General features: G+C 66.8%; 59 protein-coding genes and 2 riboswitches (2 of these 61 only partly in view). Of the genes, 26 read left to right on the top strand and 33 right to left on the bottom strand.

Annotated features, from left to right (window positions below; genetic code table 11):
• From AC1MDG_RS19770 to AC1MDG_RS19790, 5 genes are all read right to left on the bottom strand, one after another.
• Positions 1-184, bottom strand: partial view of an MFS transporter gene (locus tag AC1MDG_RS19770; RefSeq protein ID WP_479806259.1) — the start only. It extends 1,196 nt beyond the left edge of the window; the window shows 184 of its 1,380 coding nt (coding positions 1-184); its start codon is at positions 182-184; the stop codon falls past the left edge of the window.
• A 51-nt stretch (positions 185-235) separates the two neighbouring features.
• Positions 236-691: a MaoC family dehydratase gene (locus AC1MDG_RS19775; RefSeq protein WP_003798928.1), complete on the bottom strand. Its 456-nt coding sequence runs from the start codon at positions 689-691 to the stop codon at positions 236-238.
• Between the two features lie 129 nt (positions 692-820).
• The gene (locus AC1MDG_RS19780) at positions 821-2,053 is read right to left on the bottom strand and encodes an acyl-CoA dehydrogenase family protein (protein WP_479806262.1); all 1,233 of its coding nucleotides are present in this window, start codon (positions 2,051-2,053) and stop codon (positions 821-823) included.
• Position 2,054: 1 nt separating this feature from the next.
• Positions 2,055-2,948 carry an amidohydrolase family protein gene (locus AC1MDG_RS19785; protein WP_479806264.1) on the bottom strand — a complete coding sequence of 298 codons (894 nt, stop codon included), beginning with the start codon at positions 2,946-2,948 and terminating at the stop codon, positions 2,055-2,057.
• Between the two features lie 2 nt (positions 2,949-2,950).
• Positions 2,951-3,904: an SDR family NAD(P)-dependent oxidoreductase gene (locus tag AC1MDG_RS19790; RefSeq protein ID WP_479806266.1), complete on the bottom strand. Its 954-nt coding sequence runs from the start codon at positions 3,902-3,904 to the stop codon at positions 2,951-2,953.
• A gap of 125 nt (positions 3,905-4,029) precedes the next feature.
• On the opposite strand from AC1MDG_RS19790, the gene AC1MDG_RS19795 reads away from it, so the two are divergent.
• The gene (locus AC1MDG_RS19795; RefSeq protein ID WP_479806268.1) at positions 4,030-4,515 is read left to right on the top strand and encodes a MarR family winged helix-turn-helix transcriptional regulator; all 486 of its coding nucleotides are present in this window, start codon (positions 4,030-4,032) and stop codon (positions 4,513-4,515) included.
• A 50-nt stretch (positions 4,516-4,565) separates the two neighbouring features.
• Here the strand turns inward: AC1MDG_RS19795 and AC1MDG_RS19800 are convergent, their stop codons facing one another.
• Together AC1MDG_RS19800 and AC1MDG_RS19805 are read right to left on the bottom strand one after the other, a co-directional pair.
• On the bottom strand, positions 4,566-4,820 hold the full coding sequence (locus tag AC1MDG_RS19800) for a hypothetical protein (protein ID WP_479806270.1): 255 nt from the start codon (positions 4,818-4,820) through the stop codon (positions 4,566-4,568).
• A 65-nt stretch (positions 4,821-4,885) separates the two neighbouring features.
• Positions 4,886-6,199, bottom strand: a complete 1,314-nt coding sequence (locus AC1MDG_RS19805) for an MFS transporter (protein ID WP_479806272.1) — start codon at positions 6,197-6,199, stop codon at positions 4,886-4,888.
• 124 nt (positions 6,200-6,323) lie between these two features.
• On the opposite strand from AC1MDG_RS19805, the gene AC1MDG_RS19810 reads away from it, so the two are divergent.
• Positions 6,324-7,019 carry an ArsR/SmtB family transcription factor gene (locus tag AC1MDG_RS19810; RefSeq protein WP_479806274.1) on the top strand — a complete coding sequence of 232 codons (696 nt, stop codon included), beginning with the start codon at positions 6,324-6,326 and terminating at the stop codon, positions 7,017-7,019.
• A gap of 222 nt (positions 7,020-7,241) precedes the next feature.
• Here the strand turns inward: AC1MDG_RS19810 and AC1MDG_RS19815 are convergent, their stop codons facing one another.
• The 3 genes from AC1MDG_RS19815 to AC1MDG_RS19825 all read right to left on the bottom strand — a co-directional run bounded on the left by AC1MDG_RS19815 (position 7,242) and on the right by AC1MDG_RS19825 (position 8,411).
• On the bottom strand, positions 7,242-7,511 hold the full coding sequence (locus tag AC1MDG_RS19815) for a hypothetical protein (protein ID WP_235347461.1): 270 nt from the start codon (positions 7,509-7,511) through the stop codon (positions 7,242-7,244).
• Positions 7,512-7,653: 142 nt separating this feature from the next.
• Entirely contained in the window at positions 7,654-8,076 is a 423-nt protein-coding gene (locus AC1MDG_RS19820; RefSeq protein WP_479806276.1) for a DUF302 domain-containing protein, read from the bottom strand.
• 77 nt (positions 8,077-8,153) lie between these two features.
• Positions 8,154-8,411 (bottom strand): metal-sensitive transcriptional regulator, encoded by a 258-nt coding sequence (locus AC1MDG_RS19825; RefSeq protein ID WP_043485049.1) that lies wholly within the window; start codon positions 8,409-8,411, stop codon positions 8,154-8,156.
• A 131-nt stretch (positions 8,412-8,542) separates the two neighbouring features.
• On the opposite strand from AC1MDG_RS19825, the gene AC1MDG_RS19830 reads away from it, so the two are divergent.
• From AC1MDG_RS19830 to AC1MDG_RS19855, 6 genes are all read left to right on the top strand, one after another.
• Positions 8,543-9,199 (top strand): rhodanese-like domain-containing protein, encoded by a 657-nt coding sequence (locus AC1MDG_RS19830; RefSeq protein WP_479806278.1) that lies wholly within the window; start codon positions 8,543-8,545, stop codon positions 9,197-9,199.
• A complete protein-coding gene (locus AC1MDG_RS19835; RefSeq protein ID WP_479806280.1) occupies positions 9,196-9,954 on the top strand; it encodes a sulfite exporter TauE/SafE family protein in 759 nt (252 codons plus the stop codon). The genes AC1MDG_RS19830 and AC1MDG_RS19835 overlap by 4 nt, the downstream gene beginning before the upstream one ends.
• Positions 9,955-9,994: 40 nt before the next feature.
• Positions 9,995-10,291, top strand: coding sequence for a rhodanese-like domain-containing protein (locus tag AC1MDG_RS19840; RefSeq protein WP_479806282.1), 297 nt, complete (start codon positions 9,995-9,997; stop codon positions 10,289-10,291).
• 67 nt (positions 10,292-10,358) lie between these two features.
• Entirely contained in the window at positions 10,359-10,721 is a 363-nt protein-coding gene (locus AC1MDG_RS19845; protein WP_043485056.1) for a thioredoxin family protein, read from the top strand.
• A gap of 19 nt (positions 10,722-10,740) precedes the next feature.
• Positions 10,741-11,124, top strand: coding sequence for a rhodanese-like domain-containing protein (locus AC1MDG_RS19850; RefSeq protein WP_479806285.1), 384 nt, complete (start codon positions 10,741-10,743; stop codon positions 11,122-11,124).
• A 118-nt stretch (positions 11,125-11,242) separates the two neighbouring features.
• A complete protein-coding gene (locus AC1MDG_RS19855) occupies positions 11,243-12,652 on the top strand; it encodes an MBL fold metallo-hydrolase (protein ID WP_479806287.1) in 1,410 nt (469 codons plus the stop codon).
• 175 nt (positions 12,653-12,827) lie between these two features.
• Here AC1MDG_RS19855 and AC1MDG_RS19860 read toward each other — a convergent pair whose 3' ends face one another.
• Entirely contained in the window at positions 12,828-13,610 is a 783-nt protein-coding gene (locus AC1MDG_RS19860; RefSeq protein ID WP_479806289.1) for a class I SAM-dependent methyltransferase, read from the bottom strand.
• 130 nt (positions 13,611-13,740) lie between these two features.
• On the opposite strand from AC1MDG_RS19860, the gene AC1MDG_RS19865 reads away from it, so the two are divergent.
• From AC1MDG_RS19865 to AC1MDG_RS19890, 6 genes are read left to right on the top strand one after another with little or no spacing between them, the layout of a single operon-like run.
• Entirely contained in the window at positions 13,741-14,172 is a 432-nt protein-coding gene (locus AC1MDG_RS19865) for a LexA family protein (protein WP_043485064.1), read from the top strand.
• Positions 14,165-15,481: a Y-family DNA polymerase gene (locus AC1MDG_RS19870; protein WP_479806291.1), complete on the top strand. Its 1,317-nt coding sequence runs from the start codon at positions 14,165-14,167 to the stop codon at positions 15,479-15,481. The genes AC1MDG_RS19865 and AC1MDG_RS19870 overlap by 8 nt, the downstream gene beginning before the upstream one ends.
• Before the next feature lie 23 nt (positions 15,482-15,504).
• A complete protein-coding gene (locus tag AC1MDG_RS19875; RefSeq protein WP_479806293.1) occupies positions 15,505-16,263 on the top strand; it encodes a prolipoprotein diacylglyceryl transferase in 759 nt (252 codons plus the stop codon).
• Entirely contained in the window at positions 16,260-16,619 is a 360-nt protein-coding gene (locus AC1MDG_RS19880) for a hypothetical protein (protein WP_479806295.1), read from the top strand. The genes AC1MDG_RS19875 and AC1MDG_RS19880 overlap by 4 nt, the downstream gene beginning before the upstream one ends.
• A complete protein-coding gene (locus AC1MDG_RS19885) occupies positions 16,616-18,220 on the top strand; it encodes a radical SAM protein (protein WP_479806297.1) in 1,605 nt (534 codons plus the stop codon). Before AC1MDG_RS19880 ends, AC1MDG_RS19885 begins: the two co-directional genes overlap by 4 nt.
• 8 nt (positions 18,221-18,228) lie before the next feature.
• Complete coding sequence (locus tag AC1MDG_RS19890; RefSeq protein WP_479806299.1) at positions 18,229-18,609, top strand: hypothetical protein; 381 nt, start codon at positions 18,229-18,231, stop codon at positions 18,607-18,609.
• Positions 18,610-18,619: 10 nt separating this feature from the next.
• Here the strand turns inward: AC1MDG_RS19890 and AC1MDG_RS19895 are convergent, their stop codons facing one another.
• Positions 18,620-18,970 carry a DUF3846 domain-containing protein gene (locus AC1MDG_RS19895; RefSeq protein WP_479806301.1) on the bottom strand — a complete coding sequence of 117 codons (351 nt, stop codon included), beginning with the start codon at positions 18,968-18,970 and terminating at the stop codon, positions 18,620-18,622.
• 161 nt (positions 18,971-19,131) lie between these two features.
• On the opposite strand from AC1MDG_RS19895, the gene AC1MDG_RS19900 reads away from it, so the two are divergent.
• Positions 19,132-19,680: a low molecular weight protein-tyrosine-phosphatase gene (locus tag AC1MDG_RS19900; protein WP_043485080.1), complete on the top strand. Its 549-nt coding sequence runs from the start codon at positions 19,132-19,134 to the stop codon at positions 19,678-19,680.
• Positions 19,677-21,740, top strand: a complete 2,064-nt coding sequence (pabB, locus tag AC1MDG_RS19905) for an aminodeoxychorismate synthase component I (RefSeq protein ID WP_479806303.1) — start codon at positions 19,677-19,679, stop codon at positions 21,738-21,740. The genes AC1MDG_RS19900 and pabB overlap by 4 nt, the downstream gene beginning before the upstream one ends.
• A gap of 33 nt (positions 21,741-21,773) precedes the next feature.
• Here pabB and cls read toward each other — a convergent pair whose 3' ends face one another.
• Positions 21,774-23,249 carry a cardiolipin synthase gene (gene cls, locus AC1MDG_RS19910; RefSeq protein ID WP_479806305.1) on the bottom strand — a complete coding sequence of 492 codons (1,476 nt, stop codon included), beginning with the start codon at positions 23,247-23,249 and terminating at the stop codon, positions 21,774-21,776.
• 107 nt (positions 23,250-23,356) lie between these two features.
• Between cls and AC1MDG_RS19915 the strand changes: the two genes are divergently transcribed.
• Entirely contained in the window at positions 23,357-24,301 is a 945-nt protein-coding gene (locus AC1MDG_RS19915) for an aminodeoxychorismate lyase (protein WP_479806307.1), read from the top strand.
• A gap of 69 nt (positions 24,302-24,370) precedes the next feature.
• Here AC1MDG_RS19915 and AC1MDG_RS19920 read toward each other — a convergent pair whose 3' ends face one another.
• From AC1MDG_RS19920 to AC1MDG_RS19940, 5 genes are all read right to left on the bottom strand, one after another.
• Positions 24,371-24,985 (bottom strand): DinB family protein, encoded by a 615-nt coding sequence (locus AC1MDG_RS19920; RefSeq protein WP_479806309.1) that lies wholly within the window; start codon positions 24,983-24,985, stop codon positions 24,371-24,373.
• Between the two features lie 271 nt (positions 24,986-25,256).
• On the bottom strand, positions 25,257-26,297 hold the full coding sequence (locus tag AC1MDG_RS19925; RefSeq protein ID WP_479806311.1) for an EAL domain-containing protein: 1,041 nt from the start codon (positions 26,295-26,297) through the stop codon (positions 25,257-25,259).
• 254 nt (positions 26,298-26,551) lie between these two features.
• Complete coding sequence (locus tag AC1MDG_RS19930) at positions 26,552-27,586, bottom strand: PLP-dependent cysteine synthase family protein (RefSeq protein WP_479806313.1); 1,035 nt, start codon at positions 27,584-27,586, stop codon at positions 26,552-26,554.
• Entirely contained in the window at positions 27,583-29,199 is a 1,617-nt protein-coding gene (locus tag AC1MDG_RS19935) for an aromatic amino acid ammonia-lyase (RefSeq protein ID WP_479806315.1), read from the bottom strand. The genes AC1MDG_RS19930 and AC1MDG_RS19935 overlap by 4 nt, the downstream gene beginning before the upstream one ends.
• Positions 29,200-29,204: 5 nt before the next feature.
• Entirely contained in the window at positions 29,205-30,500 is a 1,296-nt protein-coding gene (locus AC1MDG_RS19940) for an NtaA/DmoA family FMN-dependent monooxygenase (RefSeq protein WP_479806317.1), read from the bottom strand.
• 232 nt (positions 30,501-30,732) lie between these two features.
• Positions 30,733-30,845, top strand: a riboswitch (SAM riboswitch).
• Positions 30,846-30,897: 52 nt separating this feature from the next.
• Between AC1MDG_RS19940 and AC1MDG_RS19945 the strand changes: the two genes are divergently transcribed.
• Genes AC1MDG_RS19945 through AC1MDG_RS19960 form a run of 4 tightly spaced genes read left to right on the top strand, consistent with a single transcriptional unit; the run spans position 30,898 to position 32,914 of the window.
• Positions 30,898-31,194, top strand: coding sequence for a DUF1737 domain-containing protein (locus AC1MDG_RS19945; RefSeq protein WP_479809148.1), 297 nt, complete (start codon positions 30,898-30,900; stop codon positions 31,192-31,194).
• Positions 31,191-31,601 carry a rhodanese-like domain-containing protein gene (locus AC1MDG_RS19950; RefSeq protein ID WP_043485100.1) on the top strand — a complete coding sequence of 137 codons (411 nt, stop codon included), beginning with the start codon at positions 31,191-31,193 and terminating at the stop codon, positions 31,599-31,601. Before AC1MDG_RS19945 ends, AC1MDG_RS19950 begins: the two co-directional genes overlap by 4 nt.
• Positions 31,602-32,810 carry an O-succinylhomoserine sulfhydrylase gene (locus AC1MDG_RS19955; protein WP_479806320.1) on the top strand — a complete coding sequence of 403 codons (1,209 nt, stop codon included), beginning with the start codon at positions 31,602-31,604 and terminating at the stop codon, positions 32,808-32,810.
• Positions 32,811-32,836: 26 nt separating this feature from the next.
• The gene (locus AC1MDG_RS19960; RefSeq protein ID WP_479809149.1) at positions 32,837-32,914 is read left to right on the top strand and encodes a hypothetical protein; all 78 of its coding nucleotides are present in this window, start codon (positions 32,837-32,839) and stop codon (positions 32,912-32,914) included.
• Between the two features lie 62 nt (positions 32,915-32,976).
• Here the strand turns inward: AC1MDG_RS19960 and AC1MDG_RS19965 are convergent, their stop codons facing one another.
• The 7 genes from AC1MDG_RS19965 to AC1MDG_RS19995 form a co-directional block, all read right to left on the bottom strand.
• A complete protein-coding gene (locus AC1MDG_RS19965) occupies positions 32,977-33,708 on the bottom strand; it encodes a hypothetical protein (protein ID WP_479806322.1) in 732 nt (243 codons plus the stop codon).
• Positions 33,709-33,991: 283 nt separating this feature from the next.
• Positions 33,992-34,315 carry a hypothetical protein gene (locus AC1MDG_RS19970; protein WP_479806324.1) on the bottom strand — a complete coding sequence of 108 codons (324 nt, stop codon included), beginning with the start codon at positions 34,313-34,315 and terminating at the stop codon, positions 33,992-33,994.
• Positions 34,316-34,343: 28 nt separating this feature from the next.
• Positions 34,344-35,570, bottom strand: a complete 1,227-nt coding sequence (locus AC1MDG_RS19975) for a glutamate--cysteine ligase 2 (RefSeq protein ID WP_479806326.1) — start codon at positions 35,568-35,570, stop codon at positions 34,344-34,346.
• A gap of 89 nt (positions 35,571-35,659) precedes the next feature.
• Positions 35,660-37,183 (bottom strand): UDP-N-acetylglucosamine 1-carboxyvinyltransferase, encoded by a 1,524-nt coding sequence (locus tag AC1MDG_RS19980; protein WP_043485108.1) that lies wholly within the window; start codon positions 37,181-37,183, stop codon positions 35,660-35,662.
• 107 nt (positions 37,184-37,290) lie between these two features.
• Entirely contained in the window at positions 37,291-38,094 is an 804-nt protein-coding gene (locus AC1MDG_RS19985) for an energy-coupling factor transporter transmembrane component T family protein (protein WP_479806328.1), read from the bottom strand.
• Entirely contained in the window at positions 38,091-39,725 is a 1,635-nt protein-coding gene (locus AC1MDG_RS19990) for an ABC transporter ATP-binding protein (RefSeq protein ID WP_479806330.1), read from the bottom strand. Before AC1MDG_RS19990 ends, AC1MDG_RS19985 begins: the two co-directional genes overlap by 4 nt.
• A gap of 16 nt (positions 39,726-39,741) precedes the next feature.
• Entirely contained in the window at positions 39,742-40,374 is a 633-nt protein-coding gene (locus AC1MDG_RS19995) for an ECF transporter S component (protein ID WP_043485112.1), read from the bottom strand.
• A gap of 74 nt (positions 40,375-40,448) precedes the next feature.
• A riboswitch (TPP riboswitch) is annotated at positions 40,449-40,591 on the bottom strand.
• Between the two features lie 150 nt (positions 40,592-40,741).
• On the opposite strand from AC1MDG_RS19995, the gene AC1MDG_RS20000 reads away from it, so the two are divergent.
• Positions 40,742-41,005 carry a DUF4235 domain-containing protein gene (locus AC1MDG_RS20000; protein WP_011693690.1) on the top strand — a complete coding sequence of 88 codons (264 nt, stop codon included), beginning with the start codon at positions 40,742-40,744 and terminating at the stop codon, positions 41,003-41,005.
• Positions 41,006-41,022: 17 nt separating this feature from the next.
• On the opposite strand, the gene mnhG is transcribed toward AC1MDG_RS20000, so the two are convergent.
• Genes mnhG through AC1MDG_RS20030 form a run of 6 tightly spaced genes read right to left on the bottom strand, consistent with a single transcriptional unit; the run spans position 41,023 to position 47,526 of the window.
• Positions 41,023-41,439: a monovalent cation/H(+) antiporter subunit G gene (gene mnhG / locus AC1MDG_RS20005; RefSeq protein ID WP_043485115.1), complete on the bottom strand. Its 417-nt coding sequence runs from the start codon at positions 41,437-41,439 to the stop codon at positions 41,023-41,025.
• On the bottom strand, positions 41,429-41,707 hold the full coding sequence (locus tag AC1MDG_RS20010; RefSeq protein ID WP_479806333.1) for an MrpF/PhaF family protein: 279 nt from the start codon (positions 41,705-41,707) through the stop codon (positions 41,429-41,431). The genes mnhG and AC1MDG_RS20010 overlap by 11 nt, the downstream gene beginning before the upstream one ends.
• Positions 41,704-42,249 (bottom strand): Na+/H+ antiporter subunit E, encoded by a 546-nt coding sequence (locus AC1MDG_RS20015; protein ID WP_479806335.1) that lies wholly within the window; start codon positions 42,247-42,249, stop codon positions 41,704-41,706. The genes AC1MDG_RS20010 and AC1MDG_RS20015 overlap by 4 nt, the downstream gene beginning before the upstream one ends.
• The gene (locus AC1MDG_RS20020) at positions 42,246-43,865 is read right to left on the bottom strand and encodes a Na+/H+ antiporter subunit D (protein ID WP_479806337.1); all 1,620 of its coding nucleotides are present in this window, start codon (positions 43,863-43,865) and stop codon (positions 42,246-42,248) included. The genes AC1MDG_RS20015 and AC1MDG_RS20020 overlap by 4 nt, the downstream gene beginning before the upstream one ends.
• Complete coding sequence (locus AC1MDG_RS20025; protein ID WP_479806339.1) at positions 43,862-44,485, bottom strand: Na(+)/H(+) antiporter subunit C; 624 nt, start codon at positions 44,483-44,485, stop codon at positions 43,862-43,864. Before AC1MDG_RS20025 ends, AC1MDG_RS20020 begins: the two co-directional genes overlap by 4 nt.
• Positions 44,482-47,526, bottom strand: a complete 3,045-nt coding sequence (locus AC1MDG_RS20030; RefSeq protein WP_479806341.1) for a Na+/H+ antiporter subunit A — start codon at positions 47,524-47,526, stop codon at positions 44,482-44,484. The genes AC1MDG_RS20025 and AC1MDG_RS20030 overlap by 4 nt, the downstream gene beginning before the upstream one ends.
• Positions 47,527-47,730: 204 nt before the next feature.
• On the opposite strand from AC1MDG_RS20030, the gene AC1MDG_RS20035 reads away from it, so the two are divergent.
• From AC1MDG_RS20035 to AC1MDG_RS20045, 3 genes are all read left to right on the top strand, one after another.
• Positions 47,731-49,134 carry an MFS transporter gene (locus AC1MDG_RS20035; protein ID WP_479806343.1) on the top strand — a complete coding sequence of 468 codons (1,404 nt, stop codon included), beginning with the start codon at positions 47,731-47,733 and terminating at the stop codon, positions 49,132-49,134.
• 64 nt (positions 49,135-49,198) lie between these two features.
• Positions 49,199-49,681 (top strand): cation:proton antiporter regulatory subunit, encoded by a 483-nt coding sequence (locus tag AC1MDG_RS20040; RefSeq protein WP_479806345.1) that lies wholly within the window; start codon positions 49,199-49,201, stop codon positions 49,679-49,681.
• Between the two features lie 5 nt (positions 49,682-49,686).
• Positions 49,687-50,880 (top strand): cation:proton antiporter, encoded by a 1,194-nt coding sequence (locus tag AC1MDG_RS20045; RefSeq protein WP_479806347.1) that lies wholly within the window; start codon positions 49,687-49,689, stop codon positions 50,878-50,880.
• 103 nt (positions 50,881-50,983) lie between these two features.
• Here the strand turns inward: AC1MDG_RS20045 and dcd are convergent, their stop codons facing one another.
• Entirely contained in the window at positions 50,984-51,559 is a 576-nt protein-coding gene (dcd, locus tag AC1MDG_RS20050; protein ID WP_043430109.1) for a dCTP deaminase, read from the bottom strand.
• Between the two features lie 157 nt (positions 51,560-51,716).
• Between dcd and AC1MDG_RS20055 the strand changes: the two genes are divergently transcribed.
• Positions 51,717-53,471: a CAP domain-containing protein gene (locus AC1MDG_RS20055; RefSeq protein WP_479806350.1), complete on the top strand. Its 1,755-nt coding sequence runs from the start codon at positions 51,717-51,719 to the stop codon at positions 53,469-53,471.
• Positions 53,472-53,487: 16 nt separating this feature from the next.
• On the opposite strand, the gene AC1MDG_RS20060 is transcribed toward AC1MDG_RS20055, so the two are convergent.
• On the bottom strand, positions 53,488-53,860 hold the 3' portion of the coding sequence (locus AC1MDG_RS20060) for an SRPBCC family protein (RefSeq protein ID WP_479806352.1). 74 nt of this gene lie beyond the right edge of the window; the window shows 373 of its 447 coding nt (coding positions 75-447); its start codon lies off the right edge, out of view; the stop codon is at positions 53,488-53,490.

The following is a 53,860-nucleotide window of genomic DNA, read 5'->3' on the forward strand; positions in this document are numbered from 1 at the left end:
CGCCTACCCAGTCGTCCATCCCGGAGAAGAACACCTTGGGGAAGACGACCGCGGCGGCCGTGGCGTAGAGGAGGAAGTCGTAGTACTCGATGGTGCTGCCCAGATAACTGGAGGCGATGACCGTGCGCGCTTCCTTGCGGCGTTCGGCCGTGCCCATGGCTTGAAGCTGAGTGAGTCCAGACATGGCTGTTCCTTTAGGACAGAGGGACAAAGGGGGGGGTGTGTTACGTGATGCTTACTTGTAGAAGCGGGCCAGGAATTCGGCCACGACGGCGGGGCGCTCCTGGCCCTCGATCTCGATGGTGTTGGACACCTTGATCTGGGCGCCGCCCTTGACCTCGGTGACTTCGGCGATGGTGGCCCGCATGCGGATCCGCGAGCCCACCTTCACCGGCGAGGTGAAGCGGACCTTGTCCAGGCCGTAGTTCACCTTGGTGGTGACGCCGTCGACGTCGAACAGCTCGCCCCAGAACGGGATGATCAGGGAGAGCGTGAGGAAGCCGTGGGCGATCGGGGCGCCGAACGGGCCGTCCTTGGCGCGCTCCGGATCCACGTGGATCCACTGGTCATCGCCCGTGGCGTCGGCGAACTTGTTGATCTGTTCCTGCGTGATTTCGCGGTATTCGGTCACGCCGAGGTCGGTTCCGGCGAGGGTGAGCAGTTTGTCGAAGTCGACGACGAGATTGGGCATGTGAGCCTCCTGGGGTTGTATTTGGAGTTGCGGAAGTACGACGCCGGTGCAGTGCTGCCGCCGTCGGGTTTCGGTTGCTGTTTGGTTCAGTTGTCGCTGTTCAGTAAGCGCAGTCCGGCTGGTGCCGCGTTAGCGGGTGAACGCACTTTCGCCGGTGAGGGCCCGGCCCACGATGAGCGCGTTGATTTCGTGGGTGCCTTCGTAGGAGTAGACGGCTTCGGCGTCGGCATGGAAGCGGGCCACGTCCGTTTCCAGGGTGATGCCGTTGCCGCCCACCACTTCGCGGGCAAGCGCCACGGTCTCGCGCATCAGCAGGGACGTCTGCATCTTGGCCAGGGCGGAGTCCTGGTCACGGTAGATGCCCTTGGACTGCTGTTCAGTCAGCCGGACCACCAGGGACAGGGAGGACGTGAGGTTTCCTAGCATGCGGGCCAGTTTTTCCTGGACCAGCTGGAAGGATCCCAGCTGGCGGCCGAACTGCCGGCGTTCCGTCACATAGCGGAGGGCGGCTTCGAACGCACCGGCCTGGATGCCGGTGGCGATCCAGGCGACGTCCGAACGCATGGCCCGGAGCATCGCTGCCACATCCTTGAAGGAGTTCACGTTGTGCAGCCGCATGGATTCCGGCACGCGGACGCCGTCCAGGGTGATGTGGGCGTTCTGCATCATCCGCAGCGCGGTCTTGCGGTGGATCTTCTCCAGCGTCATGCCGTCCGCCTCGCGGTCCACCAGGAAGGCTTTCACCTGGCCGTCTTCCTGGTCCCGGGCGAAGACCGCCAGAACGTCAGCGCTGACTGCTCCGCCGATCCAGCGCTTGGCGCCGTTCAGGACCCATGAGTCCCCGTCCCTCCGGGCGGTGGTGGACAGCCCTCCGGCGATGTCCGAACCGGAGTCCGGTTCGGTGAGGGAGAAGACGCCCTTGAGGGAGAAGTCGATGACCTTCGGCATCCATTCGGCCTGCTGCTCCGGTGAGGCCCCCACCCGGATGGCCGTGCGGAAGAGCCCGGCCTGGGACGTGTACCAGGTGGCCAGCGAGGCGTCAGTGCGGGCCAGTTCGAAGATCCGGAAGCCCTGGTAGATGCCGCGGGCCTGGTGGCGGTCCGTACCAGGACCACCGGTCAGTTCCGCCGGTTCCATCATGTCCAGGTCGATCAGCGGCTGCGCCAGCTGCTGCGGGAACTCGCCACGCTCCCAGTAATCGGCCAGCAGGGGCTGCGCCTCCCGGTCCAGGAAGCTCCGCAGCCTGCCCAGCACGCGGCGCTCGTCCGCCGTGAGGAGGGACTCGGCGTCGTAATAGTCGCAGACGCCGTAGAGCCGGGTCTTTTCGGCAGAAGGGGTCTGCTCAGCGGTGGTGACGCTCATCTCAGCCGCCCAGTCCGAGCAGGCGCACTGCGTTGTGCTTGAGGATTTTGGGCCGGACCTCATCCTTCAACGGCAGGTCCGCGAACGCGGCGAGCCATTTCTGCGGCGTGATGAGCGGGAAGTCGGTGCCGAACAGGACCTTGTCCTGCAGCACTGAATTGGACATACGCACCAGCGACTCCGGGAAGTACTTGGGCGACCAGCCGGAGAGGTCGATGAACACATTGGCCTTGTGCGTGGCGATGGAGTTTGCCTCGTCCTGCCATGGCACGGACGGGTGCGCCATGATGATCTGCAGTTCCGGGAAGTCCGCGGCCACGGCGTCCAGCAGGAGCGGGTTGGAGTAGGCCAGCTTGATGCCGTACCCGCCGGGAAGGCCGGCGCCCATGCCGTTCTGGCCGGTGTGGAAGATGGCGGGCAGGCCCAGTTCCTGGAGTGTTTCCCACAACGGATAGAACTGTTCGTTCGAGGGGTCGAAGCCCTGCAGGCTGGGATGGAATTTGAAGCCGCGGGCGCCCAGGTCCACGGCCTGGCGCTTGGCACCCTGGATGGCCTCGGCCCCGGTGCGCGGATCCACGCTGCCGAACGGGATCAGCACGTCATTGTTCCGGGCGGCGCCGGCGATCAGGTCCTCGATGCTGTTGGGTTCGTGCTTCAGCTGGGTCCGCGCGTCCACGGTGAATACGACGGCGGCCATGTTCAGTTCCCGGTAGACCTCGGCGATGCGGTCCAGCGACGGTGTGCGGTCCTCGGACTTGAAGTACTTTGCCGAGGCCTCGGTGAGTGCCGGCGGGAGTGACTCGTGGCCGTGGCCGTCCACTTCGAGGTGGACGTGCATGTCGATCGCGTCCAGCGTGGCGGCATCGATGCCAAGCTCGTAGCGGGTGGCGGCCATGTTTAGCCCACCTTTACGGGCGCTGCGGCAGGCTGCGCCTCCGGCTTCAGGTCCTCGGGCAGCGGCAGGAATTCCTCGCCCACGCTCTGCAGCTTGCCGCCGAAGAGCGGGCCGAAGTTCGCCACGAGGTCCTCGTAACGCCAGCCGCCCTCGCGGTATTCGGTGGCCGCGGCCTCCGGGTGGGTCCAGAGCTGAAGCCGGTCGCCGCCCGCACCGATCGCTTGGCCGGTAATGCCGGCCGCCTCATCGGAGGCGAGGAACGCGACCAGCCCGGAGACGTCGTCGGCCGTTCCGAAACCGAGCTCGTGGCGGAAGAAGGCTGGCATGGCCTCCCCGCGTTCGTCCGCCTCCACCGCTTTCTGGAAGTACGGGACAGTCTTGGTCATGGCCGTGGCCGCCACCGGGATGACGGCGTTGGCGGTCACCCCGGCCTTCTTCATTTCCAGCGCCCAGGTGCGGACCATGCCCACGATGCCCGCCTTGGCAGCGGCGTAGTTGGTCTGGCCGAAGTTGCCGCGCTGCCCGGTGGGCGAGCCGATGGTGATGATGCGGCCGGCGATTCCGTTCTCCTTGAAGTACGCGAACGCTTCGCGGACGCAGGTGAAGGTGCCGCGGAGGTGGACGTTGATGACGGCGTCGAAGTCCTCGTCGGTCATCTTCAGCAGGCTCTTGTCCCGCAGGATGCCGGCGTTGGTGACCAGGATGTCGAGGCGGCCGAACTCCGCAACGGCCGCCTGCACCAGCTGCTTGGCAACTTCCGTGCTGCCGACGGGAGCGACGACGGCGGCGGCCTTCCCGCCGTCGGCCTCGATGGTCCGGACCGCTTCCGCAGCCACGTCGGCGTCGACGTCATTGATGACGACGGCGGCGCCCTGCCGGGCCAGTTCCCTGGCGTAGGCGAGGCCGAGGCCCCTGCCGCTTCCGGTGACGATTGCTACTTTGCCTGACAGGCTCATGGCTGCTCCTTTGCTAGCTGACCTTGTGCATCCCGGCCATCAACGTGGGATGCTGTTCTGTATCCATGAAATTACGTATAGTTGAAAATGTCAACGATTTGTTTTGAAGATTATTGGAGTGGGACATGACGATCGAGACACAGGACGGTCAGCAGACCGGGCAGACCCACAAGCTGGTCGCCGCGTCCATCAGCCAGGACCTCGGATTTCTGCTGGCCAAGCTGCACGCCGCAGGGTCCGTTGTTAACAACAGGGCACTGGCCGAATTCGACCTCAAGGAGCGCTCGTACTCCGTCCTGATCCTGGCAAACAGCGGACTGGAGCCGACGCAGCGCGAAATGGCCGACTTCCTCAGCCTGGACCCCAGCCAGATTGTGGCCCTGGTGGATGAGCTGGAGAAGCGCGGCCTGGTGGCGAGGGCGCCCGGAAAGCAGGACCGCCGGGCAAAGACCGTGACGGCAACGGCCAAGGGAGGAAAATTGCTCGAGCAGGCCAGCGAAGCTGCACGAAAGGCTGAAGCGGAAGTCCTCGACGGCCTGCCCGCGGCGGAGTCGGCCCAGCTGAAGGCACTGCTCCGCAAAGCGCTGTGGGGTGTCGGAGCATCCGAATAGGCCGGGCCAGTGCGCCGGGCGTCCGCGCGGGGCTACTGGGCCGGGCGGGCCTAGTGGGCCGGGGCGTCCGGGCGGCGCCGCCCTTTATGCCCGGCCTCTTTCCGGCGCGCCAGTTCGGCCATGACCACCGGCCGCACGAGGCCGGAGTGGTTGGGGCCTGGAGTGTTGCCGCTGGATGTCAAGAAGCCGGCCAGGGCCTCGAGTTCGTCGGTGGGAACGGACGACAATGAGGAGTAGGACTTGAAGACGCGCCGTTCGGCAATGCCGGCAAAGCGGCCTCTGACGCCGTGGATTTTCGGGCCCATGGGCAATCCTCACGGAAGAATCCACGGGCTGCCTGCATAACCCGAAGCCAGAATATCGCAGCCGGTCAGTCGTGGAAAGGTTCACCCGCGGTCCGGCGGGCGGGCTTGTGGTCTGCGCCGCGCATGCGCACTGCCACCACCACACCGGACACTCCGGTCAGGACGGCCACGACGACGACTGCCGCAGGGATGCCGTATGCGTCGGCAATGATTCCGGACAGCAGGGCGCCCACGGCAAAGCCGCCGTCGCGCCACAGCCGGTAGATCCCCACCGACCTGGCCCGCCACTCAGGGTGGGCAACGTCGCCAATGGCGGCAAGCAGCGTCGGGTAGACCATGGCCGTGCCCGCCCCCAGCAACACCGCCGCGGCCAGCCAGGTTTCAAAGCCGGCACCAAAGGCGACCATGCCGAGCGCAATCGCCTGCACCAGCATGCCTCCTACGATCAGGGGCTTGCGCCCGATCCGGTCGGACAGCGCCCCCGTCACCAGCTGTCCGGCGCCCCACACCGCCGGATACACCGCCGCAAGGATGCCGATGCGTTCAATCGTCAGCCCGGCGGCCGCAAAGAGGACGGGGAGAAGACCCCAGGCCAGACCGTCGTTCAGGTTGTTCACCATGCCCGCCTGGCTGACGGAGGACAGGGACTTGTCACGGAAGCTCGTCAGGGTGAAGACCTCGCGGTTGCTCAGCTGCGCGTGGGCCCCCTCATGGACCGAGACGTGGTTGGCGGCCTCGGCCCTGGCATGGTGGTGCGTTTCGCGCACAGTGAGGACTGAGAGCCCCAGGCCGACGGCGATAAATGCGGCACCCAGCAGGAAGGGGCCGGGACGAAGCCCGTAGGTGGAGGCAATGTAGCCGGTGGCCAGGGCGGTCCCGGCGACGCCGAGGTATCCGGCCGCCTCGTTGAGGCCCATCGCCAGGCCACGGCGGGACGGGCCCACCAGGTCCATCTTCATCATGACAGTGGTGGACCAGGTCAGTCCCTGGCTGATGCCGAGGACGATGTTGGCTGCGACGATCCACCCCCACGTCGGCCCGAAGATCAGCATCAGCGGGACGGGCAGCGCGACCAGCCAGCCTGCCACCAGGACCGGCTTGCGCCCGTAGCGGTCCGACAGCGTTCCGGCGAAGTAGTTCGTGGCTGCCTTGGCCACGCCGAACGCCAGGATGTACGTCAAGGCGCTGGTGTAGAGGTCCAGTTGGAAGACTTCGCCGGCCAGGAGCGGCAGGACGGTCCTCTCCTGGCCCAGCGTCCCGCCGACCAGTGCGTTGACTGCCACCAGGATCATGAACTGGGCGAGATTCTGCCGCAGCCCCAGCGTTATGGCATCCCTCGTGCCGGACCGGGGTTTCGGGGCGGTGATTCCTGAGGTCATGGGTCTGCATTCCTTGCTTGGGCGGGCGCTGCTTTCCACGGGGAGCTGCGCGCGGCTAGTCTGGCATTCCACGAAAACGTGGAATGATATAATTCCAGTATTACATGGAATGTTGGAGGTACGTATGGGTGACCGCGCGAAGAAGGCAGCACTGTTCGAGCAGTTCGCCAAGGTAGGGAAGGCAATGGGCCACGGTAAGCGCCTGGAGCTGATCGATCTCCTGGCCCAGGGCGAACGGAGCGTCGAGTCCCTCGCTGCGGCGGCGGGACTCGGCCTGAGCACCGCCTCGGCCCACCTGCAGGCCCTGAAGCAGGCAGGCCTGGTGGCCACCAGAAGGGACGGCGCCCGGATCTTCTACGACCTGGCAGGGCCGGATGTTGCCGCCTTGTACAGCCTGGTGCGCAGCGTCGCCCGCTCGCGCGTGGCCGACGTCGAACAAAAGCGCGCGGACTACCTTGGCCTCACGGGAAACGATGCCGAGAGCACCGCGGGGCAGCCTGCGGAAATGACCAGGGAGGACCTTCTGGCTCAGGTCGGGGCCGGAACCGTCACCGTGCTCGACGTCCGCCCCGCGGAGGAGTATCGCGCGGCCCACATCCCCGGCGCGTTGTCGATACCGCTGGAAGAGCTCAGCAGCCGGCTCGGCGAATTGCCGCCCGGCAGGGAGATTGTTGCCTACTGCCGCGGAGCCTACTGCGTGCTCGCCTACGAAGCGGTGGACTTTCTGCACTCCACGGGCCGCAGCGCCCTCAGGCTGAACGACGGCATGCTCGAATGGCGCCTGAGCGGACTGCCCGTGGACACGGGGCTGGCTGCCTAAACAGGCGGGCCGGAACAGGCACGCGTCAGAATGCCTCCTCCGACCCACGCGAAGACCGCCCGGCACCCCATCCCACAGCGTGATTACGCCGTGGGGAAGGGCCGACGGCGACTGGGGACAGCCCGGGTCTCAGCGGGCTTTTCGCCGCCGGCCCCATAACAATTTTAGGAGATTACACCCCGCCGCGTGCGAGTGGACGCTACCCGTTTTCCCTTGGTTGGGCTAGGCGGACTTGGTTCCGGCCACGCGGCCGGCTGCACGCGCGGAGCGGTTCCGCCACCAGCGGCGGACGAGGTCCACCGCGGCCAGCAGTCCCGCGAGGGGCGAAAGAACCGCTGCAGTGTAGACGAAAAGCAGCCAGGTGAGTGTGGCAATGGGCGGCTGGTTGGTGCTCAGGAGTGACAGGCCCCCGAAGAAGGCGACCGTCCAAAAAAGGACTACTCCAAAAAGCACCGCCGCAGCAGGGAAATACTCGTTTGTCACTACGGACATCACAGTGTTCAATGCTCTTCCTCTTGACTGGCCGGGCGCCGGACATCACCGCGTCAATCTCAGTATGGGGCCCGGGAAACCAGGATTGCGGCAGGACGCAGAAACCGTGACGAAAATAACCAGGCCCGGCGCCGGAAGCCGCTCAGCGCGAGGCCTCCTGCGCCTCCAGAACCGCCAGCGCTGCACGCAGCCGGGCATCGGCGTCGTTGGCTACTTCCGCAACGGCGGGACTGTCGCTGAGCTGCACCATGGTCTGCGGATCAATGGCCTGGATGGTTGTCATGTCCGCGTCCCGGCCGCGTCGCACCACCACATTGCAGGGCAGCAGCGCGCCGAGGTCCGGCTCGGCGGCAAGCGCGCGGCTGGCCAGGGCGGGGTTGCAGGCGCCCAGAATGACGTAGTCTCCGAGCGCTTCGGCAGCGTCCTGGCCAAGCTTGGCTTCGAAGGTCGCGCGGACATTGATTTCGGACAGAATGCCGAATCCCTGTCCGGCGAGCGCCTCACGAGTCCGCTCCACGGCGTCGCTCCAGGATAGCGGGACGGTCACGGTGTGGGTGTACGTCATCTTGTCTCCTCGACTGGGGTCCGGTCAGGCCGGACGGTTCAGTGATGGGCGTTAGTGAATTAGAGCACGGGTGCGGGTCAGGCCAGGGACAGGAAGAGCTTTTCCAGGTCCTTCGTGTCCATGCTCGCATCCTTGCGGACGAGGCATTGCTCAAGTCCGCTGGCGATGATGGCGAATCCCGCACGGTCCAGCGCCTTCGAAACTGCGGCGAGCTGGGTGACGATGTCCTTGCACTCGCGGCCTTCTTCGAGCATCCGGGTCACCGCGGCCAGCTGCCCCTGAGCCCGCTTGAGCCTGTTGATGACCGGTGCGAGGTCGGTTGAATCGAGTTCCATGATGCCTCCGGATAAAGGGTTGTTATGTACTCCAGAATATACCCCCGGGGGTGTTTTTGACTACCCCTAGGGGTATCTGCAATACTCGGTGGGGTATTCAGCTCTACCTGATCCGTCTCGAAAGGACATCCATGACACGCCCCTCCGCTTCGGCCTCCTCCTCCGCTTCACCGGCCGCCCCCGCAGTCACCGCCCTGGATCCGGAAACGCTGCAGACCTGGTTTCAGGAACACAAGGACCTCGTGGTGATCGACGTACGATCGGCCGCGGAATTCGAATCCCTGCACATCCGCGGTTCGTACAACGTTCCGCTCCCGCTGCTTTCCGAGCACACGGACGAACTGGCCACCCGGCTGGGAAGCCGTGTTGTGCTGGTCTGCCAGTCCGGCGCACGGGCTGAGCAGGCACGGCAGCGCCTCGGCGGCGCAGGCATCGGCACCGCTTACGTCCTGACCGGCGGCGTGCCGGGCTTCGCTGCAGCCGGTGGAAACGTTGTCCGCGGCAAGGCCCGCTGGGACCTGGAGCGCCAGGTCCGGCTGGCAGCCGGCTCCCTGGTGGTGCTTGGCCTGGCCGGAGGCAAATTCGTCTCACCCAAAATCCGCCTGCTCGCAGGAGCTATCGGCACGGGCCTGACATTCTCCGCAGCGACCAACACCTGCGCCATGGGCCAGGCCCTCTCCGCGATGCCGTGGAACAAGGCGGCTAAGGAACCCACCCGCGAATCCGCTATCCTGCAGCTGCCCGCGGCCGGGGTGCAGACCGACCAGAACCGGGCGCAGGCGGCATGATTTCAGCTCTGGCATTGGGGCTACTCGTCGGGATAGTCCTCGGCGTGGTCGGCGGCGGCGGATCGATCATCGCCGTCCCTGCTCTGGTGTACGGAGTGGGCCTCAGCCCCGCGGAGGCCATCCCCACCTCCCTGCTGGTGGTTGGCCTCTCGTCGCTGGCAGCACTTCTGCCCCGGTTCCGGGAAGGCATCAACTGGCCAGTCGTGCTGCTGGTCGGGGCCGCCGGCATCCCGGCCGCGTGGGGAGGCGCGGCCGTGGGCCGGCTGCTGGATCCCAACGTACTGATGCTGGCATTCGCGGGCATCATGGTGGTTGCCGGCGTTCGTATGCTGATGCGCACCAACGAAGTAGAGGGATCTTGCAGCACGGGCCCCGCGCGGGCCTTCCGCTCCTGCGCTCCCAAGGCCGTCGGAGTCGGGCTGCTGGTCGGCTTCCTGACGGGCCTGCTGGGAGTTGGCGGCGGATTCCTCATCACGCCGGCCCTCACGCTCTTCCTGGGACTGCGCATGAAGCAGGCCGTCGCTTCCTCCCTGGCCATTATTGTCATCAACTCCGCCGCAGGCTTCGGGGCACACGCCGCCGGCTTCACCATCGAATGGTCCACAGTCCTGGCCTTCACGGTACCGGCCATCCTCGGCTCAATCGCCGCAGCCCGGCTGGCCCGTCTGCTCAAAGACAAGCACGTCCGCATCTCGTTCGCCGTCCTGATCTTCGCCGTCGCCGCCTGGGTTACGGCCAGCACCGTCACAGCCTGACCGCTAAACATTCACCCACACTCCGGAAAGGAACCCAGTCATGGCAGAAATCACCGTCACCGAAACTGAGCAACGGCGCGCCAGCGCACAAATCCTCGATGTCCGCGAAGACTTCGAAGTCGCCGAAGGCATGATCCCCGGCGCCCTGCACATCCCCATGGGGCAGTTGCAGGCCCGCTTGTCCGAGCTGGACCCCGGCGTTCCCGTCATCGTCGTCTGCCGCAGCGGCAACCGTAGCGCCCGCGTGGCAGATGCCCTCAATGGCGCCGGATTCAGCGCCGACACAATGACCGGCGGCATGATCGCCTGGAGCCGCGCAGGACTCCCCGCCACCTAACCGGCCAGCCTCATCCGCAGCCACAACCCCGCCCCCGCCCCACCGGCCACACGTAAGGAATTCAGCCATGGCAACCATCGACATCACGGAAGAATCGCTTGCCCGGACGCTTGAGGACAACGACATTGTCTTCATCGACTTCTGGGCCGGCTGGTGCGGCCCCTGCCGCATGTTCGCCCCCACCTACGACGCAGCGTCCCAGAAGCACCCCGACGTCGTTTTTGCCAAGGTGGACACGGAAGCCGAGCAGGCGTTGGCGGCTGCTGCCGGCATCACGTCCATCCCCACACTGATGGCCTTCCGGGACAAGACCCTCGTCTTCTCCCAGCCAGGCGCGCTCAATGCGGCAGGGCTGGAGCAGGTCATCCAGGGCGTCAAGAACCTCGATATGGCAGCACTGCGCGCGCAGGCAGCGCAGCATCAGTCCTGACGAATATTCACAGAAGCCGATGCGCAGTATTACGCCCGGCGGCCTGGCGGCAATCTGGCCCCGCACGGTGGTGGTGGACGTGCGGGGTCAGGACGAGTATGCCGTCGCCCATATCCCGGGCAGCCTGAACATCCCCCTCGATGAACTGCCGTTCCGGCAACAGGACCTGCCGAACAGCACGCTTTACGTCCTGTGCGGTTCAGGCAAGCGCAGCAGCCAGGCCACTGCACTCCTCACTGCCCAGGGCTACGACGCGGTCAACATCGCGGGCGGCATCGCGGAGTGGTACCGGGAAGGCCATCCGGTGAGCTATGCACCGCCGGCGCCAGACGAACCTCCGTCCGGACGCTGGAGATCTGTATTGGAGAAACTGGCGAAATGGCGCGCCCGAAGCACCCGCTGACGGTTCCAAAACCACAACGCCACGCCATTTGCGGTATACCCCCCGGGGTATTATGATTTTGAGTAGACCAACGGGGGGCCACCCAGGAACCCCACAAACTTTTACGAAGGAGAACCCCATGCTTCTCGAGCGCATCTACGATGAAGACCTCGCCCAGGCCAGCTACTTCATCGGCTGCCAGCGGAAGGGTGAGGCAGTTGTTGTCGACGCCCGCCGTGACATCGACACCTACCGCTCCCTCGCAGCAGCCAACGGCATGAAGATTGTGGCCGTTACCGAGACCCACATCCACGCCGACTACCTCTCAGGCACCCGGGAACTCGCGGCCGCCACCGGGGCCAAGATCTATGTTTCCGGCGAAGGCGGCCCCGACTGGCAGTACGGTTTCGACGGCGAGCGCCTGTTCGACGGCAGCAAGATCACCATCGGTAACATCACCGTGCAGGCGCTCCACACCCCGGGGCACACTCCGGAACACCTGTCCTTCCTGATCACGGACGGCGCGTTCAGTAGCGAGGCCGGGTACCTGCTCTCGGGCGACTTTGTCTTCTCCGGCGACCTCGGCCGCCCCGATCTCCTGGACGAAGCCGCCGGCGGCGTGGACACCCGATTCCTGGGTGCCAAGCAACTGTTCGCCAGCCTGCGCGACAAGTTCCTGACCCTGCCCGACTTCGTCCAGGTTTACCCGGGACACGGCGCCGGCAGCGCCTGCGGCAAGGCCCTCGGCGCCATCCCGTCCTCCACGGTGGGCTACGAGCGGCTGTACGCCTGGTGGGGCCCGTACCTGGCCGCCAACGACGAGCAGGGATTCATCGACGAACTGCTCGACGGCCAGCCGGACGCACACGCCTACTTCGGCCGCATGAAGCGCGAAAACCGCGAAGGCCCCGCCGTCATGGGCGAACGTGACCCGCTGCAGGAACTGGACACGGCCGACGTCGCAAGGAGCCTGGCAGAAGACACCCTGACCTTCATCGACACCCGCTCCAACGGTGAGGTCCACCAGGGCACCGTGGTCCGGTCCCTGAACGTTCCGGCCGGCAAATCCGTTGCCAGCTACGGCGCCTGGGTGGTCAACCCCGAGACGGACAAGAACCCGCTGGTGCTCCTGGCCAAGGACCAGGAACAGGCCCAGGACATGTGGGACCACCTGGTCCGCGTGGGCATCGACAACGTGGCGGGCTACCTGACCGGCATCGAGGGGCTGCCCACCTCCACGCCGAAGCTGATCCAGCCCGAGGAACTCGAGGGCTTCGACGCCGCCATGGTCCTGGATGTCCGCAACAAGACCGAGTACAAGGCCGGGCACGTTCCGGGCTCGTACCAGCTCAGCGGCGGCCGCGTCATGTGGCACCTGGATGAACTGCCCACCGCCGGCACCATTGTGTCCTACTGCCAGTCGGGCGTGCGGAACTCCGTAGCCGCCAGCGCGCTGCGCCGGGCCGGGTACGACGTCGTCGAACTTGACGGCAGCTACGCCGCCTGGGCCGCTATGGAACAGTCGCTGCAGACCGCTTCGACCCGCTAATCCCGCGGCCGGCCGACGCCGGCAGCGGATCCAACAGCACAAGACCCCCGCCCGGACATGTCCGGGCGGGAGTCTTTCGTTGGGTGGGAACGGAGAACTCCGTCACCGGGGGATGTTCTCCGGAGGCGGAAGGGCGGCACTTCTCGGAAGCCTGGACCCGGACGGCATTCGGGCGCTACTCAGCGCGGCCACGTCGCGCCAACCGAGCCAGATCCTCATCGGCCGAATCGGGCATGTCGGTTCCGGTTCTGACTTTGTCTGCCTCGAGGACGAAGAAGATGAAGGACAGGAACGCTGTCCTCTCGCCGTTGAGGATGCGCGGCGGAAGGAGTTCGTGCGGTGTGTCTGGAGATGGCTCTGGTTCGCTCACGGTGGCTACGCGGTATCCCGCCGACGTAAAGGCGCTGATCATCGCGTGAAGTGGTCGGTGCCAGAAGGTCAGGACCGCAGGCTCGCCAGCGAACTCGTAATCCTCCGAGTACTGCCGGATGGCGAAGTAGTCCTCGGCTGGTTGGTTGATCACGCTAACCGTGGGGTGGTTGACCGACAGGATCAGGCGACCGCCCGGCTTCAGTACGCGCCGCAGTTCGGCAAGTGGTGCCGACCAGTCCTCCAGATAGTGCAGGACCAAGGACGAGACAACGTCGTCGAAGGAGCCATCGGCGAAAGGGAGCGGCTTGCTGAGGTCCGCCAGGTAGAGGTCTGCGGTCGGACCCAATCGCTGTCTCGCCAATTCGAGCATCGCAGGACTGGAATCGAAGCCGGTCACGGCGGCTCCCTTCGCGGCCAGCGCGGCGGACAGCGGCCCCGAGCCACAGCCAGCGTCGAGGACCCGGTGACCGGTCACGTCGCCGGCAAGGCCAATCATCGCCGGCCGCTCGTAATAGGCGTTGAGGAGGCTGGACTCATTTTCAGCCGAGTAGTTCCCGGCAAAATCGTCATAATGATTGGACTTCACAACTCTTCCCCTTCAGGCGAATCCTCACGGGCGGACAATGGGGCTGATCCTAGCAAGCGAGGAGAATATCCAATGTCCGAGCCTGGGTCTACACTGAAGTATCGAACATATATTCGAATAAAGGTGTGTTGTGGGCATAGTTATCGGTCCCCGCGTGATAGATGCGGGCACATCCCTGCTGTCGGTGCTGATCTCTCCTGTACCAGTCGCAGCGGGGTACCCTTCGCCGGCGCAGGACTACTTTGACGGCCGGATCGACCTCAATGAACACCTCATCAAGGACATCACCAGCACATACATCGTGCGGGTGTCCGGAGACTCGATGGAAGGGGCCGGGATCAGCGACGGCGACGAACTGATCGTCAACCGCGCCCTGGACCCCAAGGACGGATCAGTGGTCATAGCGGTCCTGGACGGTGAGCTGACCATCAAGCGGCTCAGGGTCACGGCGTCCGGAGTGGTGCTGCAGGCGGACAACCCCCGCTATCCGGACATCCGGGTTCCGGCGTTGTCGGACCTGGTGATCTGGGGCGTGGCCACCCGCTGCCTGCACCATGTCTGAAGCGCTCGAGATTCCTGAAACGCGCGTACCGGGCCCGGGCCGGGAGATTGCCCTGGTGGACGTCAACTGCTTCTACGCCTCGGCGGAGCGGGCCTTCGATCCTTCGCTGGAAGGCCGCCCCCTGGTGGTCCTCTCCAATAACGACGGCTGCGCGGTCACCCGGTCCCCTGAAGCCAAGGCGCTTGGCATCCCGGTCGGCGAGCCGTGGTTCAAGATCGCGCCCCGCGCCAAGGAATGGGGGCTGGTGGCCAAGTCCAGCAACTATGAGCTGTACGGCGATATCAGCGCCCGTGTTATGGAGCTTCTGGGCCGCTACTCGGCCTGGCTGGAGGTCTACAGCATCGATGAAGCCTTCCTGGGAGTCAAAGGCACCCCGGACGAGCTCCTGCATCTCGGGCAGACCATGAAGACGGCTGTTCGCCGCAACATCGGGGTGCCGGTCTGCGTAGGAATTGCCAATACCAAGACCCTCGCGAAGCTGGCCAACAAATGGGCCAAGAACAATCCCGCCCTTAACGGCGTGTGCCGCTGGGACTCCATGCCGGCCACGGCCCGCGAAGCGTTGATGGGCCGGCTGTCCGTCATCGAGCTCTGGGGCGTGGCCGCCCGGCTGACAAAACGCCTGAACAGCATGGGCATCCACTCCATCCTGGACCTTGCCCGCGCCGATCCCGTGCGGATCCGGGACCGATTTTCGGTGGTTCTGATGCGCACGGTCCTGGAGCTGCAGGGCACCGCGTGCATCCCTTTGGAGGAGGAGCGCATTGGACGTGACCAGCTCATCTTCAGCCGTTCGTTTTCCACGCCCATCACCGCGGCCGCGGACCTGCGACAGGTCATGAGCGTCTATGGCCAGCAAGCCAGCGCCCGCCTGGCCAAGCACAGCCTGCAGGCCAAGGTGCTCACTGCCTTCGCCGGCACCTCGCACTACAACCCGCTGGACACGTCCTACCCGTCGGTCTGCGTCACGTTGCCCATGCCCACCGCGGATCCGGTGCTGTTGACCAGGGCCGCGCACGCCCTGCTCCCCCGGATCGAGGAAGGCACCAAATACGTCCGAGCCGGCATTATGGTCACCGACCTGCGCCCCACAGGCCAGCAATCGCCGCTGCCGGTGTTTGCGAACCCGCACGAGGAACGCGGCATCGGCATTCTGCTGGAGGACATCAGCCGCCGCTACGGGCGCGGCTCGGTGGGGCTGGGCCACGCCGGAATCCGGGGCGGCCCGGACTGGTCCATGCAGCGCACCATGCTCTCGCCCAGGTACACCACCCATTGGGACGAGCTCCCCGTGGTCAAGGCAGCCTGAGCACGCGCTGTTACACTCTGCTCATGATCGGGCTTCCCTTCGCGGGAGATGGGCTTGTGCACGGCGTTCTGACGGGGCTGGGAATCGTCGCAGCCCTGTTGTTTTACGCCTTTGAGAAGCGCCGCCGCGGCCTCTCCGATCCCCGGTTGTGGCCCATCGCGGGCTTCGCCGTCGCCTTCGGTGCCATCGGATCCCGCGTGCTCACCTGGGATATCTCCCGGCAGGTCTCCCTGGCGGACTGGTGGGGCAACGGAGACCGCAGCATCCTCGCAGGCCTGGTCGGTGCATGGTTCGGCGTCCACTTGGGCAAGCGGCTGACAGGCTACCGTGAATCCACCGGTGACCTGCTCGCACCCGCCGTCGCACTGGCCATGGTTCTGGGGCGGGTCGGCTGCCTCCTCACCGAACTGCCCGGCATCTCCACCGGCAGCGCCTGGGGAATCGTGCTCACCCCCGCGCAGGCAGCACTGATCGGCGGGACCCCCGGGGCCGGACTCCATCCGTCCTTTGCCTACGAAATCGTGTTCCACGCCGCCGCATTCGCCGTCATGTGGCGCTTCCGCGACAGCCTGGCGCACCCCGGCGACCTTTTCATCTGTTACGTGACCGCCTACGCACTGTTCAGGTTCGGCGTGGAGTTTGTCCGCGGCAATGAGGTGATCTGGCTGGGAATGAGCCGCCCCCAGTGGTTCCTGTTGGCGGTCCTCCCCCTTTTGATCTGGCGCATGCGGCGGGTGTTCGGGAAACCGGTCCGTCCTGAGTTGAAAGGAAGAGTGGCATGAGCGAGGACACCCCTGACGTTCCCCGGAACCCGCCGCCGCACCAGCAGGAGGAGCTGCCCTCTGAACCAAGGCGCGGCTCCATGGTGCTCGGAATCCTGCTGGGGGCTGTTGCCCTTTATGCCCTCTATTTCGGGACAACAGCTGGTATTGCTCCGGATGAAGGGTACAAGACTTTCCTTGCTGGGCCTGGAGCGTTCATACCAATCGCCGCGTATCTGGCGGTATCCGTTGTGCTGGCGGTCCGGCCACGCACGTCCCGGTTGGGTGCGGGGCTGCTTATTGGCCTGGGGGTCTTCACCCTGGTCGGGGGTGGGATCTGCGTCGCAGCCCTCGCGCAGATGAGAGGCCTGAGATGAACCCGTCCTCGTTCTCTTCCCGGCAAACGCCGCCCGGCCCCGGGCAGCCGCTGCGCGGCGACCGGATCCACCGGTATGTCACCGCATTCTGCCCCCGCTGCCACGAGACGAACCCTCCTCTTGCCCAGGTGCGGCGCCTGTCCGGGGCGCTGCTGATCCGTGACGACCGCGTGTGGCTCGAACGCGGCTGCCCCGACCACGGCCTGGTACGCACGCTGTACGACGAATCGCCCGAAATCCTCCGCTACCTGGAGAAATGGCAGGCGCCCACCAAACAGCACATCCCCGACCAGGCGGACAACTTCCGCCCCGTACCCGAGGCGTACGCCTACGGACTACCCGCCATGCAGACGCAGCACACGTGCATCCTTCTGCAGGACATCATCGAGCACTGCAATCTACGCTGTCCCACTTGCTTTACGTCCTCCGGCCCGCAGCTGCAAGGGGTGGCGCCGCTCGCCGAGGTGCTCGCGAACGTCGACGCACGGCTTGCCCGCGAGAACGGGCGCCTTGATGTATTGATGCTGTCCGGCGGCGAACCGACGCTCTACCCGCATCTCGCGGAGTTGCTGGAGGAGCTGGTTGCCCGGCCGATCGTCCGGATCATGGTGAACAGCAACGGCATGTTGATGGCGACCGACGACGAGCTGCTCGCCTTGCTGGCCAAGCATCGCGACCGCGTGGAGGTGTACCTCCAATACGACGGCCCCTCCAAGGAGGCGTCGATCCATCACCGCGGCGGCGATCTGACCCGCTTCAAGGATGCGGCAATCTCGCGACTGTCCGAGGCGGGGGTCTTCACCACCCTGACGATGACAGCAACCCTCGGCGTCAACGACGGCGAGGTGGGCGCCGTCGTCATGCGGGCCCTGGAAACCCCGTTCGTCGGCGGGGTCGCGCTGCAGCCGGTGTTCGGTTCCGGCCGCGGGCATGGCATCAACCCGATGGACCGGCTCACCCACACCGGCGTGCTCGAAAGGTTGGCCGGGCAAACCAACGGGGTGGTCTCGTGGCATGACCTGACAGCCCTGCCGTGCTCGCATCCGCACTGCGCGTCAGTCGGCTACATGCTGAAGGACGACGCCGGGGTGTGGCGGTCGCTGACGTCGCTGATCGGGCACGATCGGCTGCTCGCCTGGCTGGAGCTCAATCCTGACAGCATCGCCAACCGCATCGCCGACAGTGCAATTCCATTGGAGCTGCGCAGCCTGATGAAGTCCTCGCTGCTCGATCTGCTGAGCGAACAGTCGTCCCTGTCCCACCCCCGGACAGCGGATCTCTGGAAGAACATCTGCACCCAGTGCGACCTCGGGATAGGCACGCTCACCACGCTGGCGGCCGGCAAACTCCCGGGCCAGCAACAACGGCTGCGCAGGCTCCTGGCCGAACGCGTTACCCGGATCATGGTCAAGCCGTTCATGGACATTTCGACCATGATCGAGGAGAGGCTCACCCAATGCTGCGTGCACGTCGGAACCAAGAGCGAAGCCGGCGATCACCAGTGCGCCCCCTTCTGCGCCGTCCAGGCGTGGCCGGCCCTGTCCAGGCAACGGATGAGCACGGCCACGGGCGTCCGGCTGCTCCCGGTGCGCCAACTCTAAGGATGATGATGAGTTCCGATTCCGACGCGAAGCGCATCGCATCCGGCCCCCTGCCGTCGGAACTGCTGCGCGCCCACGTCGCCCGCCACGGCGCGCACGGCGGCCAGTCGGGCTACTTCCCGGACCCGCAGGCCAGCGTTCCCTTCGATCCGCTGCGCCTCTGCATCTTCGCCACGATCGCACTGCTGGGTTGGCTGACCGGCCCCGTTGCCTTGGCCGTGTTCGCGGCCATCGGGTTCGTCGGATACTGGAAAGCCCGTCGGAAGGGGCTGACAAAGTCGAAGTGCTACCTGCGCGACACCCGGCTTGTGCTCGCCTATCTCGGCATCCTCCTGGGCGCCGGGCTCTGGGGGGTGTACGCGCTGCTCGCGCGCCTGGCCGGCCTCTGAACCCCGGTCGTCAGGCTGCCAGCGGGGAGCCGAACATTTCTTCCGCCCGGCGCGACAGGTGCTCCGGTACGTCTGCCTCGCCGCCGCGCTCGGTCCGGCCCAGGAACACGGCCGTGCCCCTGGCCGCATCCGACAGGTCTAGCCCGGCCTCATGAATAAGCTGGGCTGCGCGGATGTTCGGCGGCAGGTTCATGAGGTGGCCTTCGGCGTTCAGGTAGACGTGCCAGTCGCCGCGGCTGACGGATTCCAAATGTCCCCCGACCAGCCGCTGGAGAGTGTCTGTAGTCGCCTCAAGGGCCACTGCTCTCAGGGCGTCACCCAACCGGGCCGGAATGACCAGTGCAGTACATGTAGTGCTCATTTTTCTTCCTCAGTACTCATAACTGAGATGCCATGCGATCTGTTCCCGGGCGCTGACCCGCGCCCACCGGATATGACAGGACTCGTAACGCTGTTCACCCGCCCGTAATGCGCACGGCCTGTGACTAGCCAAGAGGGGGCGCCATCCCCCATGCTTGCTCCATGTCCTCAATGTCGAGCCCATACCGGATCATCGCGGTGTGCACCGGAAATATCTGCCGGTCCCCGATGGCCGAGCTGATGCTGGCCGAGGCCTTCGCAGCAGCGGGGCTCGCCGGCGACGTCGTGGTGGATTCAGCCGGAACCACGGCCTATGAGGCCGGGCGCCCCATCGATCCCCGGGCCGCCCGTAAGCTGGCAGCCCACCAACTTGCCTCGGACCGGCACGTTGCGCGGGAATGGCGCCCCGAATGGTTCCGTGACCGCCACCTGATCCTTGCCCTGGATGTGGACCATTACGGCTGGCTGCGGGCCACGGCCCCTGACGGGGAGGCCTTGGCGCGGGTCCGGATGCTGCGCAGCTTCGATCCGGCGGTGTCCGGCCGGGACCTGCTGGACCAGGGCATCGAGGACCCCTGGTACGGGGGCCACGCCGACTTCGACGTCACGTGGGACCTCATCAAGGCCGCTGTGCCCGGGATCGTGGACCATGCGCGGCGGGAAGTGCAGCAACAGAACCCGTCCGGGCAGCAGGTACGCTCTATTTCATGACCCCTGCACCCGTGATCATTGCCATCGACGGCCGGTCCGGCGCAGGAAAGACCACCCTTGCAATCGAGCTTGCCGCGCGGCTGCGGGAGCACCACAAGGTGTCGCTCTTCCATCTTGAGGACATCTATCCCGGCTGGAACGGCCTCGCGGCGGGCATCGAGCGCTATGTCACCACCGTCCTCGCCCCGCTGAGCCGGGGCGAAGCGGCCGAATGGGTCAGCTGGGACTGGGAGAACCACTATGACGGCCCGGCGCGCACAACGCTGCCGGCGGAGATCGTCATCGTGGAGGGTGTGGGTGCCGCGGCCTCCTCGGCCCGCCCGCTGCTGGACGCCGTCGTGTGGGCGGAGTCCTCCGACGGCGACCGCCGCACCCGTGCCCTGGTACGCGACGGCAGTACCTACGAACCGTTCTGGGACCAGTGGGCCGCGCAGGAGGAGGAGTGGCTGGCAACGGACGCGGTGCAGGACCATGCAGATATCCAGGTGCTCAACCGGGCCGACGGCACCGCCCCCGATGACGTCCTCCGGGCACTCCAGTACCTGCCCGCCCTGGCTGCCGTGCTGCTGCCCGAGCTCTCGGCCCGCCGCGGGCTGCAGCTCCATGCCGAGCGTCTGGACTGCGTTCCCGACGCCGCCCTGCTCTTCGACTCCCTCTACGGCCGTTCGCCCAATGCCGTGTGGCTGGATTCCTCGCTCCGGACGGCGGGAGCGGCAGCCGAGCGCAGCCGCTTCAGCATTCTGGCGGACGACGGCGGCAGTTTCGGCCAGGAGGCCCGGCACCGTTCCGGCGTGACCCGGCTGACCACCGGCACCGCCACGGTGGCCACCGCCGGACCGTTCTTCCGCTGGCTCGACGGCGTCTGGGGCCGCCGGGCGGTCCGCGCACCAGAGGGCTACGCCTGCGAATTCACCCTCGGCTGGCTGGGCTACCTGGGCTACGAACTGAAGCGCGAAACCGGCGGCAGCGACGTTCCGTCCGACATCCCGGACGCCGCCATGATCTTCGCCGGCCGGGCCGTGGTCCTGGACCATCGGGAAGGCAGCGTCTGGCTGCTCGCCCTGGCGGCGCCGGACGCCACGGAATGGCTGGATATTGCCCGCTCGGCCGTCGCGGCCGCCGCAGTGGCTGCGGCCGCCGACCCCTCGGAACCCGGCGCCAGCGCCGCCGTCGTACCCGGAACACAGCCCGCCCCGGCGTTCACCGGACGTGACACCGAGCAGGCCTACAAGCTCAAGATCGCTGAAGCCCAACATGAAATCGCCGAGGGGAACACCTACGAGGTGTGCCTCACCACAGCGGTCAGCGCAGCTGTGCCGGCCGGCCCCGACGGGGTGGACCCCTGGCGCACCTACCTGGCGCTGCGCCGGAAAAACCCGGCACCGTTTGCCAGCTACCTGCGGTTCGGCGGGCTCACCGTGGCCAGCACGTCGCCGGAGCGTTTCCTGCGGATAGCGGCCGACGGCGGGATGCGCGCCGAGCCAATCAAGGGCACCCGCCCCAGGTCCCCGGAACCGGCGCGGGACCAGGAGTTGCGCGATGACCTGGAATCCTCCCCCAAGGACCGGGCCGAGAACATCATGATCGTGGACCTGCTCCGCAACGACCTCAGCCACTTCGCCGTCGCAGGATCCGTCACTGTCAGCAGGCTCTGCGCGATCGAAAGCTACGCCACGGTCCACCAGATGGTCAGCACCATCGATGCCCAGCTGAAGCCGGGGCTGCCCCGCGCCGAGGCCGTCGCAGCCTGCTTTCCCGCGGGCTCCATGACGGGGGCGCCGAAGATCAGCACCATGGCCATCCTGGACCGCCTGGAAGGGGCGCCGCGCGGGGTCTATTCGGGGGCCATCGGCTATTTCTCCCTGAGCGGGGCGATGGACACCGCGGTGGCCATCCGGACCCTGGTGATCCGCGCAGACGGTGCCGGCGGCACGGAGCTGAGCCTCGGCGTCGGCGGTGCCATCACGGCGGATTCCTCGCCGCAGGAGGAGTACGACGAAATCCGGACCAAGGCGTACGGAGTCCTCTCGGCGCTGGGCGCGGGCTTCCCGGAAAGCTGACCCCCGCCTGCTGGCCGGCCCAGCCGCAGGGCCCTACTGCAGGGTGGCCGTGAGCCGGGCGACGTTGTCCACGTACTTAACCGCCATGGGCCGCTCCATCCAGTCCTCGAGCGTCAGCTCGCGGGAGATGCCCCGGTAGGTGTCCTCCACGGCGCGCATCTTGGCAACGATGTCGGCGCCAAGGAGCATCACCGAAACCTCCAGGTTGAGCGAGAAGGACCTCATGTCCATGTTGCTGGACCCCAGGACCGCCACTTCGTCGTCGATGGTGAAATGCTTCGCGTGCAGCACGAACGGCGCCTTGTACAGGTAGATCCGCACGCCCGCTTCCAGCAGCGCCTCGTAGTAGGACTGCTGAGCGTGGTGGACCAGGAACTGATCCCCCTTTTCCGAGACGAAAAGTTCGACGTCGACGCCCCGTTGCGCCGCCGTCGTCACCGCATAGAGCAGCGAATCATCGGGGACGAAGTACGGGCTGCAGATGGAGATCTTGTGCTGGGCGGAGTAGATGAGGGTGTTGAAGAGGCGCAGGTTGTTCTCGGTGATGAAGCCGGGGCCGCTGGGGACGGCCTGGGCGGTCACGGCGCCCGGTGCCGTCTCGGGCTGGTGGGCCAGCTGGTCCTCCAGGGACTCGTCCGTCTCGCTGAGCCAGTCGGTGGCGAAGACCACGTTGAGCGTGGTGACAATCGGTCCGCGCAGGCAGGCCATGAGCTCCACCCACTCCCGCCCCACCTTGCGGTGCCGGGGATTGTTGTAGGAGGGCTCGATCAGGTTCTGCGATCCCGTGAAGGCGATTTCGCCGTCGATCACCATGATCTTGCGGTGGTTGCGCAGGTCGGGCCGTCGCCACTGGCCGTGCACCGGACGCAGCGGCAGCATGGGCCGCCACTGAATCTTGCTGGCTTTGAGGCGCTTGATCAGCTTCCGGTAGCCCTTGATCCGCAGGGTGCCGAGGTGGTCGAACAGCACACGGACCTGGACGCCGCGCTCCGCGGCCTCTTCCAGGGCGTTTAACAGGTCGTCGGTGATGTGGTCCGTGCTCATGATGTAGAACTCGGCGTTGACGAAGTTCTTCGCCCCGCGCACGGCGGCGGCCATGGCCTTGATGGAGTCGGGGTACCCGGGCAGCAGCTCCACGCTGTTGCCGTCCACCATGGGCAGCGAACCGAGGGTCTTGTTCAGTTCCGCCGCCGAGGCCACCCATTCCGGGCCGTCGTATTCGCTTTCGACGGCGGTCAGCTGGGAGGTGCCGGCGCGGACCCGCTTGTTCACGGCGTCCTGCTGTGCCCGGCGCTTGCGGGAGAGTTTGAAGTTCCCGAAAAGCAGGAACAGGATCAGGCCGAGAGCGGGCACAAAGAAGATTCCCAGCAGCCAGGCCATGGCCGTGGTGGGACGGCGGTTGCCCGGAATGATTCCCAGCGCCAGCACCCGGATGACCAGGTCAACAATGCTCAGCGCCAGCACGAGCCAGTAAGGCGCGGTGCCCACCAGCGGAAACGGCCACAACACAGACAGACTCCAACGGTTACTCGCCCGCCGGACCGGTTCCGGAGAGGCATCCAGCACAGCCTATCCCCCGCAGGGGAAGGAAGCGGCGCCGACGCTAAGCTTGAGGCATGACTCCTGCTGCCCCGGCCACCGTTCTCGTTTTCCTTGACCCCCGGTTCGACGACGGCCGGATCGCCGATGCTTCACAGCCGCAGCTGATGGCCACGGACCAGGGTGCCACGCGCGGCGACGGCGTTTTTGAATCCATGCTGGCCGTTGGCGGAAACCCGAGGAAGCTCGATGCCCACCTGCGGCGGCTGCAGGGTTCGGCCCGCGCACTGGAGCTGGACATCCCCGCCGAGGACACCTGGCGCCGGGCCATCGCGACAGCGGTGGCCGAATACCGTTCCCAGCATCCCGCCGCCACGCCGGAGGAAGACGAGACGGTAGTGAAGCTGATCTGCACCCGCGGCGCCGAGGGCGGAGCGCGCCCCACCTGCTGGGTCCAGGCTTCCCCCGTCCCGGCCGCCGGCCGGCGCCAGCGCGAGACCGGAATCGACGTCATCCTCCTGGACCGCGGCTACGACAGTGAAGTGGGCGAACGGGCGCCGTGGCTATTGCTGGGCGCCAAGACGCTCTCCTACGCGGTCAACATGGCGGCCCTGCGCTACGCCCACAACCAGGGGGCGGACGACGTCATCTTCACATCCTCCGACGGCCGCGTCCTTGAAGGCCCTACGTCCACCGTCCTGCTGGCGCACCTTGACACGGTCGACGACGGCGACGGCGGCACCCGCACGGTGCGCCGCCTCATCACCCCGCAACTGGACAGCGGCATCCTCCCGGGAACGTCGCAGGGTGCACTTTTTGCTGCCGCCAAGGCTGCGGGCTGGGAACTCGGCTACGGCCCGCTGGAGCCGCGGGACCTTTTCGACGCCGACGCCGTGTGGCTGATCTCCAGCATCCGGCTGCTGGCTCCGGTGAACCACATCGACGGCAAGGAAATCGGCACGCCCGCGCTCCGGAAACAGCTGACCGACGAACTCAACGAGCTGTTCGCCACGATCGAGTAGCTGCTGCCCCCCACCCCCGCCGCCGCCGGACGCTCTCTCACTTCCTGCCCCCTTTTCCCGGACGCTTTCTCACTTCCTGCCGGTTTTTCCGGAACGCTCTCTCACTTGGTCCGCCGCGGCGCGGGCCGCCGCGTCGATCCGCGAGCGGTGGGCGGCCCATTCCTCGGCGGTGCGCGATGTCAGGTTCGGGTCTCCCGGCCGCTGGCCTGCTGATCCGTCGATGAGCTCGCGGAGGATGTCGGCGTGGCCCAGGTGCTGGGCCGTTTCCACGCACATGTGCACCAGGATCTGGTGGAGAGTGACGTGCCTGCGTTCCCCCGGCCACCAGGGCACTTCCCCGGGCGCGTCCAGCGGCAGCGCGTCAATCGTGGCGTCGCTGTGCTCAGCGGAGAACCGATGGAGTTCCACGATCTGCTCCCGGGTCTCCTCCGGGCCAGCCCACATGTCGGCGTCGGGTTCTGCGTCCTCGGCGTCCCACGGCAGGTCCCGCGGACTCGGGCGCCCGAAGACCTCGCCGAAGTATCCAAGCTGCACGCTGGCCACGTGCTTCACCAAGCCAAGCAGGTTGGTGCCGGTCGGCGTCAGGGGCCTCCGGGCGTCGTACTCGTCCAGCCCGTCGAGTTTGGCGAGGAGGTCCGCACGCCGCGTGCGCAGGTAGCGGTGCAGAGTTGCCTTGTCATCCATAGCGGGCACTATACCCACCCCTCGCCCAACGCTCTCTCACCTGTGGTCGGTAAATTCCCAACGCTCTTCCACTTGGTGTGCCGGTTGTCGGCCGCCTGATCACCCGCCGTCCTGATTGAACGGCGGAATGATCCGACAGGCGCACCGTGGAGATATCAGCAGGATGCAGGCCATCGAGTGATCAGCCGGGACCGAGAGAGCGTCCCGACTCAGGCAGCAACAACCGAGAGAGCGTCCCGACTCAGGCAGCAACAACTGAGAGAGAGAGCGTCTAGCTGGCCGGGCCGGTGGATCCCGACGTGGACGCCTCGCGGTCGGCCGAGGTTCGCCAGGCGGCCCAGTCGAGCGGCTGGACCGAGGGGCGGCCCAGGAGGTATCCCTGCCCGTAGGCCATCCCAAGGTCCATGACCGCGGTGAGCTCGGCCTGGGTTTCGATTCCCTCGGCAACCAGGTCCGCGCCAACCTGCCGGGCAAACTCCACCATGGCCGCGCCCAGGGTTTTCTGGCCCGCGGCGTGGTCGATTCCGGCGATGAGGCTGCGGTCGAGCTTGATGATGTCCGGGCTGAGGTGCGTGACCTGGCTCATCGAACCGAAGCCCGCGCCGGCGCCGTCAACAGCAACCCGGAGTCCGCGCGAACGAAGCGGTGCCAGTGCCTCCACCACAGGATCGTATTCGTATTCGGCAAGGCGTTCCGTCAGTTCGACGACGATCCGGTCCACCGCCAGTTGGGACTGCTCCACGAACGCCCGGAGCCGGGGGTCCAGGCACGTGGCCGGTGAGAGGTTCAAAGCCACGTAGACGTGCGGCGGCAACTGTTCCGCGGCCACAAGGGCTGCCTGCAGGGCGGCAAATTCAAGGTCCGTCCCGAGTCCGACGGCAGCGGCCTCGTTGAACCAGTGATCCGCGCTGGCGCCGTCGTCGCTGACAAAACGCGTCAGCGCCTCGACACCGACGACGTTCCGGCCGGCAAGCTCGTGGATGGGCTGGAACGCGGTGAGGAGCATCCTGTCGCCGAGGATCGCCTCGATGCGGCGCCTGCTCCGGCGGGTGAACAGCACCGTATTGCCGTAGTCCTCGTCGGGAGTCGGCAAGTCAGGGCTGGGCAGGTTGGGCTCGGAATCGTCCGACTGCTCATCCGTGATGCTCCGTGTGGCCATGAGGTGCTCCAGGAGGGCGCGCTCGGGATTCCCCGGGTGGGATTCCATCCGGCTGCGCAACTGCTCACGTGCCCACTCGCTCTGCGGAGTGGCGTCATCCAGTACAGACTCGATGATGTCCCACGCCTGTCCACGGATCGTCGGATCACTCACGTCCGAAGGCGGGTTCGGCTGCGGTCCCCGGTACGCAGTCGATTCTCCATCGGTCAATGCTGGAAAAGAATTCTCATCCATTGACATTGGCTATTCCTTTATAAGAGCTGGTCCCGGCTGAGCCCGGGACCCGTCCTTGACTACACCGCATACTTATTTCGAGGATGCGGGAACCGCGAACGTTTCAAAAGAGTACAACGAGACCGGTCTGCCTGTCTCTAGCCGTTTCCGAGTCGTGATGCTAAGCACGCGAGCTAATCCTCCACGAATTCGGCCGCCAGGTGGATGTGGTTGTCGGCCAGCCACACCGGATTGAAGGCCTTGCTCAGGTAGTTGCTGCCGGCGTCGGGCGCTATTGCCACCACCACGGACCCGTGCGGGGCGGCGCGCGCAACCCTGAGGGCGGCTGCCACCGCAAGCCCGGACGAGGGCCCCAGGGACAGCCCCTCTTCATTCAGCAACCGGTGCTCCGTGGTGTACACCTCGTTGTCGGGAATGCGCAGGAAACGGTCCACAATGCCGCGGTCGAAGATTTTGGGCCACTCGGCCTGGGGCCAGGAGTTACCGACGCCGTCCACCAGGATCTTGCCCGGGTGGCCCCCGCTGTACACGGAGCCAACAGGATCCGCGGCGATCACCTCCACATGGCCGCCGGTCTTTTCCTTCAGGTACCGGCCGTTGCCGCTGATGGTGCCACCGGTGCCGATACCGGCCACGAAATGGGTCACTTTCCCGGACGTCTGCTGCCAGATCTCCGGCGCTGTCCCTTCGTAGTGGGCCAGCGGATTGGCCGGATTGTCGAACTGCTGCGGCCGCCAGGCTCCCGGATTCTCCGCCGTGATCCGGGCCGCGACGGCCCGCGCGTTCTCCGGCGACTCAGACGGCGCGGTCCAGTCCGTCACCACCACCCTGGCGCCATAACGGTGCAGCGCGGCGAGCTTCTCGGATGAGATGGTGTCCCCGGTGACCACCACCACGGGGTGTCCGGTCAGTGCACCGATCAGCGCCAGCCCGATCCCGGTGTTCCCGGAGGTGCTCTCCACGATGGTTGCGCCCGGCCGGAGTTCACCGCTGCGCTCAGCGGCCCGGACCATGCTCAGCGCCGTCCGGTCTTTGATGGATCCGCCCGGATTGTCGGATTCGAGCTTGACGTAGACCGCGCTGCCCAGGCCCCTGCCCAGGACGTCCAGTAGCACCAGCGGGGTGTTCCCCACCTGGGCCAGGACGGCTGCGGCATCCGCCGCAACATCGGCGTCCCGGACCGCGTGCCTGCCTGTCATGGTGCTCATCGTTGCCTTTCCGTGCCGCTGGCGGGGCCGCCGGCGGTGCGGGTTTCCGGGGCGGCGTCCAGGGCACTGTTGAAGCCGTTGCACAGGAAGGCGTCCAGTTCGACGCGGGCCTGCTCCACGAGCGCTGCCGCCGGCAGGTGCCGGGCCAGCAGGAGGGAAAGACGCTCGACGACGGCGCCCGTCCCCTTTCCCAGCGGCCGCACCGCACGCGACTCAGCTCCGCCCAGCAGGTACGCGGCGGTCAGCGCCTCGATGGCGAGCAGCCTCCCGGCGGCATCCACGGAACGCTCCAGCAGCTGGAGGGCCAGCGGGGCCAGCGTTGAGTGGTCTTCGACATCCGCGGACAGCGTGGGCGCACCAAGGGTGGCCGGCGCCGCGAGGACTTTGAGCTCGGACAACAGGCCTGCCGCCGAGTACCACAGCAGTCCGGGCAGCTCTTCCGGCTCCAGCGGTGCTCCGTTCCTGGCAGCCTCGAGGTGCCTTTGACGGATCCGCCGCTGCGGAGGATAGAGCTTGGCAATCCGGCGTTCGCTGCTGATCCCGAGATGGGCCAGCCCCAGGCGCAGCGCCTCGAATGCGAGCGCCAGCTGCATGGGCTGGAAGTTCCCGCCGGAGACCATCCGCCCGGACCCGATGTCGGTGAGCGGGTTGTCGCCGCGGCCGTTCAGCTCCACCTCCAGGGCATCCTCCAGCGCCGTGATCTGCCACCGGACGGCGCCGTGGGTCTGGGGTGCCGCGCGGAAGGAGAGCGCGTCCTGCACGGATGCCTCCCGGGCCGGATCCTCCAGCCACCCGTCCTCCAGGAGCCGGAGCACATGGGCCGCAGTGACCGACTGCCCGTGGACGGCCTTGGCCGCCTGCACAGCCGGCGAAAACGGGCTGAGGTTGCCGCCGCCGTCGTGCCTTGCCGTCGCCTCAAGCGACAGCGCGAGCGCGGTGTCCGCAAGGTCGGCGAGCCGCAGGAGGCGGTGCAGCACCAGGGCGCCGACGCCGATTGAATAGGAGTTGGAGCTGACCAGGGCCAGGGCTTCGCCGGGCGCAAGATCCAGCGGAGCCAGCCCGGCGTCGGCCAGTGCCTGCCCGCCGGGCAGCAGCCGACCGTCCGCCGCAACGGCCTGGCCTTCCCCGATGGCGACGGCGGCCACGGCGGCAAGGTGGGTCAGGTCGGCGGAACCTACGGACCCGTCGCGCGGGATGGCGGGGACCACGCCGCGGTTGAGCATTTCGGCATAGAAGCGGGCTGTTTCCGGCCGGACTCCGGAGCCGCCCCGGCTGAAGCCCACCAGCCGCGCCAGGATCACGGCCCGGACTTCATCAGCGCCGAGCAGCTCCCCCACCCCGCTGTTGTGATAGCGGACCACCTGCACCTGGTAGGCGAGGATCGACTTCTCGTCCACGGCGGTGTCCCGGCCTGAGCCCAGCAGCGTGTTGAGGCCGTAGACGCGGTGGCCGGAGTCGATGGCCCGCTGCACCACCTCCCGGGAGAGCCCGATCAGTTCCAGGGCGTCCACGCTCAGGACGAACTTCACGGCCGGATCAGCCGCGGCCCCGGCGAGGTCCCTTGCCCGCAGGTGCGCCGTGCCGATGAGGAAGTTCCCGCTGCCGCTGCCCATGGCGACTAGAAGTCCAGCAGGTTCCGGCGGAAGCCGCCGTCGCCATAGCTTGTCCGGAGCAGCCCGCGGCGCCGCAGCACCGGGGCAAGGCGGTCCAGCACGCCGTGAACGGTGGCCGGATCAACGAAACCGGAGAACAGGAACCCGTCCCCGCCCACCTGGGCGCCGGTTTCCTCGAGGTAGTCGGCAATCTCGTCGGCCGTGCCGATGATGCTGTCCCCCGCGCCGCCGCTGCGGGCCTGCAGGAGCTGGCGCAGCGTGGACCCGGGCGGGCCCGCCTTGGCGAAATGGTCCAGGGTGCCCTGGTTGCTGTTCGTGGTGAGTTCGGGGAGCGGGGCGTCGAGGTCGAACTGTTTGAAGTCGATCACGGAGAGGTAGGAGATGGAGTTCAACTGGCTGTCGATGTCGCGCTGGGTGAGCTGGCGGCGCTGCTCCCGCAGCTCATCCCCTTCGGCACGGGAGCCCACCACGGTGGGCTTAAGGACATACAGCACCTTGACGTCGTCGGGGTTCCGCCCGGCCGCGGCCGCCTCGGCCCGGATTGAGTCGCGGTAGGCCTTCATGCCGTCAGCACCCCTCGCCAGGGCAATTGCGACGTCCGCGTTGCCGCCGGCGAACGCCTTGCCCCGCGGCGACGCTCCGGCCTGCACCAGCACCGGTTCCTCGGGCAGCGGCGCGGTGTTCAGCGGCCCCCGGACTTTGAAGAATTCGCCGTCGTGGTTGATCGGGTGGACCTTCGTATGGTCCGCGAAGACGCCTGCCACCGCGTCCTCCACGATGGCATCCGGCTCCCAGCTGCGCCAAAGTTTGCGCACCACGTCAACGAATTCCTCCGCCTTCTCGTAGCGGAGGTCATGCTCGATCTGCTGGTCCAGCCCGTAGTTCTGCGCGGCAAGGTCACTGCCGGAGGTCACCACGTTCCAGCCGAGCTGGCCGCTGGAGAAGTGCTGCAGCGTGGCCAGCAGGCGGGCAGCCGTGAACGGCGGGTAGAAGGACGCACTGATGGTGGGAACAATGCCGAGGTGGTCCGTGGCGGAGAGCAGGTAGGGCACCAGGGCCAACGGATCGTGCTTGGGCGCGAAGGACGCCTGCGCCAGCGACACTTCGGCAGTCCCCCCGTACGTGTCCGGCACCGTGAGGGAATCCTCGATGATGAACAGGTCCAGCCCGGCGCGTTCGAATTCCTGCACCGCGTGCTGGTACAGGGCGGGTTTTTTCCAGTCGTATCCGATGCCGTACCCGGGCGTGCCCCAGCCCTGGACGCCGAACCCGTGTCCCACGAACCAACCGAAGTGCAGCATGGGACTGACTGTATTCCGGTTCGATTCATTCACGGCTGCCTGATTTCATCCGGCGTGACGGCGGTTCATCTCCCGTCATTATCCTCCCGGCGGTGGCATTTGTAACTGCAATACGGGGTCACGTACCGGGCATGGACGGCGCCCCTGTGGCGCCGCGGTGCGGCCGGTCCCGTTACGGAAGATGACGACGACGGCGGTGCGGGCCGCCGTCGTAAGTGTTACGTTTTTGGGGAGTAATGAGAACCGGCGCCAAGCCCTGACTGGCCGGTCGGCAACCCTCCTTCCGCGGCGGGGTGCCTCAGGTGAATACTCGGCATATCGATACTCGAGTTGCAAGCGTGAGAGAAGGAGATCCGTCGTGTCCGACGCACCCGCACCGCTGGCCCCGGCCGCCGAACTGGCCGCCGCCGACCAAAACCCGCCCGTAGCGCTGCCGCAGGAAAAGCTGTCCTACCGGCTCATCACCGGCCCCGACGACCGTTCGTTCTGCGAGCGCATCTCAGCCGCGCTGGCGGATGGTTACGTCCTCCACGGGAGCCCGGCGGCCACGTTCAACGGCACCAGCGTGATCGTGGCGCAGGCAGTAGTGCTTCCCGCGGCTGTCGCCAGCTCGGACGCTGCGGTGGCAACCGCGGTTGATGAACTTGAGTTCGACGCCGACCTGTCCGGCGAAGCTTTCGAGGGCCACGCGTGAGCTACGCAGGGGACCTGAGCCCGCAGGACGCCTGGGCCAAACTCGAACAGGGCGCGGTCCTGGTGGATGTGCGCACTGAGGGCGAGTGGGCGCACATCGGAATACCGGACACCAAAGCCACGGACAACGATCCCCTCTTCATCCAGTGGACCTTCCCCGGCGGCATCCCCAACCCGGATTTTGTCGACCAACTGAAGCAACAGGCACCCGAGGACTCCGGCGTCGAGCTGGTGTTCCTCTGCCGTTCCGGTGTCCGGTCCGTCGCTGCGGCGATTGCCGCCACGCGGGCCGGGTTCACCGCCTACAACGTCCTCGAAGGCTTTGAAGGCGAACCGGACCGATTCGGCGAACGCACCGTCAACGGCTGGAAGAACCGCGGCCTGCCCACCAACCTCGGAAAGAACTAAGTGACCTTCAATCCCGACGCCGCCGGCTGGAGCCCCGACACCCAGGCTGTCCGCGGCGGCCTTGACCGCACCAATTTCCAGGAGACCGCCGAGCCGATCTTCCTCAACTCCGGGTTCGTGTACGAATCCGCGGCAGCCGCCGAACGCGCCTTTACCGGGGAGGACGAACGGTTTGTGTACTCCCGCTACGGCAACCCCTCCGTGGCCACGTTCCAGGAGCGGCTGCGGCTGCTCGAGGGCACCGAAGCCTGCTTCGCGACGGCGTCCGGCATGTCCGCCGTCTTCACGGCACTCGGCGCCCTGCTGGCTGCCGGCGACCGCGTGGTGGCCGCCCGCTCGCTGTTCGGCTCCTGCTTTGTGATCCTGAACGAGATCCTGCCCCGGTGGGGCGTGGAAACGGTGTTTGTGGACGGCCCGGACCTGGACCAGTGGCGCGCCGCCCTTTCCGAGCCCACGACGGCGGTCTTCTTCGAGTCGCCGTCCAACCCGATGCAGGAAATCGTGGACATCGCCGCCGTCAGCGAACTGGCACACGCTGCCGGGGCGACCGTCGTCGTCGACAACGTCTTTGCCACTCCCCTGCTGCAGCGCTGCAGGGAACTCGGCGCGGACGTGATCGTGTACTCCGGCACCAAGCACATCGACGGCCAGGGCCGGGTCCTTGGCGGGGCCATCCTGGGCACCAAGGAGTTCATCGACGGGCCGGTCAAGCAGCTGATGCGCCACACCGGGCCCGCACTGTCCGCCTTCAACGCCTGGGTGCTGACGAAGGGCCTGGAAACCATGGCGCTGCGCGTCAACCATTCCTCGGCCTCCGCGCTGCGCCTCGCCGAATGGCTTGAGGCGCAGCCGGCGGTCAGCTGGGTCAAGTACCCGCTGCTGAAATCCCACCCGCAGTATGAGCTGGCGGCCCAGCAGATGAAGGCCGGCGGCACCGTGCTCACGCTGGAGCTTTCACCGTCGGCGGGCCGTACGGCGAAGGAAGCAGCCTTTGCGCTGCTGGACGCGCTGCGGATCATCGACATTTCCAACAACCTTGGCGATGCCAAGACACTCATTACCCACCCGGCCACCACCACCCACCGTGCCATGGGCCCGGAGGGCCGCTCGGCCATCGGGCTGAGCGACGGCGTGGTCCGTCTGTCCGTGGGACTCGAGGATGTTGACGACCTCATGCGCGACCTGGAGCAGGCGCTGAAACAGATCTGACCAGCCTGAACCTAAGCAGCGCGAACCTGACCAGCGCGAACCTGACCAGCGCGAACCTGACCAGCGCGAACGGACAGATACGGCCCTGTTTCCCGCGCTTTTGAGGGCCCTAACTGTCCGTTCGCGCTTCACGGCGTCTTGCGGGTCGCCCCTTGCGCCCCGCCCGTCAGCCGTGCGCGAGGAGGGCGTCAATCAGCTGGGCGAGCTCGGGCGCGGCGTTCGGGGTCACGTCCGGACCGGCCTTTACTGCCGTGGCGGCAAGGTTTCCCTTGATGCCTGTCATGGTCAGCGCCGTCTGCTTCTCGCCGGTGGAGAGGCTCTGCCTGGCCAGCGCGGCAAAGGACTGGTCGCCTTTCGTCTGGGCGTCTACCGGCTGGACCTCGGTGGTGATCTTCTGCCCCGCCAGTTCAACGGTGAAGTTGCTGCACTCCGCCGAAGCCTTCCTGGACGCATCCAGATGGTCTGTCAGCTCCTTGGCATCTTTGAGGGCAATGACGGTGACGACTATCACTGTCTTGTCCGCAGCCGAGACGGTGGTTCCTGCCGCATACGTGCTGTCCTCGGGAATCTGGGAGTTGCTGTCGGCAAAGACGTTGCACGCCGGCGGCGTGAACACCGCACTCTTGAGCACTTCCTTGGCCTTGATGATGCCCTGGTCGATCTGCGCCGCGGGAACCACCGTCAGGGGGCGCCCCTGGGAATCCTTCAGGGTGGACAGCAGGCTGCTCAGGTCCGCATCCGTGTAGGTCTTCGCCGGGCTTGGCGTGGCGCTCGAGGCTGGGGGCGACGAGGTGGCGGTTTCCGTGCCGGTGGTTGTGGTGCCGGTGTTTGTTCCGCACCCGGTGAGCGCCAGGAACGCCGTCAGGAGGAGGGCTGCTGGTGTGATGCGCCTATGCATGGACTGATCCCCGTTCGATGAACCGGTCCGCCCCGGGAGATTCGGGGCGCGTTCCGGAACCGGATCCGCCGGGCGGTCAGTGCCTGGCTGATGCGGCGTGCTGCTGCGCGCGCGCAAGTGGTGGACGGGATCGTGTCTGGCGGGCGGCCGGGTTCCGGCAGGTCCGCCGGTGCGTTCGATCCCCCTCGAGCACCGCTGACTGACGCGATAGCGCCAAGCTACGGGACGGCACCAAGCCCGGAACAGAGTGTCGACTACCTGTTTCCGCCTGGCCCGGGGAACCTCAGGTGTCGAGCTCCCAGTGCAGGCGGATCGCTTCGGCAACCGGGCCCGCCGCAACATCCACGGTGAAGGCCACGGGCGCGGTTCCGGTCTCTTCGATGACGGTGTCATGGTAGACGCGGCCGCATGCCGGGCACAGCGTGTAGAGGTCCTCGTCCCCGGGCCACTCGGCCAGGCCGGCAGGCACGGGAGTGTCCTCGCCGAGATGGACGGGCATTCCTTCGGAGTTGGCCTGGATCAGTCCGTCGTCGCTGACGGTGTTGCCACAGACGCAGGTGATGGTGGTGACATCATGGCCGGTGACTGTTGCGTATTCGGTTTCCATGGCGCGCTCCGGGGTAGTAGGAACCTGATCAGGACTGGCGGACGCGCAACAGCACCGGTGCCTTCTCGCGCGCGGTGATGGCTTCGGTCCGGCGCATGCTGACTTCCACCGCGTGGGCAACAACGGCCGCCAGCCCGGTGGCCGCGTCCGGGGTCACAGCCAGGCTTTCCTGCATGACGTGGCGCTGCTGCTCCGAACCGGTCCCGCGGTTTAGGATGCGCCGCACGCCTTCGCGGGCCAGTTCCAGCTCGTCCTGTTCCGCCAGGACAGGCGCCACGTAGTCCACCAGCGCCTCCACCACTTCCTCGGCAGGAGAAGGACGGAACGTGCCGAAATCCAGGAGTTCTCCGCGGAGTCCGCAATTGCTGGCCTGCCACGCCGCCATCCGCAGGAGCACCGTCGGTACAGGTGCGGGGTCCACACCGGCCCGCCATTCCCTGCTGGCGGATTCCACCAGGCCGCGCACCAGGACGGCGATCAGGGCGGCGTCCTCGGCCTGCAGGCAGACGTCGGCCACCCGGACTTCCACGGTGGGGTGGTTCCGCGAGAGCCTCGCGTCGAAGTAGATCATGCCTTCGTCCAGCAGCACGCCGCTGTCCAGCAGCCGGGTGACCACGCGGCGGTACATGGAGTGCGTTCCGAAGATCTGGGACGGGCCCGACGTCGGCCAGCGGTTCCAGGCCTGCGTGCGGTAACTTTCAAAGCCGGTCTCCACGCCGTTCCAGTATGGCGAGTTCGCGCTGAGCGCCGTGAGCACCGCCAGTTTGTCCCTGACCCGGTCGATGACCGCCACGCCTTCTTCCGGGGACTCGACAAAAGTGTGCACGTGGAACCCGCAGGTCAGCTGCTCATGGACGGTGAGCCCGAAGCGCTCTTGCATCGTGGCATAGCGGGGGTTTGGCGTGGTGTGCGTGGTGGAGGCAATTGGCGATGTTGCCAGCGCCGCCACCCGTGCATTGTGCTTCTTGGCGGCGGTGTCCGCAAGGGCCCGGCCCTGGCGGATCTGCAGGAGCAGCTCCCCATAGTCCAGGCACGGACGGGTTTGCGTCTCGATCTGCTCTAGTTTCAGTTCGGCAGTCAGCCCGGTGCCGCCGTCATGATGGGTTGGATCGTGGGGGTCCGGGATCCGGGGCTTGTCCGGAGCGTCGTCGGCAGCGAGCTTCCGCCCTGTCAGCAGGGCGTCCGCCAGCGCCAGCGGCTCCCCGGTCACGGGGTCCACAATCAGCAGCTCTTCCTCAACCCCGAAAGTTCGCATGCATACATTGTGCCCCCGTGGCGCCCCGTACGACAGGCGCCGCAAGGGCGCCGCGGTTCGGTCGGTCCCGGCTGACAGGTCCGGCCGGCTCAGTCCTGGAAGTACTCGATCTTGGCGCCGATGGTGTTCAGCCGCTCGGCCAGGTCCTCGTACCCGCGCTCGATCACGTAGATGTTGCGGAGCTCGGACACCCCGCGGGCGGCCAGCATGGCCAGCAGGATGCAGGCCGCCGGGCGGAGGGCGGGCGGGCAGCCCACCTCGGCGGCCCGCCACCGGGTTGGGCCGTTGACGTAGATCCGGTGCGGATCCAGCAGCTGGACGCGTGCCCCCAGCTTGTTCAGCTCGGTGAGGTAGATGGCGCGGTTCTCGTAGACCCAGTCGTGGATCATGGTCTGGCCTTCGGCATTGGCGGCAATGACTGCGAAGAACGGCAGGTTGTCGATGTTCAGGCCGGGGAACGGCATGGGGTGGATCTTGTCCGTGGGGGCATGCAGCGCGGAAGGCTTCGTAGTGACGTCCACCAGCCGGGTGCGGCCGTTCCGGGCAAAGTACTCGCCGGAGATCTCCAACTCCTGGCCCATCTGCTCCAGGGTGGCGAGTTCAATCTCCATGAATTCGATGGGAACCCGGCGGATGGTGACCTCGGAATTGGTCACGATGCCGGCGGTGATCAGGCTCATCGCCTCAATCGGGTCCTCGGACGGGAAGTATTCAATGTCGACGTCGATGGACGGCAGGCCGGTGATCTTCAGGGTGGTTGTCCCCACGCCCTCGATCACCACGCCCAGGCCCTGCAGGTAGAAGCAGAGGTCCTGGACCATGTAGTTGGGGCTGGCGTTGCGGATCACCGTGGTGCCCCGGCGGTGGGCGGCCGCCATGATGGCGTTTTCGGTGACTGTGTCACCGCGTTCGCTCAGCACGAAGGTCCGGTTGTCGCCGTCAGCCGGGGGTGCCTGGACCGAATAGAAACCCGACTTGGCGTCCACTGACAGGCCGAACTGGCGCAGGGCCTGCATGTGCGGTTCCACGGTGCGGGTGCCCAGGTCGCAGCCGCCCGCGTACGGAAGCCGGTATTCGGCGGATTCGTCCAGGAGCGGGCCCAGCAGCATGATCACGCTGCGGGTGCGGCGTGCAGCCTCCACGTCCATGGAATCGAGGTCCAGGACTGCGGGGCGGCGGATCTGCAGGTCGTTGGCGTTGAGCCAGGTGCATTCGACACCGATGCTGGTGAGCACCTCCACGATCCGGTTCACTTCCTCGATCCGTGCCAGCCTGCGCAACGTGGTGGTGCCGCGGTTGATGAGGCTGGCGCAGAGAAGTGCCACGCCGGCGTTCTTGCTGCTGTTGACGTCCACGGAACCGGACAGCGTGCGGCCGCCTTCCACCCGGAGGTGTGTCATCTGCGGGCGGCCCACTTTGACGATGCTGCGGCCCACAATGGCCTCGAGCCGCTGGATCATTTTGAGGCTGAGGTTCTGCTTGCCCTGTTCCATCCGGGCGATGGCGCTCTGGCTGGTGCCCAGCTCGGCTGCCAGCTGCCCCTGGGTCCAGCCCTTCTCGCCGCGGGCATCGCGGAGCAGCAGGCCTACGTGTTCAGCAGTTTCTTGAGTCATACGAAAAAAATATCACGCATGAGTTATTCCAGCCTGCGAAACGCCGGAAACTGCCGTCAAGCTCACAGATTATTCATCCCGTGCGATATATCGGGTGGCGGCCGGGCCTATTGCTGCCCGAGGAACACCATATTCCAAGTCCCTGCGCCGACGGCGGCGGACACGGCCGCGGCGGCAATCAGCACTCCGCCGAGGACCACCCAGATGTCCAGGGTGCTGAACGTGGACTCACGTGCCCAGGTCCGCCGCGCACCGCCGAACCCCCGCGCCTCCATGGTGACGGCAAGCCGTGAGGCCCGGCGGACGGCCTGGACCAGGAGCCCGAAGCTCTGGCCCAGCATCGCCCGGAGGCGCTGCCCCGGACTCCCGTGGGAGCCCACACCGCGGGCGCGCCGGGCCATGCCGATCGTCTGCCATTCTTCGGCCATCAGCCCCACGAGCCGCATGGCGGCCAGGGTGCCCAGCACAAACCGGTGCGGCAGCTTCGCTTTCTGGGCGAGGGCGTCAGCGAGGTCGGTCGGGTCCGTGCAGCTCATCAGCAGCACCGCGGGGAGGGCGATTGCCAGCCCCCGCAGCAGGAATCCGAGCCCCAGCTCCAGCGAGCCTTCGCTGATGGACCAGATGCCGACGTCGAGCAGGATCCTTCCGCTGTCCGGTGCCAGGATCGAGGTGCTCCAGCCGCCCAGCGCAGCCGCCAGAATCAGCGGCCAGCCACGCTGCCAGAGCAACGCCACGGTCAGTCCGGCCAGCGGGAAGAGCAGCAGCTCAAAGGCCAGAGCAACGGAGGCGGACACCCAGTCGATGGACAGCGCCAGCACCACGGTCATCAGCATGACGACGGCGAACTTGGCCAGCGGATTGGCCCGGGTCAGCAGGGCGTGGTTCGACTGCAGGGTCAAGGCTTCCCTCATGGGGCAGCCACCTCCGGGTTGCGCAGTCCGGGCCGGCCGGGTTCCGGTGCATCAAGTTTCAGCTCGGTGCCGCCGAGGACGTCGCTGAACTCCTGGTCGTGGGTCACCGACACCACAGCGGTGCCGGCGTCGAGGAGTTCGGACAGGAAGGACGCCAGTTCCGCCCAGGTGTTGGCGTCCTGGCCGAACGTGGGCTCGTCGAGGATCAGCACCCGGGGATGGGCGGCCAGCACGGTGGCGACGGACAGCCTGCGCTTCTCCCCGCCCGAGAGCGTGTAGGGGTTCGCGTCCACCAGCTTGGTCAGCCGCAGCCGCTCCAGGAGTTCGTCCACGCGTTCCTCGCCGTGGCCCAGGTGCCGCGGGCCGAACATCAGCTCATCCAGCACCCGGCCGGTGACGAACTGGTGCTCCGGTTCCTGGAAAACGGTGCCGATCCGGGAGATCAGCTGCTCCGCTTTCCACTTGTACGGGTCGATCCCGGCGCCTTCGCTGAGGTCAACGGTGGCGGAAACCCTGCCCTCCACGGGCTGGAGCAGCCCGGCGAGGGTGAGGGCAAACGTGGACTTTCCGGAACCGTTGGGCCCGGTGACGGTCAGGGCCTGGCCGGCCCGGACCTGCGCCGTGATGCCGGTCTGCACCGGTACCGGAGGGACAGCCTTGAAGCGCCGCCGGCGGGGACGTTCGCGGGAGACGGCAAGGTTCTCGGCCGCCAACAGGAGGTTCCTGCCCCCGGGCGCCCCCGCCCCGTGCGCCCCCGGGTCACCGGCACCCGCAGAACCCTGCGCTCCGGTGCCGCCGGACCGCGCCCGGGTGGCGGGCACATACCCGGGAACCCAGACACCGGCGGCAACAAGCATGTCCCGGGCCTGTGCCAGGACCTGGTCCGGGGGCCCGTCCAGCAGCACCGCGGAGTCCGTGGCCGATCCGGGCTGCAGCACCACGATCCGGTCCACGAGGTCTTTCCAGACGCCCACGCGGTGTTCCACCACCACCAGTGTTGCCCCGGTTTTGTCCAGGCACCTGCCCACGGCGTCCCTGACCTCCAGGACGCCCGCAGGGTCCAGGTTGGCGGTGGGCTCGTCGAGGAGCAGCAGCCCCGGGCGCATGGCCAGGATGCCGGCGAGCGCCAGGCGCTGCTTCTGGCCGCCGGAGAGGGCCGACGTCGGGTGGTCCAGCGGCAGGTAAGCCAGGCCGACGTCGTCGAGCGCCTCGCCGACGCGCGCCCAGATGTCCGCGCGCGGCACAGCGAGGTTCTCGGCGCCGAAGGCGACGTCGTCCCCCACGCGGGAAAGGACCACCTGCGTCTCGGGGTCCTGCTGCATCAGGCCGGTCCGCCCCCGCTGGGCGCGGGGCGGAGCGCCGTCGATCAGCAGGGCGCCCGTCTCATCGGAGTCATCCGCATCCGGCGCGCCATCGTGATGGGCTCCGGCGTCGCTGTCGCCGAGCACCCCGGCGAGGGCGTGCAGCAGCGTGGATTTTCCCGCGCCGGAGGGACCCAGCAGCAGCACGCGTTCGCCCGGCTGAATGTCCAGGTCCAGGGCGCGGACGGCAGGCAGGGACCGGCCGGCATGCCGCCAGCCCCAGCCCCTTGCCGTGACCGCGGCCGGGCGGACGGTGTCGGAAGGCGTCATGAGCAATGTGCGTTCATCAGGAGAAGACGGGCTCCGCAGCTGCCTTGCGGGAGGCGAAGGAGCTCAGCACACCGGTCCTGGCGAGGCCGCGGGTGGCGAGCCAGGACAGGCCGCCGGCGATGACGGCGCCCGAGATGGCTGTGAAGATGATGTAGGCCAGCTTGTCGCCGGCAGCGTAGGCGATGTTCCAGCCCCAGGGCGCGAACGAGTCGTTCAGGCCGCAGAAGAGGCCTGCGGCGGCACCGGCCAGCAGCGAAACGGGCAGGTTGAACTTCTTGTAGACGAACACCGCGAAGATGATCTCCGCCCCCAGCCCCTGCACGAAGCCGGAGAACAGCACTGACGCTCCGTACTGCGAGCCCATGATCAGTTCACCGGTGGCGGCGACAGTTTCGCAGAACAGGGCGGCTCCGGGCTTGCGGATGATCAGCATGCCCAGGACGGCGGGAATCATCCAGCCGCCGGCGATGAGGCCGGTCAGCGGCGGGTAGACGGCGTTCATGGGCGGCGACACTGCGGCGGCTCCCTGGGACCAGGCCCAGAAGATGACGCCGCCGGCCACTGCGATCAACGCGGCAACCACTATGTCCACCACACGCCAGCTGTACTTGCTGTTGCCAAGCGACTGCTTGGCGGTAATTCCAGTCATTTTTCTTCCTCCTGAGGTACAGGAGGGGAGAGTGTTCCCCGGGCGCTCCACGGCTTCCGCCGCCTGCTGCCGGACACTCTGAGAACTCGACTCCCTTGCGCCGGTACTAACCGGATCAGGTTCGAGGGTCTGCGGCTGTCCGCACTCTCAGCGCCCGCCTCCGGTTCCCTGGACTCTTCCAGTGATGGCCGACGGCGACGCTCCCCTGTCGTATCAATTCGCCCTTATGGGCGTGGATCAGTTTACACCCGCGGGGCTGCGAAATCCCGGGGCGGGTGTCACAATGCGCGGTGATCCGGGCGGGTTGATGCGGTTAGGCTAGGGGAAGCCCTGTTTCCGTCGTTTCCCACCTGTTAGGGGTACTGGAGTGAGTTTTTTCATCAAGCTGCTTGGAACCGGAGTGAGCCTGCTGGCCGGATTCGCCGGCACGAAGGCCGTTGACGTCGTCTGGGAAAAGATCACCGGCCGTAAGCCGCCCAAGGGCGACAAGGACGACGTCCCCACCACCCTGCGCAGCGCCCTGACCTTTGCACTGATTTCGGCCGCTGTCAGCGCCATCATCCAGGTCCTGGCCAACCGGGGCACGCAGCGTGCCATCACCCGCTTCGCCAAGAGCCAGGACATCGTTTAGTCCCTCAAGGGCCGCCGCTAGGCCGGGCCGTCGTCCTCGTCGGCGGCCCGCTTGGCGGCCGCTTTCTTGTCTGCCGCCTTCAGCACCACAGCTTCCAGCTCGTCGGTGGTAAGCAGTTCCTTGTGCAGGTGCTTGGTGCGGTAGCCGGCCCTGCCCACCATGTGCGCGGACACCGGGACGGTGAGCACCTGGAAGATCCACGCCACGAACAGCACGGGCCACACCCACCAGGTCCGCAGCTGCAGGCCCACCGAGGCAAGCAGCAGGAAGAGCCCCAGCACCTGCGGCTTGGTGGCGGCGTGCATCCTGCTCATCAGGTCGGGGAAGCGCAACAGGCCGATAGCCGCACCGAGGGACATCAGGGCGCCTACCACCATGAAGACGGCGGACACCGCGTCAACGATGGTGTCCACGGCGGAGGGTTCAGGATTCATTGGGCTGCTCCCGCCTGTCGGCCACGAAGCGCGCCACGGTCACGGACCCGATGAAACCGATGATGGACAGCGCCACGAGCAGCATGAGGTTGTTCAGGTGCCTGTTGACGGCCATGTCTATGCAGAGCGTGGCCCCGATAATGGCCAGCAATACGTCCGAGGCCAGCACCCGGTCCAGCAGGGACGGCCCGATGGCGATCCGGACGATGGCTCCGGCTGCCGCCAGGGACAGGATCACGGCCGTTATGGTCAGGACGATTTCCATCATGCGCCCACTTCCTCTTTCAGTGCGGCCAGTTCCTCGCGGGTGCCCATGATCCTGATCAACGCTGCCTCGGCATCCCGGACCTCCTTGCGCAGGTTCGCAATGTCCTCCCCGCTCCGCACGTTGAGCCCGTGGACGTAGAGCGTCGACGTGGAGCGGTCCACCTCCACCACCAGCGAGCCCGGGATCAGCGAGAGGACATGGCCCGTGGCTGTCACCATCAGGTCCGAGTGGCTCCGCAACTGGACGGCGACGACGGCGTTGCTCACCTTCGGCCCCCGGGCCAGGGCCAGGAAGAGTACCTGGAAGCTGGCGGCCACCACCTTGCCGAGGAAAACGATCGCGAACGGGACGGCCCGCACAATGCTGAACCTGCCGCCCAGTTCCACCGGGGGCAGGTAGAACAGCCGCGCCACCACTACGGCGATGAGCGCACCGAACAGCAGGTTTCCGGGGCTGAAGTCCTGCCAGAGGGCACCCCAGACAAACACCAGCCACACGAGGAGCGGCAGTTCCTGCCGGATGGAAATCCGTCGGCGGTTCATTTCTGTCCCTCCTGCTGCGCGGGCTCAGGCTGCGCGATCGGGGGCACGGGGGCGTTTTCACCCAGGACCGCCTGGATGTAGGAGGACCTGTCCAGCATTTCCACCGCGGACTGGTCTGCCACCCGGAACAGCGGGCCGGCGAACACGGTGAGTGCGACGCCGAAAGCCACCAGCCCCAGAGTCGACCCCACCATGGTGCGCGGCAGGAGCGTGACGTTGCGTTTGCCGGCACGGTCGCCGGTGTCGGAGTCCTCCGGGGGCGCCAGCAGCACGGGGTCGGGGTTTTCGGCGTCCTCGGGCTTGCGCCAGAACGCGCGGTTCCACACCCGGGCAATGGCCAGGAGCGTGAGCAGGCTGGTCAGGACGCCGCCGATCACCAGGGCGTAGGCAAGCGGGGTGCCCAGCTGAACACCGGCCTGCAGCAATCCGAGCTTGCCCAGGAAACCCGAGAACGGCGGGATTCCGGCCAGGTTCATGGCGGGAACGAAGAACAGCAGGGCAAGCATCGGGGACAGCTTGGCCAGGCCGGCAACCCGGTCGATCGACGAGCTCCCGCCGCGGCGTTCGATCAGGCCGGTGACCAGGAACAGGCTGGTCTGGATGGTGATGTGGTGGGCCACGTAGAACACGGCCGCACCAAGTCCTGCCACGGAGGACATCGCCAGCCCGAACACCATGTAGCCGATATGGCTCACCAGCGTGAACGAGAGCAGACGCTTGATGTCGCTCTGGGCCAGCGCACCCAGGATGCCCACCACCATGGTCAGCAGGGCCGCCACCATCAGCGGAGTGTTCAGCGAGTCCCCCGGAAAGAGGAGCGTCTCGGTGCGCACCATGGCGTAGACGCCCACCTTGGTCAGCAGGCCGGCGAACACGGCGGTGACGGGGGCGGGTGCGGTGGGGTACGAGTCAGGCAGCCAGAAGGACAGCGGGAACACAGCCGCCTTGATCCCGAAGGCCACCAGCAGCATCACGTGCAGCAGCATCCGCGTCCCGGAGTCCAGGTCCGCGAGCTTGACGGCGAGGTCCGCCATGTTGATGGTTCCGGTGGCCCCGTAGATCATGGCGATGGCGATGAGGAACAGGACGGAGGACACCACGGAGACCACCACATAGGTGACGCCGGCGCGGATGCGTGGCCCGGTTCCACCGAGGGTCATCAGCACATAGCTTGCCGTCAGCAGGATCTCGAACCCCACGTAGAGGTTGAAGAGATCGCCGGACAGGAACGCGTTGGACACTCCCGCCACCAGGATCAGGTAGGTGGGGTGGAAGATGGACAGCGGCGCGTCCTGGTCGCCGTCGGCCATGCCCTGGCCGGTGGCGTACACCAGCACCGCGAGGCTGACCGTGGAGGAGACCACCAGCATCAGGGACGAGAACTGGTCCACCACCATCACGATGCCCCACGGCGGCAGCCAGCCGCCGATGTTGACGGCGGCGGTTCCGCCGTCCCAGACGGAAGCCAGCAGCACGCATTCCAGCAGGAGGGTCAGCGACAGCAGCGTGATGCTGACGGCCCGCTGGGCCCGCGAGTGCCGGATCAGCACGAACGTCAGCGCGGCACCAAGGATGGGAAGTACGACGGCGAGCGGGGCAAAGCTTGCGATGTTCACTTCACGCCTCCTTCCGGGCCGGGGGTCACGTTTTGGGAGCCGGGCTGTTCTTCGGCGGCGGCGTCCTCGGCCTTGATGGTGCGGGCGCCCACCTTCACGGTGGGTTCGCCCGCGTCGGGGCTGTCGCCCCCGCCGCTGCCGTCCGCGCCGCTGCGGCCGGAAAGGTCCGAATCCGTGATGCCCTTGCCGTTCGAACCGATCATGGTCAGCGGAAACTCGGACGTTTCGAGCGGAATCTCGGAATCATCCTCCGCATCGAAGCTGGGGGTTTCGGCAACGCGGATGTCCTCGACGTCGTCCTGGATCTCATCGCGGCGGGCCAGCACCCAGGTTCGGTAGATGATGCCCAGCATGAACGCGGTCACCGCGAAGGAGATCACGATCGACGTCAGGATCAGTGCCTGCGGGAGGGGATCGTTGTAGTCCCCGGGGTCCGTGTCCTTGCTGAACATGGGGGCCAGGCCGGCGTAGCCGCCGGTAGCCAGGATCAGCAGGTTGGTGGCGTTGGCCAGCAGCATCAGGCCCAGCAGCACCCTGGTGAGGCTGCGTTCCATGATCAGGTAGATGCCGCACGCGTAGAGCGCGCCCATGACGGTCAGCAGTGTCAGGTTGACGCTCACGCCTTCCCCCTCCCGGTGGTTTCGGCCGGAATTCCGTCCGGTTCCTGCCCTTCGGTCTCGCCGTTCGGGTCTTCTTCAAAATGCTCATCGATTTCGGCGCCCAGGCTGCGGAGCACGTCCAGCACCAGCCCCACCACCACGATGTAAACGCCGATGTCGAAGATGGTGGAGGTGACGAACTTGATGTCGCCGAACACCGGCAGCCACAGTTCGATGATGGCGCTCTGGAACACTTGCCCGCCCAGCAGAAGCGGCACCACCCCGGAGGCCGCGGCCGTGGCCAGCCCGATTCCCAGGAGCGTGCCCGCGCCTACCGGGGTGGCCTCCCGCAGTTCGAAGCGGCCGCCGGCCAGGTACCGGATGGTCAGGGCGAGTCCTGCAGTCAGGCCGCCGGCGAAGCCGCCGCCGGGAAGGTTGTGGCCGGCCAGCAGGAGGTAGATGGAGAAGACGATCATCGAGTGGAACACCAGCCGGGTGACCACCTCAAAGATGATGGAGCGGCGCTCGGGGGCCATGGTGCGCCCGGCGACGAGCCAGGCGTCCCGGGTGGAGGCCGCAAATTTACGGCTCAGGGCCAGTGCCGCGCTGTCACGGGAGCTCTGGCCGGCACTGGACCGGCGGCCCACTGTCCCCTCGGCCACGGAGGACGAGGCCCGGATGCCGTCACCGCGGCCCTTCACGAAGATGAGGCTGGCCACGCCGGTGGCGGCCAATGCCAGCACGGAGATCTCGCCGAAGGTGTCCCACGCCCGGATGTCCACGAGGGTGACGTTGACGATGTTCAGTCCCCCGCCGCCTTCGTAGGCAAGCCGCGGGAACTCCAGGGAGACGGGCGTCGCAACCCGGGCGCCCATGGCGTAGATGGCCACGAAGATCATGGTGGCTCCGAACGCCGCCCCGATGATCACGCGGATCACCCGGTACTTGCCGCCGGTGCGGTCCCGGAGCTCCGCGGGCAGGCTGCGCATGGCCAGGACGAACGCCACCAGGATGATGGTTTCCACCAGCATCTGGGTCAGGGCGAGGTCCGGCGCACCCTGCAGGGCGAACATCAGTGCGATGCCGTAGCCGGTCACGGACACCATCAGCACGGCCAGGAACCGCTTGTTCGCCCGCACGGCCGCCAGAGCCCCGATCACGATGCCGGCGCCGGCCACCAGCTGCAGCGGCGAATTGGGGTCGATGAAATACAGGCCGTCGGGCAGCGGTTTCCCGGCAATGAGCAGGGCGGTGAGCGGCAGTGCGAACGCCACTGTAAGGATCACGGCGAGGTAGAAGAACAGCGAACCACGCTGAGTGCGTCCCGTGACCCACACGGCGACGTCGTCAAGTGCACCGATGGTCATTTGGTAGGCGCGGTCGCCGTCCACCCACGCCGGCACGGAGCCCTGCGCCCTGGCTACGAGGGTGCGGCCGTAGAACATGGCCAGGCCGAGCACGAAGGTGAGGGCCGTCAGGCCCAGTGCGGGAGTGAGTCCGTGCCACAGCGCCAGGTGGCCCGCGGCTTTGGCCGGATCACCGCCGTCGTGCACGAACTCCGCAGCGTACGGCTGGATCCAGCCGTCCACCGGTGCCGGCCACAGCCCGTAGACGATGGTGAGCAGGCTCAGCACGGCAGGGGCGAACAGGAAGGACGGCTTAATGGCCTTGAACGGGGTGGGCTCGATGCCGGGCTTCGACGCAAAGGCGCCCCACATAAAACGGGCGCTGTAGGCGAAAGTAAGAATGGACCCCAGGACCAGCCCCACGAGCACCACCAGGCCCCAGGGGGCAGCAACGTCAGGGGACGTGCCGTAGTGCACGAAGGCCTCGAACACCGATTCCTTGGCCACGAAGCCCGCCAGCGGCGGGATTCCGGCCATGGACGCGGCACCGATAGCGGCAACCACGGCAAGGGCGCGGGAGGACTTGTAGACGCCGGACAGCTTGCGGAGATCGCGGGTTCCGGACTGGTGGTCGATGATGCCCACCACCAGGAACAGGGTGGCTTTGAAGAGTCCGTGGGCCAGGAGGAGGGCCAGCCCGGCCAGCGCCGCATCCGGCTTGCCCAGGCCCACCACCATGGTGAGGAAGCCCAGCTGGCTGACCGTGCCGTACGCCAGGATGAGCTTGATGTCGGTCTGCCGGAGCGCCCTGTACCCGCCCACCAGCATCGTGGCCAGGCCCAGCCCCAGAACCATGGGCAGCCAGTACGCCGTTTCCGCGAACCCTGGCGCCAGCCGCGCCACAAGGTACACCCCGGCCTTCACCATCGCCGCGGCATGCAGGTACGCACTTACCGGGGTGGGGGCCGCCATCGCCCCAGGCAGCCAAAAGTGGAACGGGATCAGCGCGGACTTGGTGACGGCACCGATGAGGACCAGCACGACGGCGGCGGCCACGGCCCCGGCCGCCGGCCCGGACGCCAGCCCGGGAGCCTGCTCCAAAATGGCCGAGATCCGGTACGTTCCGGCGCTGAAGCCCAGGATGATGAGGCCCACCAGCATGGCCAGACCGCCTGCAGTGGTGACCATCAGCGCCTGCAGGGCCGAACGCCTGGCTGAAAGCCTGGTGCGGGCGTAACCGATCAGCAGATAGGACAGGACCGTGGTGAGCTCCCAGAAGATGAACATCAGGAGCAGGTCGTCGGCCGTGACCAGGCCGAACATGGCCCCGGCGAAGGCCAGGAGCTGGGCGCCGAAGCCGCCGAGGTTACTGTCCTTGTTCTTGAAGTAGCGCGCGCAGTACACCAGCACCAGCGCACCCACCCCGAGCACCAGCAGGGACATGATCCAGGCCAGGGGATCCATCCGGAACGCAAGCTCGATCTTGAGTTCGGGGATCCAGGGAAGTATTTGGGTGACGGCGCTGCCTGTGGGTCGTGGTGCCGCGTCGGCTTGGCCGGCCGCGCCCTGGTAGACGGCGTCGCGCTGCAGCAGCAGCCAGACAAACGAGCCCGCGGGAACCGCGGCCAGCGCGTAGAACGAGTTCCTGCGGAATTTCCTGAAGAAGAACGGCGCCGCGGCAGCCACCGCGAAATGCACGGCAAGGACTGTGATCACTGGTATCTCCGCAACGTCAGGAATTCGATTGTCAAAAGTTGGAGCAGGCGGTCATTCGTCAGGTTCGGTGCAGACAGTTTATCAAGCGGATGCAAACACTTTTCACACGCATACGGCTGCCGGGGCACGTATTCCCCGTGCTGCCGGGGAGTTTCCACCTTTCGTTGACTCCTTGTTGCGCTGACGGCGGATAGCATTCAGCCTATGAACCCCGTCACCGCCTCCGCGGCTACGCAGCCCCCGTCCGAACTGGAGTCCGGAACCCTGGCCACCAGCAGGGGCAAGGTCCTCGCGTGGGCCGCCTGGGACTGGGGTTCGGCGGCCTTCAACGCCGTGATGACCACGTTCGTGTTCACTGTGTACCTCACCTCCAACGCCTTCGGCGGCGAGGACCAGGCCTCTGCGGTGCTAGGCGGTGCGCTGGCCATTGCCGGGGCGGCCATCGCCCTCCTTGCCCCGGTGACTGGCCAACGTTCGGACACCGGCGGCCGCCGTAAGCTGTGGCTGGGAGTCAACACGGCCGCCGTCGCGGTCCTGACCGGATTGTGCTTTTTTGTGTTCCCTCGGCCGGAGTTCCTGCTGCTGGGCGTCACGCTCATCGCCCTGGGCAACATCTTCTTCGAATTCGCCGGGGTGAACTACAACGCCATGCTGGCGCAGGTCTCTACCCCTAAGAACATCGGCAAGATCAGCGGCTTCGGCTGGGGCATGGGCTACCTGGGCGGCATCGTCGCACTCCTGATCGTGCTGCAGCTGTTCGTCCAGCCCAGCTTCGCCTGGTTCGGGGCGTCCACCGAGGACAGCCTCAACATCCGCCTCGTGGCGGTGTTCTCCGCGCTCTGGTTCTTCATTTTTGCCTTGCCCGTCCTATTCGCCGTACCGGAGCTGCCCAGGCCGCGGCAGGCCGCCAAGCTGGGTCTCCTGGCTTCCTACGGCCTACTGGTGCGCCGCATCAAGGCGATCTACCGGACCAGCCCGCACACCATTTTCTTCCTCCTCGCCAGCGCCATCTTCCGTGACGGCCTGGCCGCCGTCTTTACGTTTGGCGGAATCATCGCTGCGGGAACCTTTGGCTTCGAACTGAAGGAAGTCATCTTCTTTGCCATCTTCGGCAACGTGGTCGCGGCTGTGGGGGCCATGATCGGCGGGTTCCTGGATGACCGGGTCGGGCCGAAAGCGGTCATCATCGGCTCGCTCATCGGACTGCTGCTTGCGGGCACCGTCATCCTGGTACTGGGCAACGGCAGCTACGTCTTCTTCGGCCAGGCCTGGGCAGGCACCACCACCTTCTGGGTGTTCGGGCTCTTCCTGTGCCTCTTCGTTGGACCGGCCCAGTCCTCCTCCCGCGCTTACCTTGCCCGGCTGGCGCCGCACGGTGAATCCGGGGAGCTCTTTGGCCTCTACGCCACCACCGGCCGCGCGGTCAGCTTCCTGGCACCAACACTCTTCACGCTCTGCATCGCGGCGGCCTCCCCGCTGGTTGCGCCCGGCGAAGCCCAGCGCTGGGGCATCCTCGGGATCATGGTGGTGCTGCTGGCCGGGCTGCTGGTACTCCTGCCGGTCAAGGCACCCGGAAAAGTGGAAATCGCGGTCGTTCCGGCGGCCTGAAGCTGCGGCCGGTAATTCGCCGTATCGACACTCCAACTCCCCCTGCGCGGACTAGGCTGGTGCCATGAACGTGGATGAGACAGACCTCCCTGGCCTTGGCAGGCGCAAGGATTTCATGACTGCTTCCGGCCGCCGGATCGGCGTGGTGGAATACCGGGAGGGGCAGACGGAACTGATCGTTTCCACCTGGGACGATCCCGATACGTGCCAGGCATCCATCCCCCTGACCGCCGATGAAGCCGCGGCCCTGGGCAACCTGCTGGGCGGGCAGCGCCTGGCAATGCAGCTGTCCGAAGAGCACCGCGAAATTCCCGGGATCGTCACACGCCAGTTCTCCATCGGCGGGGACTCACCATTCCATAACCAGCCCATGGGCAAGGCCTGCATCCGCACCCGCAGCGGCGTCTCCATCGTCGCCATCATGCGGGAAGGCGAAGTGGTCCCTTCCCCAGGGCCCGACGTCGTCCTTCACCCCGGCGACCTGCTCGTGGCGGTGGGAACGCAACAAGGTCTCGATACGGCGGCCGATATCCTGCGCAACGGCTGAGCGGCATGGACCCGCTCGCGCTAACCCTCATCGAACTGGGGGCCGTCGTGTTCTGCCTTGGCCTGCTGGCCAGGCTGGCCGGGCGGATCGGGATGTCCCCCATACCCTTGTACCTGGTGGGCGGGCTGTTCTTCGGGGCCGGCGGGCTGGTCAAGCTCGAAGGAATGCACGAATTCGCCCATCTCTCCAGCGAGATCGGCGTGATCCTCCTGCTACTTATGCTGGGATTGGAATATACGGCGGCCGAGCTTGTCACCGGGCTTCGCCGGTCCTGGAAGGCCGGCGTCCTGGACCTCGTGCTGAACTTCATTCCCGGAGCGGGGCTGGCTGTCCTGCTGGGATGGGGCCTGGTGGGGGCAATGGTGATGGGCGGCGTCACGTACATCTCCTCCTCCGGCATCGCCGCAAAAGTGATCACGGACCTCGGCCGGATCGGTAACCGCGAAACCCCGGTGGTGCTCTCCATCCTGGTTTTTGAGGACCTGGCCATGGCCGTATACCTGCCCATCCTCACGGCCACCCTCGCCGGGGTCAGCTTCCTGGTGGGACTTCAGACCGTCGGGATTTCCCTCGCAGTGGTCACCGTGGTGCTGGTGGTGGCCCTGCGGCACGGGCACCACGTGTCCAAGGCGGTGCACAGCGAAAATTCGGAGGTATTCCTCCTGAACCTGCTCGGCGCGGCGCTCCTCGTTGCCGGGCTGGCCGCCGCCATGCAGGTCTCGGCGGCAGTGGGGGCGTTCATGCTGGGCATCGCCATCTCCGGCGCCACCGCGCACAGCGCAACCCGCATCCTCGAGCCGCTGCGGGACTTGTTCGCAGCCATCTTCTTCGTGGTCTTTGGCCTCAACACCGACCCTTCGTCCATCCCGCCGGTCCTCGGGTGGGCCCTGATGCTCGCGGTCCTCACGGCCGCCACCAAGATGATCACCGGAATCTGGGCGGCAAAGCGGGCGGGAATTGCCCTGCCCGGTAGGTTCCGCGCGGGAGCCGCGCTGATTGCCCGCGGCGAGTTCTCCATCGTCATCGCCGGCCTGGCGGTGGCCTCCGGCGTGGTGCCGAACGACCTCGCTGCGCTGGCCACGGCCTACGTGCTCATCATGGCCATCATGGGACCGCTGGCGGCACGCTACGTGGAGCCGGCCGTCAAGATGCTCCGCCGCCGTCCGGCAAAACCCCGGCCGGCCGCCCGCCCCATCTGACGCTCTCTCAGATCCTGCTGCCTTTCCAGCGACGCTCTCTCAGATCCAGCCGCCCTCCCGGCGACGCTCTCTCAGATCCGGCCGCCTTTCCGGCGACGCTCTCTCAGATCTCGGTGCGGTGGAAGTTCAGGTAGCTGCGGCTGGCGGTGGGGCCGCGCTGGCCCTGGTAGCGGTTGCCGTACTCGCCGGAACCGTAGGGGAATTCGGCGGCCGAGCTCAGCTTGAAGAAGCACAGCTGGCCGATCTTCATCCCCGGCCACAGCTTGATGGGCAGCGTGGCCATGTTGGACAGTTCCAGCGTGACGTGGCCGGAGAACCCGGGATCGATGAACCCTGCGGTGGAGTGTGTCAGCAGCCCCAGCCGGCCCAGTGAGGACTTGCCTTCGAGGCGGGCCGCGATGTCGTCCGGCAAGGTGACGGTTTCATACGTGGAGCCCAGCACGAACTCGCCCGGGTGGAGGATGAATGGCTCTCCGCGGTCCACTTCCACCAGGCGCGTCAGCTCAGGCTGGTCCTCGGCGGGGTCGATGTGCGCGTACTTGTGGTTGTCGAACAACCGGAAGAACCGGTCAATCCGGACGTCCACGGAAGACGGCTGGACCATCACCGGGTCATAGGGATCCAGGACAATCCGTTGGGAATCAATTTCGGCACGAATATCGCGGTCAGAGATCAGCACACTCAAAAATACCGCACCATTGCCGAGCCCGCGGTCCAGCGTTACTGTTGCTGCTGTTAAGGAACGTCATCTCCGTTACAGGATGAGTCTGATGTTGCGGCTGTGACGGTTGCCCGCCCTACATTAAGGAGTCGGCACCGACGGATCTGGGGTTGGCTTGAGGAAGATTTCGGCACGGACACTGGCGCTCCTGGTCTGCGCCCTGGCACTGATCCCGCCCGCGGCCGGCCAGCTGGGGGGACCTTCCTCAAGCTCGAATCCCCCTGCGTCCTCAGCTGCGGGCCAGCAGACGCAGAGCGTCACCCTCGGCCCGCCGTCGTTCGCGTACGACGGCGACACGGGCACCGCGGGGGCCGCACCGGGACAGCGGCTCACCCCCGCCGTGGACCCGGACATCGCGGTAGTGGACCCGGGCGTCACATCCGCCGCTTTGGCCGATACCTCAGGAACGACCGACGCAGGTGGCGGCGCACTCTCCACGGGCACTCCGCCGCCAGCAGCGGACTCCCCGCCGGAGCCGGCGTCCATTCCTCCGCTGTCCGCCACCGACGCCGATCTGGCGGCCCTCACCCAGGCCGGGCCGCAGACCCAGCCTGTCCCCGCCGGCACCGAGGCCCTCCGGACCGAATCCCTGACGGCGCAGGCCCTCGTCAAGGACGACGCCTCGTCCCAGATTTTGGCGGTGTTCAACGCCATCAACACCTACCGAGCTTCTTTTGGACTGCCCGCCGTGAAGTACCACGCCACTGTTGCCTCTATGGCCCAGGAGTGGTCGGACAGCATCGCGTCCCGGGAAGTCATCGAGCACCGCTCGAGCTTCTGGACCGATTCCCGGGCACTCAGCCCCACCAACGGCGCCGGTGAGGTCATCGCCGTCCGCTGGGACCGCGACGCCGCACAGCTTGTGGAGTGGTGGAAGGGCTCACCCGCCCACAACGCAATCCTCAAGGACCCGCGGTTCAACGTGATGGGCATCGGGATCACCTTCACGGACGGCAACTGGCAGACCACGCCCAACCGCTACACCATGTGGGGAGTGGTGGACTTCTTCGGATACGGCACGCTGCCAGCGGGAACCACCAGCAGCCCGGGCGGCAGCACTGCGATGCCCGACCAGCCCGCCAGCATGTGCGATCCGCTGGTGCGGCACATGCCGCCCACGACGGACCTGGCGGCAGCCGCCATCAAGGGTCCCGGAGACCTTGTATCGGTGAACTCGTCCGGGGAACTCGTCAGCCGCCCGTCCCTGGGAAACCGGGGGTACGGTGCACAGCAGGTCATCGGGACCGGATTCGGCTCGGCCAAGGAACTCTTTGTCACGGACTGGGAGCGGGACGGCGTCTTTGACGTCCTGGTCCAGTGGACTGACGGACGGGTCACTCTGCACTCAGGCTCGGCGGGCGGCGGATTCCTTCCGGCCGCGGCACTGGGCCAGTCCGGGTGGGCCGGAATGACCCTGGCGGTCGGGGGCTGGTGCGCGAACAACCGGCTCCCGCAGCTGGTGGCACTGGACGGTTCCGGCAACCTCTGGCTGTATCCGAACCGGGGAAAGACCGACCTGGTGGAGCGGACGCTCATGGCGTCCGGCGTCTCAGCCAACCGGCTCGCCATGGCCGATTACGACGGCGACGGTTTCCAGGACCTGCTGGCCCGCCAATCCGACGGATATGTCCGCCTCTTCCGCGGCTCAGGCGCGCCGGCACCGCGCGCCGAAACCCGTGCGGTGGTGGCCAGCGGATGGTCGGACGTTACAGCCATCCGTCCGCTGCGGGACGTTACGGGCCTGAACTCGACGGGGCTGGCCCTTCGACGCACGGGCGACGTGGTGCAGTACTGGGACCTCAGCACCGGAACCCTGGCGTCGCCGTCGTCCATTACCGGCGCATGGGCGGGGCAGCGCCTCGCCCAGTAGCCGCCTCAAACGTCAGTCAGGGCTCCGCGGGCCGCGTTTCCAGGACTTCCTTAAGCCGTTCCAACTGCGCGACCTCCGCCTTCATGGTCCGTTGGATCATGAAGTCCATCAGTCCGGCCAGGCCCTTGGGCCGTGATTCCAGCGCGAACCTGATCCGGGTGTTTGCTCCCTCACTGCTCAGGTAGTAGCCGCCGTGCGGGCGGGCCGGACCGGCAACCACCTGGAACTGGATCTCGGCGCCCGGCCGGAGCTGGGTGATTTGGAAGTCCGCGGCGATGGGGCGGCCGGCCGGGCCCGCCAGGGTCTGCTGATAAACGGCACCGCAGGCGCCCACCGCGCCCGAGCGAAGTTCAATGTTCCGGATCCCTTCCCGCCACAAGGGAAGGTTC

The sequence above is a fragment of the Arthrobacter sp. AIWTK1 genome (assembly GCF_056680535.1).

What these genes read in the sequence shown, in the direction of transcription:
- AC1MDG_RS20015 (WP_479806335.1), bottom strand. Translation starts at nt 42,249, where the DNA reads ATGAACCGCCGACGGATTTCCATCCGGCAGGAACTGCCGCTCCTCGTG.
- pabB (WP_479806303.1), top strand. Translation starts at nt 19,677, where the DNA reads ATGACCCCTGCACCCGTGATCATTGCCATCGACGGCCGGTCCGGCGCA.
- AC1MDG_RS19900 (WP_043485080.1), top strand. Translation starts at nt 19,132, where the DNA reads ATGTCCTCAATGTCGAGCCCATACCGGATCATCGCGGTGTGCACCGGA.
- AC1MDG_RS19920 (WP_479806309.1), bottom strand. Translation starts at nt 24,985, where the DNA reads ATGGATGACAAGGCAACTCTGCACCGCTACCTGCGCACGCGGCGTGCG.
- AC1MDG_RS19845 (WP_043485056.1), top strand. Translation starts at nt 10,359, where the DNA reads ATGGCAACCATCGACATCACGGAAGAATCGCTTGCCCGGACGCTTGAG.
- AC1MDG_RS19805 (WP_479806272.1), bottom strand. Translation starts at nt 6,199, where the DNA reads ATGACCTCAGGAATCACCGCCCCGAAACCCCGGTCCGGCACGAGGGAT.
- AC1MDG_RS19835 (WP_479806280.1), top strand. Translation starts at nt 9,196, where the DNA reads ATGATTTCAGCTCTGGCATTGGGGCTACTCGTCGGGATAGTCCTCGGC.
- AC1MDG_RS19880 (WP_479806295.1), top strand. Translation starts at nt 16,260, where the DNA reads ATGAGCGAGGACACCCCTGACGTTCCCCGGAACCCGCCGCCGCACCAG.
- AC1MDG_RS19915 (WP_479806307.1), top strand. Translation starts at nt 23,357, where the DNA reads ATGACTCCTGCTGCCCCGGCCACCGTTCTCGTTTTCCTTGACCCCCGG.
- AC1MDG_RS19890 (WP_479806299.1), top strand. Translation starts at nt 18,229, where the DNA reads ATGAGTTCCGATTCCGACGCGAAGCGCATCGCATCCGGCCCCCTGCCG.
- AC1MDG_RS19830 (WP_479806278.1), top strand. Translation starts at nt 8,543, where the DNA reads ATGACACGCCCCTCCGCTTCGGCCTCCTCCTCCGCTTCACCGGCCGCC.
- AC1MDG_RS19990 (WP_479806330.1), bottom strand. Translation starts at nt 39,725, where the DNA reads ATGACGCCTTCCGACACCGTCCGCCCGGCCGCGGTCACGGCAAGGGGC.
- AC1MDG_RS19850 (WP_479806285.1), top strand. Translation starts at nt 10,741, where the DNA reads ATGCGCAGTATTACGCCCGGCGGCCTGGCGGCAATCTGGCCCCGCACG.
- AC1MDG_RS19985 (WP_479806328.1), bottom strand. Translation starts at nt 38,094, where the DNA reads ATGAGGGAAGCCTTGACCCTGCAGTCGAACCACGCCCTGCTGACCCGG.
- AC1MDG_RS19940 (WP_479806317.1), bottom strand. Translation starts at nt 30,500, where the DNA reads ATGCTGCACTTCGGTTGGTTCGTGGGACACGGGTTCGGCGTCCAGGGC.
- AC1MDG_RS19795 (WP_479806268.1), top strand. Translation starts at nt 4,030, where the DNA reads ATGACGATCGAGACACAGGACGGTCAGCAGACCGGGCAGACCCACAAG.
- AC1MDG_RS19840 (WP_479806282.1), top strand. Translation starts at nt 9,995, where the DNA reads ATGGCAGAAATCACCGTCACCGAAACTGAGCAACGGCGCGCCAGCGCA.
- AC1MDG_RS20045 (WP_479806347.1), top strand. Translation starts at nt 49,687, where the DNA reads ATGGACCCGCTCGCGCTAACCCTCATCGAACTGGGGGCCGTCGTGTTC.
- AC1MDG_RS19810 (WP_479806274.1), top strand. Translation starts at nt 6,324, where the DNA reads ATGGGTGACCGCGCGAAGAAGGCAGCACTGTTCGAGCAGTTCGCCAAG.
- AC1MDG_RS19975 (WP_479806326.1), bottom strand. Translation starts at nt 35,570, where the DNA reads ATGCGAACTTTCGGGGTTGAGGAAGAGCTGCTGATTGTGGACCCCGTG.
- mnhG (WP_043485115.1), bottom strand. Translation starts at nt 41,439, where the DNA reads ATGAATCCTGAACCCTCCGCCGTGGACACCATCGTTGACGCGGTGTCC.
- AC1MDG_RS19970 (WP_479806324.1), bottom strand. Translation starts at nt 34,315, where the DNA reads ATGGAAACCGAATACGCAACAGTCACCGGCCATGATGTCACCACCATC.
- AC1MDG_RS19930 (WP_479806313.1), bottom strand. Translation starts at nt 27,586, where the DNA reads ATGAGCACCATGACAGGCAGGCACGCGGTCCGGGACGCCGATGTTGCG.
- AC1MDG_RS19825 (WP_043485049.1), bottom strand. Translation starts at nt 8,411, where the DNA reads ATGGAACTCGATTCAACCGACCTCGCACCGGTCATCAACAGGCTCAAG.
- AC1MDG_RS19775 (WP_003798928.1), bottom strand. Translation starts at nt 691, where the DNA reads ATGCCCAATCTCGTCGTCGACTTCGACAAACTGCTCACCCTCGCCGGA.
- AC1MDG_RS19820 (WP_479806276.1), bottom strand. Translation starts at nt 8,076, where the DNA reads ATGACGTACACCCACACCGTGACCGTCCCGCTATCCTGGAGCGACGCC.
- AC1MDG_RS19875 (WP_479806293.1), top strand. Translation starts at nt 15,505, where the DNA reads ATGATCGGGCTTCCCTTCGCGGGAGATGGGCTTGTGCACGGCGTTCTG.
- AC1MDG_RS20035 (WP_479806343.1), top strand. Translation starts at nt 47,731, where the DNA reads ATGAACCCCGTCACCGCCTCCGCGGCTACGCAGCCCCCGTCCGAACTG.
- AC1MDG_RS19785 (WP_479806264.1), bottom strand. Translation starts at nt 2,948, where the DNA reads ATGGCCGCCACCCGCTACGAGCTTGGCATCGATGCCGCCACGCTGGAC.
- AC1MDG_RS19870 (WP_479806291.1), top strand. Translation starts at nt 14,165, where the DNA reads ATGTCTGAAGCGCTCGAGATTCCTGAAACGCGCGTACCGGGCCCGGGC.
- AC1MDG_RS19780 (WP_479806262.1), bottom strand. Translation starts at nt 2,053, where the DNA reads ATGAGCGTCACCACCGCTGAGCAGACCCCTTCTGCCGAAAAGACCCGG.
- AC1MDG_RS19965 (WP_479806322.1), bottom strand. Translation starts at nt 33,708, where the DNA reads ATGCATAGGCGCATCACACCAGCAGCCCTCCTCCTGACGGCGTTCCTG.
- AC1MDG_RS19790 (WP_479806266.1), bottom strand. Translation starts at nt 3,904, where the DNA reads ATGAGCCTGTCAGGCAAAGTAGCAATCGTCACCGGAAGCGGCAGGGGC.
- AC1MDG_RS19800 (WP_479806270.1), bottom strand. Translation starts at nt 4,820, where the DNA reads ATGGGCCCGAAAATCCACGGCGTCAGAGGCCGCTTTGCCGGCATTGCC.
- AC1MDG_RS19815 (WP_235347461.1), bottom strand. Translation starts at nt 7,511, where the DNA reads ATGTCCGTAGTGACAAACGAGTATTTCCCTGCTGCGGCGGTGCTTTTT.
- AC1MDG_RS20010 (WP_479806333.1), bottom strand. Translation starts at nt 41,707, where the DNA reads ATGATGGAAATCGTCCTGACCATAACGGCCGTGATCCTGTCCCTGGCG.
- AC1MDG_RS19980 (WP_043485108.1), bottom strand. Translation starts at nt 37,183, where the DNA reads ATGACTCAAGAAACTGCTGAACACGTAGGCCTGCTGCTCCGCGATGCC.
- AC1MDG_RS19995 (WP_043485112.1), bottom strand. Translation starts at nt 40,374, where the DNA reads ATGACTGGAATTACCGCCAAGCAGTCGCTTGGCAACAGCAAGTACAGC.
- AC1MDG_RS19935 (WP_479806315.1), bottom strand. Translation starts at nt 29,199, where the DNA reads ATGGGCAGCGGCAGCGGGAACTTCCTCATCGGCACGGCGCACCTGCGG.
- AC1MDG_RS19895 (WP_479806301.1), bottom strand. Translation starts at nt 18,970, where the DNA reads ATGAGCACTACATGTACTGCACTGGTCATTCCGGCCCGGTTGGGTGAC.
- AC1MDG_RS19855 (WP_479806287.1), top strand. Translation starts at nt 11,243, where the DNA reads ATGCTTCTCGAGCGCATCTACGATGAAGACCTCGCCCAGGCCAGCTAC.
- AC1MDG_RS19885 (WP_479806297.1), top strand. Translation starts at nt 16,616, where the DNA reads ATGAACCCGTCCTCGTTCTCTTCCCGGCAAACGCCGCCCGGCCCCGGG.
- AC1MDG_RS20040 (WP_479806345.1), top strand. Translation starts at nt 49,199, where the DNA reads ATGAACGTGGATGAGACAGACCTCCCTGGCCTTGGCAGGCGCAAGGAT.